The sequence below is a fragment of the candidate division WOR-3 bacterium genome, from assembly GCA_039801905.1.
In the GTDB taxonomy this organism is placed as follows: domain Bacteria; phylum Hydrothermota; class Tepidihabitantia; order Tepidihabitantales; family JBDRVQ01; genus JBDRVQ01.
This window is the reverse complement of sequence record JBDRVQ010000011.1, coordinates 1-48388: the sequence shown is the minus strand read 5'-3', so window position 1 is coordinate 48388 and position 48388 is coordinate 1. Positions and strand designations below refer to the sequence as shown.

Sequence of the window (48388 nt, the reverse complement as noted above, 5' to 3'; positions counted from 1 at the left end):
ATATAAGCGGCATGACTTCGCGCTGAAGCGATTAGAGTTCCGGCTCGGAAGAGTCCAACAATAAAGTCCATTGGGTAAGTGGTATAACCTTGGGCGATGCCGTTGATTGAGACATTTATGAGAAGAGGACCACCAGTGGTTGTGAAGGTGAGGGAAACGGGATAAGAAGGAATTGTCTGCCAGGAGGTGGTAAGAGTCCAGGTGTAATATGGTGGGTTCTGATAGGATTGGGCAACAGTGTGAATGGCATTGGCAGCAATATCCGCAGTGGTGATTGTGCCATCCTGAATCTTTGCCGAAGTTACCGCATTGTCCTGAATCTCGGCGGTTGAGACACCAGGGGAGAGTGGTCTTGTGGCTGGGGTGAAACTAAGGTCAGCCATTTGGATTGTCCCATCAAGAATCTTTCCGGTCGTTACCGCATTGTCCGCTAAGTCATCATTGAAGATTTGTCCATCTTGAATTTTATCAGAAGTTATCGCATTGTCGGCGATTTTGGCATTTGTTACCGCACCATCTTGAATCTCATCGGTCTCAATCGGCAGAACCGCATAATTACCAGCAGCAATGCCACCGAGTTTATTGGCATCTTCTGCGGTCTGGGCATAATAGGAATAACCATTGGAGACAATCCTCTGCCTCGGCGTTAAAGTAGTTCCTTCCACTGTGATCTCTAAGTAGCAATCCGGTCCTTCGGGAATAACAACCGGTGGGTTGACACTACCCAAGAGGACATTGAAAAGTCCTTGGGCATCAGTAGTCACACTCTGGGTCTCTTCCCATAAGGCGCTACCACCGGTCTCTGTATCGTAGATGGAGAAGACCATATTGAAAGTTCCCTGCTGAGGCTGTCCTGAGGCGTTGGTCAATTTCCCCTGGTAATTGATTAGACCAGGGACCTCAATGGCAATCGCAAACAAAAAGGCGACTGCGATCGTTAAGGTGATGCGTTTAACCATAGTTTACCTCCAAGGCGGGTTTTTTTGACTCCCTTTCCCCCGCCGTAGAAAGGGAACCGGGGCAAAAATTAACCAGTAGACCAGTGCCCCAAAATCTGGTCCACTGGTAGAAAAAGAATGGGTAAAATTTTTTTTCTTTTCCCTTCTCTATCATCTCTCTCATTATCTCTTCACCAAGGTTAACCTTGGTTTATTTATTATAACAACTTTTTTTAGAAAGTCAAGCGGATAATCTAAGTTAGAATTTAATAATCTTCTTAAATCTTCTTTCGTAGGTTTTTAGTTCTTGGTAGTGGGTCATATCCAGATGGAGAGGGGTGATGGAGATATAACCGGAATAGACCGCTTCAAAATCCGTTCCCCGATGCGGTTGGTAGTCCATTGAACCATCAATGATATAACAGATTTCATTCTTCTCGTTTTTCGTTTCAATCGCCATATCCCGATAGATTCTTTTGCCCAAGGTTGTTATCTTTATCCCTTTTATCTCTTGGGCGGGGATATTGATATTTAATAGGGTCTTTTTCGGCAACCCATTTTTTAAGAGGTCTCGGGTTAAAGAGGTGATAAAACTTTTTATCTTTTGGGTAGGTGGGAGAGAGTTTTTATCTAATACCGATAAGGCAAATGATGGGATACCCAAAATTGTCCCTTCAATCGCCGCCGCCACTGTCCCGGAATATAAGACATCCTCACCGAGATTGGGAGAGTCGTTGATCCCAGAGATGACCAAACTTATTCTTTTGCGTAAAAGTCCATGATAGGCAACCAGAACACAATCGGTTGGCGTCCCTTCTACTCCAAACCAATTCTTCTTCATTCGGCAAACCTTTATTGGCTTTCTTAAAGTGAAGGAATGACTGGCGGCGGACTGATTGGTAAGGGGGGAAAAAACCCGAGTTGGGGCTAAATCTTTAACTATCTGATAAAGAAGAGATAAACCAGAAGAAAAGATGCCATCATCATTAGTGAGAAGGATTAAGTTTTTTCTCATATAATTTTTGCCAGTTTAAGGGAAAAGAGTTATTTTAATGGTCCGAGACTTCTTATCTTTTCGGTAAAATCACTAACCACCTCCGCGAACCTCTTACCCTCAGAGGCGGAGACCCATTCCACCCTTAACCTCTCTTCTTCAATCCCCAGTTGCTTTAATAGTTTCTTTAAGAGTTTCATCCGGCGCAGGGTTTTATAATTTCCGGTTTGATAATGGCAATCACCCGGATGGCAACCACCAATCAGAACACCATCAAAACCTAAGGCGAATGCCTTTAAGACAAATTGGGGGTCAACATAACCGGAACACATCACCCGGATAACGCGTAGATTGGGTGGATAAGATATTCGGGAGGTGCCCGCTAAATCAGCCCCCGCATAACTGCACCAGTTGCAAAGAAAGCCAATTAACTTTGGTTCAAACTTTTCCATAAAGCCCCCTCTTTTCTAAGATTGGTCTGGGGTCAACAAAATGGTTTTGGAAGTTCAAAACTTCTTCTTTTAGGTCAAAAAGAACTCCTAAGAGTTGGCTGAAATAGAGAATTGGTCGGTTTGGACCATCTTGGAATTTGTCAAGGTTGTAAAGGCATAAGGGACAGGAGGTGATAATCACTTCGGCATCAGAAAAACTATTTAAGATTTTCGCCACACACTCCCGGGTTCCTTCTTTACTAATTAGTAAAGTATAACCACCGCAACAATATTCCCGAAAGGGAGATTCAACGATTTCGGCGCCCAGAAGGGAAAATAGTTCTTCCATTATCCCTAAGGGAAATTTTAAGACCTTGGGCGGGCGGGTCAAAAGACAACCGTAATAGCAGCCGACCTTTAAGCCATTTAATTTCTTGCCGTTCTTTAACCGCTCAAAACCAATCTCCTGCTTTAAGAGTTCCAAGTAGTGGAGGATTTCAATATCTCCTTTATAATCACCAATCTCATCTTCCAGATAGGCAGAAACTCTTTTTTTTATCTCCGGATTATTCTCCAAGAAGACAAAACTCTGACTCCGCTTTAAGACATTGTAGCAGGCGGCACAGGTCGTTACTAATTTATCCCCCCCTTCCTTTTTGGCTTGAATTAAGTTTCTTAAAGGGGCGATGTGCGCGGTGATATCATTTTCTACTTCGTTATAGATTGCCCCGCAGCAATTCCAGGTGGTGAGTTCTTTTAGGCGGAAACCCAATTTTTCTGAGATTAACCGGAGGGATAAATCTAAACCTTTGGCTTTGGTATATAAGGTACAACCAGGATAATAGGGAAATTCCTTCATCAGTTTACCGACTTCTTCGCCAAGGTAGCCTTTTTCCGGTGGACAAAGACCATTATTCCCCAAACGGCAAATACCGATAGGGTAATTACTATACCCAAGGCGATGTCTTTTAAGGGGTTTTCGCCGATGAGGAAGACTTCACCGTTCCAGAGATGGTCAATAACGCCGAAAAGGGTAGCCCCGAAAAGTAAGAGATAAAGCCAAGTTCCTTCTTTCCCTTTCCGCCATTTTCTTAAAAAGGTTAGAATTAGCCAGACACCGGTTGGTATGGTATAGCAAATACCGAAGAGGCTAAAAGTTAAAGTAAAAGATGGTAATTTGCTAAAAAAGATTTTAGTGATAAGCATACCTTTCCTCCCAAATTTTCAATCTTATTTCGTCCATTTCCGAAAGGCGGAGATGAATAACTGCTGGGGTGCTTCTTCTAAAATCTCTTTATTAAGATTGTCCGGAGAGACGATGGGCTCGGTTTTATTATTCATTAAATAGATCTGCCTCAAAGCATCGGCAATTTTATAGTAGTCAATCTCTTTGGGACAACGGACGCCACAGGAAAGACAAGAGGCACAAAACCAGAAACCGCGAGTTGAAAAAACTTTTTCTATTTCACCAATTTGAAGAAAGAAAATAGTAGTGCGCGGTGGTAGGTCCATAAATTTGCTTAAAGGACAAGCGGCAGAACACCGTCCGCACTGGATACAAGCGGAGATTACTTGCCCGCTTTTCTCTTCAATCTCACTTAATGTCTTATTCATAAAAAATCTATTATAGATAAATTTTTGCCAAAGTCAATTGCCATCATAATTCATTTTTTAACCACAAGATTACCATAGATTTTTCTCTTTTAATCTCGTGAGAATCTGTGGTTTCGTAATTTTTACATTTTTATTTTACTTTGGAATTAGGGCGGAAGCCTTTTATAAAATCCTTATGGATTAAATCCATAGCGGGTTGACTTTTGGGAGAAATTGGATAAAATGGGTTATGATTTCTAAATTACGAAAGAGAGTTAAGGTGATAATGTTTATTGTCGCCTTTGCCTTTGTCGGTGGTTTTTTACTTTCTGAGGTCTGGCAACTATTGCGCGCGGGAAGATTCAGTCGCTCGCCTTTACAAAAAGGGATCTTGGGTTATGTGGGGAAGAAACCAGTTACCTTCACCGAATACCAGAATGCCTATAACTATCTTTTATACCGAACCCTAAGAGAAAAGAATGCTAAGGATATTTCCGAAGAGGAGAGGTTGGCATTGGAAAATCAGACCTGGCAGTATCTGGTCCAAGAAAAAAACTGGGAAGAGGTCTTAAAGAAAGCCGGGATCACAGTAACCGGGCAAGAGATTTATGAGATAATGAAGGCAAATCCCCCTCAGGAATTATTGGAAAGACCGGAATTGAGAGATTCCGCGGGTAATTTTGATTACCAAAAATATCTGGCTTTACTGCAAAGTCGAGAGAATCAGGAATACTTTACCCTTTATGCCCGGGAATTATTTGAAGTTCTGCCGAAGGAGAAATTCCGGATTGATGTCAAGTCATCCTTTCGGGTAACGAGCGGCGAAGTGGAAGAGAGGGCGAGTTTAGATAATAAGAAGGTCCGGGTCTCCTACATTAAAATCAGCCTCCAGAAATTTTCTTCTTCCGAGGAAAAACCGACTGAGAAGGAGTTGAGGGATTATTATGAGAAAAATAAAAAGGATTTTGAGATTAAACCTTCTGCCACTCTGAAATGTTTGGTCTTCCCGGTAAGAATCTCACCGGCAGATTCCGAAGAGGCAAAAAAGGCGATTGAAGATGCCTACCGGCAACTGCAGGGTGGGGAGGATTTTGTCTTAACGGTAATGGATTTCGGTGATAATCCACAGGATACATTCTCCTTCTGGCTCAAATTTTCCCAGATTGATACCAATCTGACAAGAATAATTAAAGGGGTTCCGGTCAATAAGTTTTCCAATATCTTCCAGCGGGGTGATACTTATCAAATTATTAAGGTAGAACAGGTGGAAAAGGATAGTGTAAAGATAAAGAGGATTACATCCCGAATTAAACTCTCTTCTTCTACCTTGGCAGCGATTTACGATTCAATGCGCACCTTTATTGAAAAGGCAGGGGTTGATGGTTTTGATACCGTAGCCAAAAGTTATGGCCTCTTTCCCATTCCTTTACCCCCCTTAGTTAAGGGAAGGGGGCTTTCCTGGCCCAGATTAGCCAGTCCCAGCCAATTGGAATGGTTTGCCTTTAACTCTAAACCCGGCTCAGTTTCCCAACCATTAAGGGGCTGGGAAAATGAATATTACATCTTCCATCTGGAAAAATTAGAGAAGGCTCAATACCGACCTTTTGAGCAAGTGAAGAATGTGATAGAGTTTCGAGTAAAGAGGGAGAAAGATAAAAAGAAACTGGAAGAGTATGCGCAGAAGGTTTACGATAAGGTTCTTTTAAGACGCTCCTTAGAAGAGGTGGCAAAGGAGGAGAGTTTAGAATACCAGACTAAGGAATTTAATTCTTTTCAAATCTGCCGGCAGACCGAAGGACCGGAATTTGCCGGTGCTGTCTATGCCTTAGAACCCGGGGAGTTGGCGCCTTTAATCATCACCGATTGGGCAGCATTTATCATTCTCAGCGAAGGGAAAGAGGAAAGGAAAGAAGGCGAGAAATTTGATTGGGAAAGTTTTTTAAGGAATCGGGTAAACTCTTTTACCGAGCAGATTTTTTATGAGTTTACTAAAATACCTGAGGTGAAAGACTTCCGAGCAAGTGGCGGAAGAATGGAATAGAAGGGGGGAGATATGATAAGAAATTTAATCACCCTTTTCTTTCTCTTGGGGTTGGTTTTCAATGCCCAGGGAGTGGAAAAAGAGAAGGTTTTGCATCTCAGTTCGTCTTACTCTTTACCAATTTCTTTCCTCACTCCGGATGAATATCTTCTCGGGCCGAATGACTTTTCCGAAGATGAAGAGACCCTTCATTATGATGCGGAGCCCGACCGGGGAGTTAACATTAGAGGAACTTACTGTTATGCCGGTGGGGTTCGGTTTACCGCGCCGGAGAGTTTAATCATCCTGGCGGTATTATTCTATCTCACCGACCCCGCAGACTTAGCGATTGTTTATATTAGAGACCAAAGGACCGAATTGCAACCCGGACCAATCATTGATTCCTTTCGCACCAATAGTGGTGGGCAATATGTCTGGAAGCGCGCCAATCTTCCCCGACCGGTTATCGTTCCTGCGGGCAGGGACTTCTGGACAACAATTACCGTCTGGCATTCGGCAAACTATTATCCCCTAACCCTTGACTTAGGACCAATTGTACCAACCCGGGGCGGATTTATTTCTATCCCGACCTTAGAAACCCTCTGGCACCAATTGACCGACCCACCTTTTTGGACCGACCGTAATTGGAATATCCGAGCAGTGGTGAAATGGACCGGAGGAACCGATATTCGAGAGGGTATTAAGAAGGGGAGAGGACAATTGTCTTTTCTGCCCAATCCGAGTAGAGATGGGATAGAGGTCAATTGTCTGGCAAAAGGAGAGATGGTAGAACTAAGAGTTTATAATCACTTTGGGAAATTGGTATATTCAGAAAGAAGAAAGGATGGTTGTTTTCGGTTAAAAGAACTACCGGCGGGGGTCTATCTTTTCCGGATCAAAGGAAAGGATTTCCAAGAAGAGAAGAAGTTAGTGATTGCGAGATAGTTTTTGTCCCTAATTTCTATTTTAGGGACTCCTTGACACAAGAGAAGAATTGGTTATGATAAAGAAACGGGGAGTAGCGCAGCCCGGATAGCGCACCGCGCTTGGGACGCGGGGGTCGCTGGTTCAAATCCAGTCTCCCCGATGCGCCTGTAGCTCAGTTGGATAGAGCATCGGATTTCTAATCCGACGGCCGGGGGTTCGAATCCCTCCAGGCGCGCAGGTGGTGAGTGTAGCTCAATGGTAGAGCGCTGGACTGTGGCTCCAGTGGTTGCGGGTTCAAATCCCGTCACTCACCCTGGCGCCCGTAGCTCAATTGGAGAGAGCGCCGGGCTTCGAACCCGTAGGCTGCGCGTTCGAGTCGCGCCGGGCGCATTTGCCCCGCTAGCTCAATTGGCAGAGCAACGGATTCTTAATCCGTGGGTTGCAGGTTCAACTCCTGCGCGGGGTATAAGATAAAATGAACGAAACGGAAAAGGTTGTGGAAGAGAAGAAGTTTGATACCGAAAGGATAAATGCCTTCATTGATGTCATCTATTTATACTCCGTCACCATCTTTTATATTATGTCTTTAATCTATCCCTTATTCGGCATCATCTTTGGACTCATCCTGCAAAACGCTGGGAAGACTCCCTCTGCCAAAAGGATTGGCAAAATCTGTCTCATCTTGGGGATCATCAACATCGTCATCTGCCTTATCTTTCTCATTGCGATGCTTGTGAGCGGCATTACCCAAATGTCAAGACTTTTTACCCCAAGGATTTAGGGAGAAAAGATGAAAATCTTTTTTCTTTTCCCTCTTTATCTCTTTGCCTTCCCTTTTTACCGGGAGCCGATAAAGAGCTCTTTGCCCGAAATTCCTAATAATCTGGTTTGGGTCTTCTTCACCGATAAAGGTTTTCGGACCGAGAGAGAATACGAAAAGATTTTAGAAAATTTCTCTTGTGATTTACCAATTGAGGTATTGGAAAAGAGACTCCAAAGGATGGGTGAACCTTATAACTTCTTTGACCTACCGGTCTTTGAAGGATATATCAATGAGATTGTCGCCCGGGGTGGCAGACTAAGGAATATCTCCAATTGGCTCAATGCGGCAAGTTTTGAGATTGATAAATCAATCTTACCCGAAATCTATTCTTTACCCTTTGTCTATGATATTAAACCGGTGGCGATGAAGACATTCTCTATTCAGGAAGGAGAAAGGGTCTTAGGAGATGATAGTGTCATCTACGGGATGTCCTATCAGCAGATTGCGATGCTCGGGATAAATAAGGCGCACGAAAAGGGGATCTATGGTTCCAATGTGAAGATTGGGATTTTGGATACCGGATTGAAAAGGAAAAGGTCTGGTCCAGAGGATACAACGGTGCACAGTGCGGTTGAAAATCTAAAGGTCTTTAAGGAGCATGACTTTTTGGCTGGTTCCGATTTCTATTTTGCTAAAAGAAGCAGAGATTTTCTACCCGAGACGACCCGGATAAAGAACTTTAAGCAGATTGAAGACCCGGAGATTGGTTATCTCTTTCTTTCTACCGGCGATACGCTACCCATCCTTCTCTTTATTGCCGATACCCTTTACCTCAACTATCCGAAAAGGGCTCTCTTCTATTCCTTCTTCAATGGATATAGTTGGAGTCTTCCGGGGATGATTGATTTGCCCAATGTTGTCCTTCACGACCTAAGCCTTACCTATGGCAATTACCTCCGGACCTTTTTTACCCTGCAAGGAGCGGATTATGACGAAAGGAGAAATCTTAATATCTTCTTTGGTTATTTTGAAAATGGGATATTAAAACCGGTCCGGAGTGTAGAAAATGGAAGAAAGCCATTTATTCTCTCTAATGGCGAAAAGGTATTCCTCTTCTTCACCAATCCCGATTCGGTAATTAAGATAAAGGTCGGTGAAAATTTAGCGGATTCCGTCATTTGGCAGGATGCGAGATTAGTAGGTATTATTCCGGAAAAGGTGAAGGAATTTACTGGTGTGGCGAATGGTTCTAATATTCACCTCTTCGCCTTAGGCTTAAAAACGGGTAAGGTCTACTATTTCCATTCCGAAGATAATGGTAATACCTTTACAGAAAGAACTTCTCCTTTCTCTGAAAACTGCTCTCAGATTAGAGGATACGCTCTCGGGGAGACAATTCTCCTCTTTGCCAAGAGATATTCACCAATCCCTTTACAATCTCTTCTTTTTAAGAAATACCTTTTAGGAAATTGGGAGGAAGAGAAGATAATCTTAGAGAATCTTTCTTGGTTAGGTGATTTCTCCTTCTCTTATTCTGATACCCTTTATCTCCTTTTGGAACGAGAGGGAAAGATTGAATTTTGTAAATCTTCTAATTGGGAAGATTGGTCAGTTTTGCCTATTGATACTTCTGGTTTTCTCTATTCACCCAATATCTTAAATTATAAGGGCGATATTTTAATTTCTTACCAAAAGAAAGGGGATGATGATACCGACTACGAACCGGGTGAGGATTATGCGGAGCAACCTCACCACGGAACGAGGATGGCTTCTCTGATTGCCGGTTATTCAAGAGGGAATCTGATTGGCGTCGCTCCGGGTTGTCAATTGATTGTGGCAAAGACCGAGAAACTGGCAACCAAGACCGGAATCAATTACGAGTTTCTAATTGAAGAAGATAATTGGGTGAAGGGTTTGGAATGGGCAGAGGCGAACGGCGCGGATATCATCTCAAGTTCCTTGGGTTATCGGGGCTGGTATACCGATAGCGATTTTGATGGCAAAACAGCGGTCACCTCAATTGCCGCAGGTATCGCTGCCAAGCGGGGTTTGGTAATCGTCACCGCGATGGGCAATCGGGGAAGGGATTCTTTAACCCATCCCTGGCCTAAAACCTATCTCGTTGCTCCGGGTGATGCAGAAGGTGTCTTAACGATTGGGGGGATAAAGAGGGATTCTACCCCTTGGTCGGGAAGCGGCACCGGCCCAACGGTTGATGGTCGGATAAAACCGGATTTGGTTGCCCTATCCGTTGATGCGATTGTTGCCTGTCCCTATGCCGATGGCTATTATGAATACTCAACCGGTACTTCCGCGGCTACCGCCTTGGTTGCCGGTCTCTGTGCTTTGGCATTAGAAGCCCATCCCAATTGGAATGTTGACAGTTTAAGAAATGCCTTATTTTCCACTGCCAGTCGGAATACTCCCGATTCCATCTTTGGCTATGGTATTCCCAATATTGATTCCTTATTAAAAGTCTATCCTTCAACCCTTCCTTCCTATGAGAAAGATGAGATTGGCGATATCTATCCCCAACCTTTTATTTTGGGAAAACAGGAGAAGGTCTATTTTCCAATCCTTTTACGGAATCTGAGTTATTTTGTGAACATCCGGATTTATGACCTTAGGGGAAAGTTGGTGATGGAGAAGGAGATAAGGAAGAAGATACCACCCGGGCGATATACCGGAAAGGAAGAGTTGGAAAACTATGGACTCTTTTGGGACGGGAAAGATAAGAAAGGGAATTTCTGCGCTTCCGGGCTTTATTTAATTCTCTTGCGCACTGGTTTTGGCAGGAGTGTAAAGAAATTTGTTTTATTACGCTAAGACTTAAAAAACATAACGAACCAAATTATAAATTTACCCTTTATATCCAGACCAATCCTTGACACCTAATAATAATTTTTTATAATAGATTGCTTCCCCGGTAGCTCAATCGGTGGAGCAGGTGGCTGTTAACCACAAGGTTGCAGGTTCGAGTCCTGCCCGGGGAGTTAATTTTGCAATACGATCTGATATTTTCAGGTGAAAATTGGAAGATGTCTTTTTTATCCTTACCTTTCTAAATTTATTTTTAATAGACTCTTTATTCGCCGGATTTTAACATTAAACCATTTCTCACCAAAATAATTTAAATTAAGAGTATATCCATCGTATCCGTCAAGAATTTACAAAGTCTCTATTTTTTTCACGAGTTCCGCTAAATCCTCTTCCTTTTCAATTTCTATTAGCCGTTTTTTATAGAGTTTTAAAAGTGAATCAATGGATACTATTTTTACTTGGACATTCTCCTCAACTTTATCCTTTCTTGTGTTTTCTTTCCTCGTAATTAACCAAACTTGTCTTGAATAATTTCTTATATCCCAATTTTCTTTATCCGACACTTCTAATCGGTCGCTCTTTAAGCGATTTACATAATTTAATATCTGCTCTTTTTTGTTTTCGGTATCAGACAATGTCGCATCGTAAATTACAACTAGATTCTTGATTTTAAAGATACCGTCCGGTAAGCCTGCCTGCTTTTTTCTTGGATATTTGATTATCGTTGTAATCCCAATAAGTTTTAAAAGCCAATATACTTTATTTTCGAACTCTTCCCAATTATCAGTGGTTCTGAGATTTCTAAAAAACGGTGGATATAAATCTTCACGCTCTTCCAAATCTCCTTCATACCTATACCACCCACTCTCTACAGGAATATTGGAAGGTACTTCGCTAAGTAATAATTCTCTTTCCCTATTCACTTTAAAATGTACTTTTCCCCCTTCTTTTTTTATTTCCGAAATTGAACCTTTAAATATATGTTGGATTTCTTTACTTTTCTTGTCTCTTTTTACAAAGAGTGTTGGTACATCGTTTTGTATTTCGGATTCATCAAAGCGAATGATTGATTTTGTATAATAAGTATAATCTATTTTATCCCAATGGTCTTCCCAATCTGTTACCATCACATAGAAGTATTTAGCTTTACTGTTCATAGTCTACATCCTTCAACAATTTTTATTTCTTTCTCGGTTAAATTATGAAGTTGATAAACAAGTTGGCCAATTTCCTTGAGATTTTTACTTGGCTCTTTAGTGATAAATGTTAAATCAGCCATAAATATTTTCTTAGGGAAGGTACAAAAAATCCAATGTTTGTCAAGGGGTTAAGTTGGAAAGAGAAATCGGAAATCATTTGGAAAAATCCGGGACGAAAATAGCCGAAATGGGAAAATGTCAGATTATCCTCTTATTTTTGGAAGACGAGGATATCTTCTACACCAATCTTTCCCTTATCGGCTTTTGATAAGCCGTGTTCAATCACATCAACTAATTTGAAGCCAACCGACTTTCCTAAATCACCCAATATCGGAGATGTTTCAATTTCCTCCTCTTTACTGTTTTGTAAATTGTTAAATTTCTTACAGATTTCTCTTCTCGGTGATAGTTTTTTACTTCTTCTTGCTTTTTAATCTATTTTAACTAAAATAAAAGATGAAAAGTCTTAAGGCGCAAGAGTTGAACCGAAAGGCAGGAGATTTCAAAAATAAGCCGGATGAGGTGTTAGAGGCAATTGCGTTAAAACCCGGACAAGTTGTGTTGGACCTTGGGGCGGGAGGCGGCTATTTTTCTTTTCGGTTTGCCGAGACAGTTGGGGAAAAGGGAAGGGTTTATGCCCTTGATATAAATCAAGAATTTTTAAAATTTATTGAAGAGAATACCAAAGAGAAAGGTTTGAATAATATAACTCCGGTCTTGGTTGGGGATAAATTGGATTTACCGGAAAAGAGTTTAGATTTAATATTTATGCGGAATGTTACCCACCACCTGCCCAACCGGATAGAATATTTTAAGAACTTAAAACAATTTCTCCGAGCGGATGGCCGGGTGGTGATCATTGAATATAAAAGAGGCAAGTTTTTCAGTTTTCGTAGTTTATTTAGGCATTACCTGCCAAAGAAGAAAATAATAAAAGAAATGAGCGAGGCGGGATATCTTTTGGAAAAGGATTTTGATTTCTTACCGGAGCAACACTTCACAATCTGGAAAATTAACCCAATCTGACTTTCCAATATCTTGTATTAAAATAAAAAAGGACGCAATATATTGATATTGACTTTTCAATATATTGTATTATAATATAAGGTAATACAAAATATAGGTGATAAGATGAAGTGTCCGAATTGCGGAATGGATGAAGATAAGGTGATTGATTCTCGAGTAGTTTTAGATGGTAAGGCGATTAGGCGCCGGCGGGAATGTTCTTCCTGTGGCAAAAGGTTTACTACTTTTGAATATATTGAAGAGGTGCCGATTATGGTGGTAAAGAGTGACGGCCGGCGCGAACCTTATGAGAGGGATAAGTTAATCTCAGGAATCCTTCTTGCCTGTCGGAAAAGACCAATCTCCCGGGAGATGGTTGAGAACCTGGTTAACTCTATTGAGAAGGAGTTGGCGGATGAATATAAGTTAGAAATTGAATCAAAGGAGTTGGGTGAGATGGTCTTAGAGCGCCTCTTAAAATTAGATGAGGTCGCCTATGTCCGTTTCGCCTCGGTCTATAAAAAATTTGAGAATATTGAGCAATTCCAAGAGGAATTGCAAGAGATTAAAAAGAGAAAAATGGGAGGAAAAGATGGAACGGAGAAATAATTCTTCAGTTGCCATTGCTGAGAAGTCAATCGTTTCCCCACCCGGTATAGTTTATCCCTATTTCCGTTATGTCCGAAAGAGGAATAAGAAGATTGAGGAGTTTAATCCGGAAAAGATTACTAAGGCAATTTTTAAGGCGGCAAAGGCGGTTGGGGGAAGAAATTATAAATTGGCTGAGAGATTAACCAAGAAGGTGATTGAGTATCTCTATCAGAAAAAGGGATATTGTGTCCCAGAGGTAGAAGAGATTCAGGATGCGGTGGAGAAAATTTTGATTGAAGAGGGACACGCCAAAACCGCTAAGGCTTATATTCTCTACCGAGAGAAGAGGAGGATTTTGAGAAAGAAGAGGGCACTGGCCCGGGAGGCGACCGATGTTGCCCTATTTGTTCAGACCTCCGAAGAGGAGATAAAGTCCTGGGACCGGCAGAAGATTGTTGCCGCTTTAGTGCGGGAGACCGAATTGGGGGAGGAATTAGCGGAGAAGATTGCCCGGGAGGTGGAAGATACTATCCTTCTCGCTAATGTCAAGCCCCTAACAACTTCTTTGATTCGGGAATTGGTCAATGCCAAATTGATTGAGAGGGGTCTTTTGGAGGTGAGGAGAAGGCACGCCCGGCTCGGACTACCCCTTTATGATGTGGAGCGGATAATGACCGAAAGAAATAATGAGAATGCCAATACTCCCCATTCCCCAGAAGCGATAAATTTAACCTTAGCGGAAGCGATTAATAAGCAGTTTGCCTTAGAGGTTGTCTTCCCGCGCGATGTGGGAGAGGCACATAGTAAAGGGGAGATTCATCTCCACGATTTAGGATTTATCAACCGACCTTACTGCTCGGGACAGTCAATTGAGTTTGTGAAGAAGTTTGGCCTTTCCTTGCCCGGTGCCTTATCAATCGCCCGGCCGGCAAAACATCCCGAAACCCTTTTAGCCCATATGGTAAAATTCTCCTGCGCCCTCCAGGGACACTTTGCCGGGGCGATTGGTTGGGATGCGGTCAATATCTTCTTTGCTCCTTTCTTAGAAGGGATGTCCAAAAGAGAACTCCATCAGTTGGCTCAGATGTTAATCTTTGAATATTCCCAGCAGAATGTGGCGCGGGGAGGACAGGCAATCTTTTCCGATTTGAATTTATATTGGGAAGTACCCAAGCATTTTGCTAATACTCCGGCGATTGGACCTGGGGGAAAGTATACTGGAAAGAAGTATAAAGATTATGCCCATTTAGCGAAAAAGTTCCTCTGGGCAATTTTTGATATTTATATGGAAGGGGATGGGACGAAGAGACCTTTCTTCTTCCCCAAGCCCTTAGTTCATATCACCGACGACTTCTTCTCAGAAAAGGATAGTGAGAAGTTTTTACTCCATATCTCGGAATGTGCTTCTCTAATGGGCAATACCTATTTTGTCTTTGACCGGGGGAATACCGCGAAGATTTCCGAATGCTGTCGGCTCTCCTTCAAATTGGGACCAAAAGATTTGGCGGATGCCCAAACCCCCTGGAAGATGCGGTATTGTGCCTTACAGAATGTGACCTTGAATTTACCCCGGATTGCCTACCTAGCGCGCCATTCCGATGAGAAGTTATTCAGTGAACTATCCCGGCTTCTCTCCTTGGCGGTTAAGGCGCATTTTGCCAAAAAGAAATTTATTGAAAAACTCCTTGCCCTAAAAGAAAACGGGCCATTGGCATTATTGGCAATGGAAAGGGATGGCGAACCATACCTTCGGATGTATCGGGTGACTTACCTTATCGGGATGCTCGGTTTGAACGAGATGGTCCAATACCATTTGGGAAAGGAATTGGACGAAGACGAGAAGGCTTTTAAGTTCGGATTGAAGGTTATCGCCTTCTTAAATCAGGAGGCGAAGCGCTACGCAAGAGAGTATAATATGCATTTTGTCTTAGAGCAGACACCAGCGGAATCTACTGCCTATCGCCTTGCCCGGCTTGACTTAGAAGATTTTCCCAAAGAGGCGAAAAAGGTGGTGAAGGGAGATTTGCATTCCGGAAGTGTCTATTACACAAATTCCACCTATCTTAATATCAGTAAGCCCATCCCCCCCTTAGAGAGGGTTTATAAAGAAGGGAAGTTTCACGATATGATTGAGGCTGGGGCTTTGACCCATATCTGGCTCGGTGAGGCGAGACCTTCTAAGGAATCAATCGCCCAATTTGTGAAGAAGACATTCCTTGATACGAGAAATGCCCAGATTGCCTTCTCCCCAGAATTTACTACTTGTAATAATTGTTTTCGCACATCCCGGGGATTAAGGGAGAGATGTCCCTACTGTCTATCCTCTAATGTTGACCATGCCACCCGGGTGACCGGCTATTTCTCTCGGGTCTCTGCCTGGAATAAAGGGAAGAAGCAGGAGTTGAAGGATAGATTTCGGGTGGGAGATAGAGTTTTATAGATTATCCCAAAGAGACTTGAAATTAAGTGGTCATTTAGACCTTCAATTATCTCCCAAATTATCCTTTCAATTATACCCTCTTTTATCCCTTCTATTATCCCTATTATTACCTCTCAGATTAGACCACCAATTATCCCATTAATTACCATCTTTATTATCCCCTCTTGTATATCTTCTATTATCATCCTAATTAGATTTCTGATTAAGCCTCTTATTAAACCCCTTTTTAAGCCTCCGATACCATCCCCTGTATGGTATACCCCTTTTTATAAAAATAAACCCCTCCCTTTTGAAGGGCGAGTAAATTTATTTAGTTTATTTTATTATCTTTATTATAAGGTAACTTTAGAAAATGTCAACCGTTTTTCTGGATGATTAGAATCCGGCGGGTCAGTTTCAGGTGGGAGAGGTGGAAGGTATGAATCCCCTGAAAGGAGATATTATATCTTCTACCGAAAATCTACTCCAAAATCAAATTTAATTAAAATGGAGAAAGAACCCTATTGACTTTTTATCTCTTTTAATTATACTATTTAGATAGGAATAGTAGAAAATGAAAGCCACGACGACTTTGCGTTACGGATTGCGATTGATGGTGAATATGGGAAAAAATTACCAAAAGGGCCCAATACCGTTGAGAAGAATTGCCAAAGGAGAGCAAATTCCCATTAAGTATGCGGAAAAGATTATCAGTCTTCTTTTACGGGCTGGTTTAGTAAGGAGCGTTAGGGGGAAGGAAGGTGGGTATTTGCTTTCTTATCAACTAAATAAGATTAAATTGTTAGATATTTTTAAGGCCCTTGACGGGGAAATCTATTTAGTTAACTGTGTAGTAAATCCCCAAGTTTGTAAGAGGGCAAAATATTGTGAAGCGAGGGGATTATGGCAATTGTTGAGTGAAAATTGGAAAAAAATTCTTAACCGATTGACATTAAAAGATTTAATAAATAGGGAGGGGTAATTATGTTGCCAAAGATTGGGAAAATTGATCGCGATATTTTTAAGAGAATTATTTTCCCTAATTTAGGGAAAATTGATCGAAGAGTAATTATCAAGCCGATGCATGGAGTTGACGCTGGGGTAGTAGAGATTGACGAAAAAAAAGTTATGGTTGTTGCTTGTGACCCAACTTTTGGTATGCCGGTAATAATGCCCTTTTTCGGTTGGGCAATTGTTCATATTTGTGCTAGTGATGTCGCAGTTTTAGGGGTAAAACCGGAATATATGACCATTTCGCTTCTTTTACCCCCAAAGACAGATATAAAAATCTTAGAAGCAGTGTGGCAACAGGTTTCTTCGGAATGTGAGAAATTAGGGATTTCAATCATCGGTGGGCATACCGGCGTTTATCCCGGAATCGCCTACCCTCTAAATGGTGGTTGCACGATATTTGGCATTGGAAAAAAGGAGGAGTTGACACCAGCCAGTAATGCTAAAATTGGTGATAGGATAGTGATTACTAAAGGTCCGGCAATTGAAGCGACTGGGATTTTAGCCTATCAGGCAGAAGAAAAGTTAAAAAAGGTTATCGGCCGGGAACTTATTGATAAGGCAAAGGGATTAATTTGGGAAATGACAGTGGTGAAGGACGCGTTGATTTCCAGAAAGTATGCCCATGCGATGCATGATGCTACCGAGGGCGGTCTGCTAAATGGAATCTACGAGATTGCTGAAGCCAGTAAGGCAGGGGTAATAGTTTATGAAGAGAAAATCCCCGTTTTAGAAGAAGTGAAAGTGATTTGCGATTATTTTAAGATTGACCCTTTAATTTCCATAAGTGAAGGAACATTGGTGATTACGGTGGCAAAAGAAAAGGTAGGTGGTTTAATAAATGAGTTGAGAGAGAATGGAATTTTGGGTTGGGAGATTGGTGAGGTGATTGAGAAAGAACGGATTTTTATAAGAAAAGATGGAAAAGAAGAGAAACTTCTGCCCGTAAAAGTGGACCCCTTTTGGGATGCCTATTTTAGCACTTTATGAATGTGATAAAGGAATTAGAAAATCAGGTCAACAAACTAAAAAGGGAAAAGAAGTTTACTCTTTTAATACCAGAAGTGAGAACAAATTTTGTTTACGCTAAGAAGAAAGCGAAGAATATAAAAGATATTGCTGGGGTCGATGGCCGGATAACAATCGTTAATAATAAACCCTATCCTGCCGGAAGGATAAAATTTGGTGCCTCTGATCATCTTGCTCGTTTATTATTAATGGTGAGAAAGTATAACCCAAGATATCGCTCCGCCATCAATTTTAAATTTGATAAAGAGATATTAAAAATAGTTAAAAAGGTGGTTCAGGGAAGAAAGATAAAAATCGGTGTGATTGAGAGAAAAAGGGAACCGGAAAAATACCAAGCAAAAGATAAAGAATCAATGCCTTGGAAAATTGCTTATCTCTACAAAAAGTTCCAAGAGATCCCTCAAATATTTTATGAAACGGCGGGTTTAGGGAAAGAGCCTTTGTTTGTTATATTGGGAGAAAATCCAAGAGAGATATTTTTAATAATTAAAGAGATATTAAAATATTTATGATTTTACTATTTTTATTGTTTAACTTTTCTTATGAAATTGATGGCTATTTTACCTGGCGTATGGAAAAAGAACTTTATCTCCACGGCTCGGAGATTGATTTCCGATTCGTTTTGGGAGAAGATTTTGACCGACTGATAATCTTTTTTCAAATTCCTTTTACCGCTAATTTTAGCTCCCATTTCTGGCATCACTATGGGGATGAATATTTTTACTTGAAAAGTCCGATGGGAAATTTAAATTTGCAGATGGGTCGATTTGATATTCCCTTTTCTCTTTTAAAATATTATGATACTCATTTTATTCTTTTTCAACCCTTATATGAAGATGCCTTAGGTTATAAGAAAAACATTGGCACTTCTTTTTCGGGTTACATAGAAGATTTTCTTTTTGATTTTAATTATTCCTTTAAAGATTGGGAATTAAGAGATCCAATTTTTACTTTGAGGTTGGGCTTAGATAAAGAAAGAGGCAAATTAGGGGTTACTTTCTTAAAGGAGAAAGAGAAGTTCATCGCCTTGGATCTCAACTTTATTTATCTCATTTTTGATTTCAAAAGTGAATTGGTTTATGCTTTAAATAAAGCGAAGGGGGTATTTTTAATAATCACTTTTATTCCGATTTGGGAATTAGAAACAAAACTTGGTTATAAGTATTGGGAGAAGAATAATTTTAATTTGGAATTAACAAAAAATTGGAAATTTTTAGAGTTAAAATTAGGAGTTAATTATTTGCTAAAAGAGGAATTTAGACCGATAATCCAAGGGAATTTTAAAATATGAAAAAGGTATCTTTATTTTTACTAACAACCGAAATCCTTTTTGCTGGTGTTTGTGTCTGGCGTAATCCGGATAAGGATATTAAAAAAATTTTCCCTAAGGCAACAGGTTATAAAAGTATTATCAGAAGATATGATAAGAAAGAAAAAGAAAAAATTGAGAAATTTATTAATAAGGAATTAGATCCCGATGAGACGGAATTCACTTTTTATCAAATTTTTCTGGGTAAAAAAAGAATTGGCACAGTTCTTACCCATACGGAAAAAGGGCAATACGGAGCAATTGAAGTAGTTATTGGTTTGGATACTTTAAATAGAGTTCAAAAAGTTTTAATCCAAAGGGACCGGGAGATAAAAAGTAAAGAATTGCGAAGTGAAAATTTTTTAAACCAATTTATTGGTAAAAGTTTTCAAGATACCCTTGAAATAAATAAAACAATTAAACCCATAAAAGAGGCTGAAAAGGCATCAAAGGCGATCGCTTTTTCCGTGAAAAAGATGTTAATTATTTATAAAATTTTAGGGGAGGAAAAATGAAGAAATTAATACCTTTAATTATTACTTTATTACTTTCTTGTAAAGTGAAAGATAGATACGGGAAAGAAATACCCCAAAACCTTTCGCCCATTCCGATTAAAGAGATACTTAATTCGCCAAAAGAATATCAAAATAAAGATATTTTAATTACCGGTAAAATTGTTGCCGAATGTGGGAGCGGTTGCTGGCTTTTTATTAAAGACGAAACTGGCCAAATCTATGTGGATTTGGCGCCTTCTCAATTTGCTATCCCCCAGAGAATTGGTAAAGAAGTAATTGTCTATGGTAAACTGGAAATAAAAAATGGCGAACCGGTAATTATCGGTAAGGGGGTAAAATTTAAATAATATGCTTATTTTGATTATTAAAAATCTTTTAAGAAGAAAAATAAGAACTTTGCTCACAATTTTCGGTATCGCTATTGCTATTTTTTTACTTTTTTCTTTATTAACTTTCAATCAGGGATACAAAAATTCTTTATTTAAGGAACTTGACCTCCTCGGCGTTCATATGTTAGCGGTGCCCAAAGGTTGCCCCTACGAAGCAGCCTCTTTAATTGTTCACGGAGGTATAATTCCTAAATATTTAAAAGAAGAAGATTTAGAGGTTGTTAAAAAGATACCGGAGATAGAGATTGCTACACCAATTTTTCTTGCCCAAATGGTGGAAGATGACCGAATAAGCATTATTTACGGTGTTGATATTGAAAGTTTTCAAAAAGTGAAAAAATATTGGAGGGTTAAAGGAAGATTCTTTGAAAATAACGAAAATGACAAGATAATTGTTGGAAGCGATGTTGCTTTTCAAGAAAAACTGGCTGTTGGCGACGAAATCTATTTTAGGAAGATTGATAAAGTTTACCAAGTGGTTGGCATTTTGGAATATACCGGTGGCCAAGATGACGGTTCTTATTTTCTGCCATTAAAAGAAGTTCAAAGAATATTTAACAAAGAGAACCTAATAACTGCGATCGGGATTAAAGTAAAAGATTTAGAAAAGATCGATGGGGTGATAAAAAAGTTGGAAGAAATCCCAGATTTACAAATTGTGACAATGACGCAAGTTTTGGGAACCATTTTAAACCTTATTGGTCAAGCTAATTCTTTAATTTTTACAATTATTATTTTAGCATTATTTATTAGTAGTTTAGGAGTAATTAATACAATGTTAATTTCGGTATTTGAAAGAAGGAGAGAAATTGGTTTGTTAAAAGTGGTTGGTGCAAATAACTGGGATATAATAAAATTACTTTTTTTAGAAACCTTAATATTAATAATTCTTGGTGCTCTTTTAGGAATAGTTTTAACTATTAGCGGAAACAAATTTATTGAAACCTTTATCAAAGGAATTGTTACCCATTCCCCCAAAAAGATTGAATTTAATTTTGATTGGAAAATTGCTGCTACCATCTTTCTTTATTCTTTAACAATTGCTATTCTGGCGAGTATCTATCCAATTTTAAAGGCAATCAGTCTAAGACCAATGGAAACGATTAGGAGTAGCGATGAATAATGAAATTATTCTCAAAACGGAAAAATTAAACAAAATTTATTTAAGAGGAGAAGAGAGGGTATGGGCTTTAAAAGATATTGATTTGACAATAAAAAAAGGAGAACTTATTGGCGTCCTGGGACCTTCTGGCTCCGGAAAGACAACTTTATTAAACCTATTGAGTGGATTTGATAAACCAACCAGTGGCAGAATAATCTTTTTAAATAAAGATATTTCTTTAATGAAAGAAAAGGAATTACAAAAAATTAGAAGTAAATATGTTGGATTTATTTTTCAAAATTTTCTCCTTTTTCCTAATCTCACTATTTATGAGAATATTATTTTACCCTTTCATTTTAATAAGAAAAAAATTAACCGAGAAAAGATCAATGAAATTACCGAGAAACTTTCTTTAATTCACCGCCTAAAACATCGTCCTTCTCAATTAAGTGGCGGAGAGATGCAAAGAGTGGCAATCGCCCGGGCGTTAATTATTGAACCTTTAATCATCTTTGCTGATGAACCAACCGGAAATTTAGATTCGGAAAATGCGTTCAATATCTTTAAAATCTTTGAAACTCTTTCAAAAGAAGGATATACTTTAATTGTCGTTACTCACAATTGGGAATTGATAAGCAAATTTAATGTTAGGAAGATAATTCTAAGAGACGGGAAGATGATATGATTTCAATATTTTTATTTAATTTAAAGCAGTATGGCCTTGAGATCATTCCCTCCCTTTTATTAGGTTTTTTATTAAGCGGAATTATTTATGAATTAATTCCTCAAAATTTAGTAAATAAGTATCTTGGGGAAAAGGACTTCTGGACCTTATTAAGGGTATCTCTAATAGGGATTATTTTACCTCTATGTTGTTTTGGCTCTTTACCAGTAGCAGTTGGTTTTAAGAAGAAAGGGATGCCTTTGGGTTCAATTTTAGCATTTTTGGTGACAACGCCTGCCACCTCAATTTCCTCTATCTTAATAACTTATCAACTTCTTGGACTAAAATTTACGATTTATTTATGTTTATCAGTGATTCTTATGGGGATTATTATTGGAGTTATTGGTAATCTCTTAAAGGTAGAAAAGAAGATAGGGGGCGAAAACGATCTTTGTCCGATGTGCGAAGAAAAAGCTTCCTATCTTCTTCGTATGCATCACCAAACAGGTTTTAAAAAGAAACTAATTTCTATTTTAACATATAGTTTTATTGACTTACCAAAAGAGATTGGATTGGAATTGATAATTGGGATAATCTTAGCAGTGATTGTCGCAACTGTTTCCCCGATTGGAATCTTAATTAAGAAGTATCTGAGCGGTCCTTATAGCTATCCATTTGCTATAATCTTTGGTTTATTAATGTATATCTGTGCCACCGCCTCTGTTCCCCTGGTAGCTGTTTTTTTATACCAAGGTTTAAATATCGGTGCCGGTATGGTGCTATTAATGACGGGTCCGATTACAAGCTATGGGACAATGCTCCTAATAAAAAAAGAATTTGGCTTAAAGGTGTTTATTATTTATATTTCCTTAGTAGCTCTTTTATCACTAATTTTCGGTTACTTATTTACTTATTTTTAATGCTAACAAAGGGAATAAGGAAAAATTTAGAAATTGTCCCCTGGTTAAAATTTTTTATTCTTCAAAAAGGTCCAGTTTGGGTAGATTTTACTTTTGCAAGATTAGAATCCGGCGGGTTAGTTTTAGGTGGGAGAGGTGGAAGGTATGAGTTTCTAAAAGAGAGAGGTTAAACTTTTTGAGAACCCTTTCTCCCTCTTTTAACTCTTTTTCCCACTGGCTACCTTTATAGAAGAAAATTTGCGCTTTCTCTTTTAGGTGGGGGGCAATTAAGGGGATAGTATCTTTGATATCACCCAAAAGGCGAATCGTAGCGATATCAAATTTCTCTCCTTCCCAATCTTCAACCCTTCTATCAATCACGGTGGTATCGGAAAGGTTAATGGTTTTTATCACATAAAAGAGGAATAGCGCTTTTTTCTTCCTCGCTTCAAAGAGGAGGAGTTTTAGGTCCGGTCGCATAATTTTAATTGGGATTGCCGGAAAACCAGCACCCGAACCGATATCGGCTAATAGAAGCCCTTTCTCTTCGGGGAGAAGTTTTAAGGGTAAAATTGAATCTAAGAAGTGGTAGGAGAGGAGCCGTTGCCGGTCATTTTGGGAGTAGAGGTTTATCTTTCCTCCCCATTCTAAGAGTAAGGAATGGTAGGTCTTAAATTTCTCTTGGGCGGATTCGTCAATTTTTAAGCCTAACTTTTCTGCGAGGCGCCGGAAACGCTCAAAGGGAATCTCTTTAGCCAAAATAGATATGGGTCTCTAATAAGTGATGGTATTTGCTCCAATCTTTTCCTTCTTTTTTCGTCTCTTCTTTCAAATCCTGAACCATCGCCATTTTGGCATCAAGGTTATCAATGTGGTAAAGAAAGATTGCCTCAGGGATTTTGGGCTTCACCGGAGAACCATAATCAATCTCGCCGTGGGAGGAGAGGATGAGATGTAAAAGTTTATTTTTTAACTCTTCGGGGAAGTCTTCAATTTTCTCTATCCTCTCTTTCACCATCTCATAGCCCAGGATGATATGGCCAATTAACCTCCCCTCGGTTGAGATGTCAACGGTAATATCAAATTCGTATTCCCTAATCTTACCGATATCGTGGAGGATGGCACCGGTTAAAAGAAGGGGAAGGTTTAGTTCGGTGGCGTAGATTTCCCTTACCGCCCAACAGATTTTCACTACGGATAAGGTGTGTTCTAAAAGTCCCCCGAGATAAGCCTGATGTGCCATCTTGGCCGCGGGTGCCAATTTGAACTTTTCCGAAAAGGCGCTATCGGAGAAGAAAGATTCTAACAACTGCCGAAGGAAAGGATGGTCAATCGTCGGGAAGTAATCCTTCAACTCCTTTAGCATCTGGTCCAAATCCTTTTCGCTTTTTCTTAAAAAATCCTCCTGGTTGATTTCTCCTTTCTCCACCGGTTTCAATTCCCTGATGATAATTCCTAACTCATCTCGGTATTCATCAACTTTTCCTTTCACTAAGGCAAAGGTCTTCTCTTTGATTTCGGCGTAACGCTCAATCCCTTCAAATACCCGACCGCCAATAATGCCGGTCTTATCCTGAAGGCGGAAATGGAGAAAAGGTTTATCTTCTTTTGTCTTCCTTTCGCTTCGGCTCAAGATGAAGAAGATATCCTCTACCTCCTCATCCTTTTTTAGATCTTTAACAAAGGTCTTCTTCATTAGCAAAAATCAGCGGGTAAAGGTCAAAGAGAAGAAGTGGGTATTACCTAAATTGGGAAAAGGAGAGAAGGAGTAATCAAGACGGAGGGGTGATTTTTTTAAGGAGAGACCAAAGGCAAAATTGGCTAAGAGATCGCTGCCGCTAATTTTTAAGTCGTTCTTTAATGAGGAATAACTCGCCCGCAAAAAGAGGAGGTCTTTGATATTGCCTTCCAAGCCAAGGTTAAAGGTGATGGGATAGGTGGAAAATTTTTCTAATCCCGAAGAGATTTCCAGATTATTAAAGATGAGATAACTACCATCAAGGCGGATGGTTAAGGGGAATTTATCCTTTTCCTGAGAGAATGGGTTGAAGGCAAAGCCCAAATTTTTTAATAGAAAGCCAAGTTTTGCCCGAGGAGGAGAAAGAATTCCTCCGAGGTCAAAGCCGATGCCGGTCACATGGAAGGTGTCGCAGGTGGTATAAAGGAGTTTGAGATTACTGCCTATGGAAATGAGCGGTAGAACCTTTTTGGCAGCGGTCAGGGTTAAAAGGAAAGAAGATAGTGAGAAATAACCTAAACTCTCACCCGTTTCGGACATCTTTTTTATCTGCCCGCTAGTGAAATAAGAGAGATTTCCGCCGTAGGAAGATTTAAGGTAAGAGAGCGAACCATATTGGATGCCTGCCAGGTAATTGGTATAGTTGATATTTATTAGGTCACCGGCGCTACCGGCAGGATTGGAGATAAAGCCGGGGAAAAAGGGGGAAGGCAAAGCGGAATAAGCCAAGGCGGCCTCCCGGGCATTGGTTGGTAAGGCGAGCCACTCAAACCCAGCACTTGCCCAAAGGAAGATTACTATCGCAAACATAAGATATAATAATAAAAATCAGATTAAAGTCAACTTGACTTTATCCCCTTTTCCGTTAACCTTTAATATATGCCAAAGACCTTTGCGGTGATCGGTCTGGGAAGGTTTGGTTCCCAGATTGCGAGGGCTTTAATTGAGAAGGGCTTTGAGGTGATTATCATTGACCAGAACGAAGAAAAGATTAACGAATTCGCTGAGAGTGCGGCTGGAGCCTTTGTGATGGATGCGACCGACGAAAAGGCTTTAAGGGATGCCGGAATTGGGGATGTGGACTGCGCTATCGTCTCGGTCGGTCAGAATATCTCTTCTTCCATCTTAATCACAATGCTTTTGAAAGAACTGGGGGTGAAGGAGATAATCGTGAAGGAGATAATTCCTATCCACGGCAAGATCTTAGAAAAGTTAGGGGCGACGAAGATTATCAATCCGGAGAAGGATACCGCCCTCCGGTTAGCCAGTTCTTTCACCTCCCCCCGGATCTTTGATATCATTGAGGTCTCGCCCGAATATTCAGTGGTTGAAGTGGTGGCGCCAAAGGAGTTTTGGAACCGCCCCTTACGAGATATCCACCTCCGCCGGGATTACCGGGTTTCGGTTATTGCCATCCGGAGAAAGAAGGTATTTTTTAGCGAAAATGGGGTGCCCGATTTTAAGGAGGAGGTGATAATTGGTCCGGGAGCGGATGATGAAGTTTTGGAGAATGATATCTTGGTCCTTTTGGGTAAATATGAGGATTTAGAGAGGGTGAGTAAGTTATGAAAAAGAAGGATGAGGAAAAACCAAAAGAAGAATATTTTTGTGAACTTTTAGAGGAGGGGGAATTCTATTTCCTCAATAATAATTACGATGAGGCACAGAAGTTATTAGAAAAGGCACTGGCGATTAAACTGGATGCCCGGGTCCTTTATACCCTGGGATTAATTTTTGAGATGAAAAATGAGAAGGATAAGGCGCAAGAGATGTATCGCCGTGCCTTAGAATTGAACCCCGACTTAAAGGAGGCGAAAAATCATTTAGAAAAAATTTTGAAGGGATGAGCGTATTTGATTCCTAATGGCACAGATAATAAGGCAAAAGAAGAAGACCTCTTCTTTTCTCTTTTTCTTTGCCTTATTAGTGCCGTATCTATTCTGTGCTAAGGAGGGTAGGATGCGCAGACCTTGTGTGGCGGGACAGTTTTATCCCGGGGATTTTGGGGAGTTAAAAGAAAAGGTTACTTCCCTTCTCAACCGGGCGCAACCACCAGTAGGGGAAGGGAAGATTTGGGGAATTTTAGTCCCCCACGCTGGCTACGATTATTCTGGAGAGGTTGCCGCTTATGCCTATAAGGCAATTACCGGGCGGGACTATCAGACGGTAATCCTTCTTGGTCCTTCCCACGGGGCTAATTTTTCTGGTTTTGCCCTTTATGCTCAGGGGAAATGGCAAACCCCTCTGGGCGAAGTGGAAATTGATGAGGCTTTGGCAAGGGAGATAATGGAGAAGATACCCTTAGCCAAGGATATGCCTTCGGCTCACAGCCGGGAACATTCCTTAGAGGTGCAGATCCCATTTTTGCAGACGGTTTTAAGGAATTTTAAGATTCTCCCGATTATGATGCTTTTCCCCAGTTGGCAGGAGTGTGAGACCTTTGCCAAAAATTTGGCAAAAATCATAAAGGATAAGAATGTTTTACTTTTGGCTTCAACCGACCTCTATCATGGCTATTCTTATGAGGAATGTCTTGCCCGGGATAAGATAACCATTGGTTATATTGAGAGGTTTGACCCCAAGGGTTTATACGATGCCCTTATTTCTGAGGAGGCGCAGGCTTGCGGTGGTTTTCCGGTGGTCTCTCTCCTTTTGACCCTTAAAGAATTGGGGATAAGAGAGGCAAAACTCTTGAAAAGGACCAATTCTAATGAGGTGATGGGAATAAAGGGTGGTTATTGTGTTGGCTATGCCTCCTTTATCTTTTACCAAGAGGAAGAGGAGAAAGATTTGAGCGCCGAAGATGGTAAAGAGTTATTAAAAATTGCCCGGACGACTTTGGAGAAATATATTAAAGGAGAGAAGGTTCCAGAATTTAGTCCTTTTAGTGAAAAATTAAAAGAGAAGAGGGGGGTCTTTGTCACCTTAAAAAAGAAAGGGGATTTGAGGGGTTGCATCGGTTATATCCAAGGGGTGGAGCCATTATATAAGGCGGTAAAAACAATGACGATTAACTCCGCAACCGAAGACCCAAGATTTCCTCCGGTGCGGCCTGAGGAGTTGAAAGACATTGAGATTGAGATTACGGTCCTCTCCCCCCTAAGAAGAATCTCCGATGTGAAGGAGATTATTGTTGGCAAACACGGGATTTATATCCGGAAGGGTTTCTATTCTGGGCTTCTCTTGCCCCAAGTGGCAACTGAGAATAATTGGAACCGGGAGCAATTTTTGAATCACACCTGTTTGAAAGCCGGCCTTGAGCCATCGGCCTGGAAGGATAAGAGAACCGAGATTTATATCTTCACCGGTCAAATAATTAAAGAATGAAGACTACCAAATTAGACTATCCTGATGGCCTCTGGTTGAGATGTGAAAGTTGTAAGGAGATTCATTATAAAAAGACGATTGAGAGAAACTTTTATGTCTGTCCCCGTTGTGCCTATCATTTCCGGATTAGTGCCAAACAGTATTTCTCCATCATCCTTGATAATCCCCTAACTTATTCCGACCTCTCCCCAAACTTAACTTCTTCTGACCCCCTTACCTTCCCGAAATATAAAGAGAAGTTGGTGGAGGCGGAAGAGAAGTCTGGACTGAAAGAAGGTTATATCTATACCAAAGGGAAGATTAATAATAAGGAAGTAGTTTTTGGGGCGATGGATTTTAATTTTATGGGTGGAAGTATGGGGGTAGTGGTGGGTGAGAAGGTTTGCCGTTCTATAAAATTGGCTTTGGAGGAGAGACTACCTTTAATTATTGTTGCCACTTCTGGTGGTGCCCGGATGCAGGAGGGGATGTTCTCCTTGGTGCAGATGGCAAATACGGCAATTCATTTGACCCTTCTCCATAAGGCGAGAATCCCTTACATCTCAATTTTGGTCAACCCCTGCTATGCCGGGGTGATGGCATCCTTTGCCTCTTTGGGCGATATAATTATCGCTGAGCCTGGGGCGATGCTCGGTTTTACCGGACCGAGGGTGATTGCCGAGACGATAAAGGAGAAACTACCCGAAGGTTTCCAGAAGGCAGAATTTCTCTTGGAGAAGGGTTTTGTTGACCTGATTGTGCCAAGAAAGGAACTGAAATCAACCTTAAGCCGCCTCCTCTCATTAATCTGGGATTATGAGGAAAAGAAAAATCCCTAATATTTTTAGCGGTGTAAATACTCGTAGATTTTTGCGGCGAAGGTTTTGCCAATTCCCTTTACCTTTTTAATATCTTCAATACTTGCACTCTTTAACCTTTCTATACTACCAAAATAGAGTAAGAGTTCTTTCTTTCTCTTCTCTCCAATTCCGGGGATTTCGTCCAAGATTGATTTCTTAACCGCCTTGCTTCTTAATTTTTTATGATAGGTAATGGCAAAGTTATGGGCGGCATCCCGAATTCTCTTTAAGAGTTTTAAGGCTGGAGAATAAGCCGGAATGGAAACCTCCCGACCGTCAGGAAGGTATAAGGTATCAGTCCTTTTGGCAAAGGCTAAAACCGGAATTTCTTTATCAATTTCTGAATAGACCTTCTTTGCCACTCCCAATTGTCCCTTGCCACCATCAACTAAAACTAAATCCGGGAGGGGTTTCTTCTCTTCAACTAATCTCTTCACCCTTCTTCTCAATACCTCTTCCATCATTCCGTAGTCATTGGGAGAAGAGAGGGTCTTAATCCGAAACTTCCGATATTCATCCTTCTTTGGCTCATTACCCAAAAAGACAACGATAGAGCCGGTCGCATATTTTCCTGAGATATTTGAGATATCAACCCCTTCAATGCGCAAAGGGATTTTGGGCAAATTTAAGTATTTTGCCAATTCCTGATTGGGATGAGGAATTCGCTTCTTCGGTAAAGATTCTTTTAACTTAATTAAGGCATTCTCTTCGGCTAACTTCAATAATTTTCTATTTTCCCCCTTTTTTGCTACCTTAATTTTAATCAATCTCCCCCGCTTTTCTAAGATAAATGCTTGGAAGGTCTGAGGTTCGGGGATAGGAAAAGGGATGATAATCTCTGATGGTAAATCATAGGTATGGGTATAAGTGGAGCGGAGGATAGTTTCAATAATCTCTTCTTTTGGAGTCTCTTTGGGAAGGGTAAAGATGTATTCTTCTTTATCCGCCAATTTCCCTTCTGAGACCTTAAAGATGACCGCACAGGCAGTTTCTCCTTCCTGGGCGATGCCGATAAAATCCCTACGCTTTCTATCTTTGCTGACAACGGTCTGATTCTTTCTTATCTCCCGTAAGGCAAATAACTGGTCGCGCAAAACCTGTGCCCTTTCAAAATTTTCCTTTTCCGCTGCCTCCCACATCTTCTTCTCAATCTCCTTTTCCAAGCGGTCCGATTTCCCGGTCAAAAAGGCAATCACCTCTTCGGTCCTTTCCCGATAAAAATCTTCTGGGATATTTCCCTGGCAGGGTGCCAAACAGCGGTGCAATTGGTAGTTGAGGCAAGGTCTCTCTCCGGAAGGAATCTTCTTGGCACAGGTCCTAATTTTAAATACCTTCTTTACCGCCTTTAAGGCGGTCTTTAAGGAACGGGCTGAGGTATAAGGACCAAATAGGATTGAACCATCTGGTTTTAAGTTTCTCGTAGGATAGATTCTCGGGTATTGTTCTTTAATGGTGATTTTGAGATAGGGGAATTTCTTATCGTCCTTTAACCGGACATTATACCGGGGCTTATTGATTTTGATTAGGTTATCTTCTAAGACCAAAGCGGAGACTTCGGAGTCGGTGACAATGAAATCTAAATCGTAAGCCTTCCTTTGGATTGTCTCCAGCCTTGGGGATAATGGAGGGGAAAGATAAGATTTTAACCTCTCCCTTAAATTCCTTGCCTTACCGATATAGATTGCCTTACCCTGCTTATCCTTAAAGATATAGACACCAGGTTGGGTTGGTGCCTCTTTTATCTTCTCTGCCAGGTCCATAAGGAATTATAAATTAGGGAATAAATTTTGGCAAGTTGACAGGGGTTATTTTCTTTTTATAATCTCTTATGCTGGTTCGCCATTATTCCGAAGTAAGAGAAGAGAAGCCAATGGTACCAGGAGCCGAGGCAACTTTAAGGTGGCTCATCTCGGAAAAGGATGGGGCAAAGAACTTTGCCATGCGCTTATTTGAGATTAAAAGAAAAGGGGAAAAGATTCCATTCCATCAGCACGATTTTGAACACGAGATATTTGTGGTGAGTGGTTTCGGAAAGTTAAAGGGAAGAGATAAAGAGTTTGATTTAAGGGAAGGGGATGCGATATTTATCCAAGCCGGAGAGGAGCATAGCTTTGAAAATACCAGAGAAGAACCATTTAAGTTTATCTGTATTATCCCGATTTTGAAATAGTCTCTAACCTTTCACCACTCCTAAGGGACGCATCCGGCAGACTTTCTTAGAGATGCCGGCATTATGGCAGACCTCAACCACCAAATTGACATCTTTATAGGCATCCGGAACTTCTTCCCTTAAAACCTCTTTTGATGCTGCCATCACTAAAATCCCTTTGGATTTTAATTCCTGAGCGACATTTCTGTGCCTTGTCTCTTCTAATGCCTTGGTGCGGGACCAGACCCTTCCGGCACCATGACAGGTAGAGCCGAAGGTCTCTTCCATCGCCCTTTGGGTTCCTAATAAGAGATAGGAATTTGTTCCCATATCACCCGGAATGATAACTGGTTGGCCAAGTGGTCGGTATTTTTCGGGAAGGGAAGGATGACCAGGAGGAAAGGCACGGGTCGCTCCCTTCCGGTGGACACAGACTGTCATCTCTTTACCGTTAACCAAGTGTTTTTCAAACTTGGCGATATTATGGGCAACATCATATATTAATTCTAAGCCTAAATCTTCAACCTTTTTCTTAAAGACCTGGGAGAATGCCTCCCTTACCCAGTGGGTGATGCACTGGCGATTTGCCCAGGCATAATTTGCCGCGCAGACCATCGCGGAAAAATATGCCTTGCCTTCTGGCGATTCAATTGGGGCACAAGCCAATTGCCGGTCGGGCAAATAAATCCCATACTTTTGGACCGCCTTCCCCAATTCCCGAACATTATCATCGCAAATCTGATAACCAAGTCCCCGGCTGCCGGTGTGAATCATAACGGTTATCATCCCCTTTTCTAAGTTAAAGACCTTCGCTGCCTCTTGGTCATAGATTTCCTCAATCTCCTGGATTTCTAAGAAGTGATTCCCTGCTCCCAAGGTTCCCAATTGTGGTGCCCCCCTCTCTAAGGCTCGTTTAGAGATTTTATCAGGGTCGGCGCCTTTCATCTGCCCTTCTTCTTCCGTGAAGCGTAAATCCCTTTCTGTGCCAAAACCTTTCTCATAAGCCCATCTCGCGCCTTTATATAAGACCTCTTTCACTTCTGATTGGGAAATGCGAATTTTACCGGTTGAGCCAACACCAGAAGGAACATTATAGAATATAGCCCTAACCAGTTCTTCCAAAATTTTTTCCGTAATGTCTTTCTTTGTTAGGTTGGTGCGGAGTAATCGCACGCCACAGTTTATATCATAGCCGACACCGCCGGGAGAGATGACCCCTTCTTTTATTGAGAAACCGGCAACACCGCCGATAGCAAAACCATAACCCCAATGAATATCCGGCATCGCCAGGGAATATTTTAAGATTCCGGGCAGGGTGGCAACATTTGCCACTTGTTCGGGAGCCATATCTTCCTTTATCTTCTCAAGCATCTCAGGGGAGGCATATATTACACCTTCCACCCGCATCTCCTTCTTATAACTCTGGGGAATCTTCCACCGCCAGTTATCAATCTTCTCCAAAGGACCTTTCCACATAGAAGTATTATAAATAATAACCCATCCCTGTCAATAACCAGTTTTCCAGCAAAAACCGAATGCCTCACTATCCGTCACTTCGCTCCCAAAATTAGTCCTGGGATTAGGCGATAGATTAGAGATTTTCTTACATCTTTTCCGGGAGAAGAGATTGGTGAGAAGATTAAACCCTTTTTCGGGAAAGAGATCAGTGAGAAGATTAGACCCTTAACCGCGAAAGGAATTGGTCCTTAAAGGACGAGCGAAAACCCGGCTAATGGGTGGGAGGGGAAGTCGTAGGGGTGGCGGTGGTAGGGCTCACTTAAATTTAGCCCCCAATTGATTAAGTTATTGAAAATAAAGAACCTAAACAGAACTCCCCCTTATTAAAAAGCGACTTTTATGTCGCATATTTTTTAGGTTTATCCTAAAGCACAGTTATTAATTTAGAATCAAATCTCTTAATTACCTTTTCCGTTTTTTGAATTATACGCCCATTTTTAATCTCTTTTCTTTTCTGCCGGTAGCGTCATAGATTTTACCAATCTTCCTTATGAGTATCTAATATTCCCGAATCGCAAACCTTATGGTGTAAATGCCGGAGTAGATTTTTAGGATTTGACAGAATGGATATTATTATTTATATTACAAAGTTTTGGAGGAAAAATGAAAAGACCTTATCTTCTCTTTATTTTTATGGGGATATTTACTCTCCCAGAAATTATTTTTAGCCAAGGGTGTATAACTGTCCATCTCGGTCTTCATCTTACGGAATCGGAGAAAGAAATTTTGGTGCAAGAGGTGATGGAAGGTAGTCCAGCTGCGGAAGCAGGAATTCTTGTTGGTGACATCCTCTTAGAGGTTGATGGCCAGAAGGTAGAGAATATAGAAATGGTGGCAGAGATCGTCCGTCAAAAAGAAGCGAATGGATTATTAAGATTAAAAGTGGCAAGAGAAAACGAAGAGAAGATTTTTTCCGTGAGATTGGGAAAAGGAAAATGCCATAACCAAAAAGGTAGAATTCAAGGCGGTGGTTTTGGCGGTTTCTCCCCCACCCTTTCTATTTTCAATTTCAATAAGGTGAACGAAGTCCTCGCCCAAAATCAATTTTCCAGTAAGTTCTCCCAGACGCACTTTGGTTTTGGGGGCGGCGGTTGGGCACAGGTTGGGAAAATAACGATTGGTGGTTTTGGTTTTGGTGGTTCCCAGAGTGTGGCAAGCGATAGTTTAGCAATTGATGCCGATTTCGGCGCCGGCTTCTTTGAAGTGGGGTATATCCCAATTACCATTAAATTCTTTAATCCCCGGTTCCTTTTGGGCATTGGTGGCGGTGGTTTTACCTTTTTCTTAAAGCCTAATAAAATCCCCCCGACCAATTTTGAAGATTTAATCAAAAATCCCAATTTTGGAGCGAAGATAACAAAAGGTGGTTTTGCCCTCTCCCCGGGTCTTTCTCTTGATTTTCCAATTTCTTTTATCGGTTTCAGTTTGAAAGGTGGCTATATCTTCTTCCCTGGGAAATCATCTTGGGAATACGAAACTGGACAGAAGATGAATAACGGACCCGACCTCAATTTGAGCGGACCTTATTTTCAGTTTTATATCTTTTTCGGTGGTCGGGGATAAGAGTTGAGTTGACAGAGGAAAAGAATTTATTAAAATGCCTTCTATGGCAGAAGCGAGAATTGGTGTTTATATTTGTCACTGCGGAGTAAATATCTCCAAGACCGTTGATGTGAAGGCGGTTGCGGAGTTTGCTAAAAACCTGCCCAATGTGGTAATCGCCCGGGATTATCTCTACATGTGTTCCGACCCCGGCCAGGATTTAATCAAGAAGGATATTAAAGAGTATAACTTAAATCGGATTGTGGTTGCCTCTTGCTCTCCCAGAATGCACGAACCAACCTTTCGTGGTTGTATCTTTGAAGTTGGGATAAATCCTTATCTCTTTGAGATGGCAAATATCCGAGAGCATTGTTCCTGGGTTCATGAGGATAAAAAAGAGGCAACCGAGAAGGCAAAGGATCTGGTGAGAAGTGCAGTGATGCGGGCAATCTTCTTAGAACCATTGGTTCCCAAAGAGGTGCCAGTAACAAAATCGGCATTGGTGATTGGTGGCGGGATTAGTGGCATCCAAGCGGCATTGGATATTGCGGATGCTGGTTATAAGGTCTATTTAGTGGAAAAGGAGCCTTCCATTGGTGGCCGGATGGCACAATTGGAAAAGACCTTTCCTACTTTGGACTGCGCCGCCTGTATCTTAACCCCCAAGATGGTGGATGTGGCAAGGAATAAAAATATTGAGTTATTAACCTATGCCGAAGTGGAAGATGTCTCCGGTTCAATTGGGAATTTTCGGGTAAGAGTGAGAAGGAAGGCGCGATATGTCTCAACCCAACTCTGTAACGCCTGCCAAGATTGTGAATATGCCTGCCCGGTCCGAGTTGATAGTGAATTTGATATGGGGTTGAGAAAGCGGACCGCAATTTATCGGCCATTTCCTCAGGCGGTCCCTAATGTCTATACAATTGACCGGAAAGGGATTTCACCCTGTCGGGCAGGTTGTCCGGCCGGTGTGAACGCCCACGGCTATATCGCCTTAATTGCCGCGGGAAAATATGAGGAGGCATTAAACTTAGAAAGGGAGGCAAATCCTTTCGCCTCAGTTTGCGGCCGGGTCTGTAATCATCCCTGCGAAGGGGAGTGCAACCGAAAAGATGCACCCATCGCCATCGCTTCCTTAAAACGATTTATCGCTGACTATTGGCGGAAAAGTGGGAAGAAATTACCCGAACCGGTGCCAAAGACCAAATCCCAAAAAGTAGCAATAGTGGGAACGGGTCCGGCTGGTCTCACCTGTGCCTATTTCTTAACAAAGAGGGGTTATCCGGTAACCTGTTTTGAAAAACTTTCCGAACCGGGTGGAATGCTTATTACCGGGATTCCGGAATTTCGTTTACCTCGGGAGGCGCTCAGGGCGGATATTGATTTTATTTTAGCCCACGGCATTGAGTTAAAAACCGAAATGACATTAGGTAAAGATTTTACCATTGAAGATTTATTCGGGGATGGTTACGCCGCGGTATTTTTGGCAACCGGTGCCTATCAGGACCTAAAACTGAATATCCCAGGAGAGGAATTAGAAGGGGTCTATTCCTGCCTTGAGTTTTTAAAATCGGTCAATCGGAAATTAATGGATTTTACTCCGGTGATAAAGGATAAGGTTATTTGTGTCATCGGTGGAGGGAATGCGGCATTTGATGCGGCAAGGGTCGCTTATCGCCTCGGGGCAAAGAAGGTGCGGATAATTTACCGCCGCAGTTTAAACGAAATGCCCGCTAACCCTTGGGAAAGGGAAGAAGCAGAAAAGGAAGGGGTGGAGATTATCTATTTAGCGGCGCCCACGAAGATCATCGGACCAAATAAAGTAAGAGCGATTGAATGTCAGAGGATGGAATTGGCGGAACCAGATGCCACAGGTCGGCGCAGGCCCATCCCAATCCCTGGAAGTGAATTCCTTTTAGATTGCGATATCTTAATTCCGGCGATTGGTCAAACCCCAGACCTCTCTTTCTTGCCCAATTTTGCTAAGACCCGTTTAGGGACACTGGTCGTTGATTCCGAAACCCTGATGACCTCCCAAGAGGGAGTTTTCGCCGGAGGGGACTTGGTCTCCGGACCGGCAACGGTGATTGAAGCGGTAGCGATGGGGAAGAAGGCAGCGGAAGCGATTGATAACTACTTGACGGGGACGAAGCCTTTGGCAAAACCAAATCCGGAGATTGTCCGATTTATGGAGGAAGAGTACGCGCGGTTTCCTAAGATTTCGCGCACCCCAATGCGGAAAATTTCAATCGGGGAAAGGAGAAATTTTTCCGAAGTAGAATTGGGCTTTTCCGAAGAGGAGGCAAAAAGAGAAGCAAAGCGGTGCCTAAATTGTTCGGTCTGTTCCGAATGTCAAGAATGTGTTAAGGTCTGTAAACCACAGGCGATTGACTTTACTCAGGAAGACGAAGTCTTGGAATTGGAGGTTGGGGCAATTATTTTAGCCACGGGCTATGATGAATTTGACGCCACATTAAAGCCGGAATTTGGCTTTGGTAAATATCCCGAAGTGATAACTGGTTTGCAGGCGGAAAGACTTCTCTCCGCCTCCGGACCAACCAGCGGTGAGTTTATTGTTAACGGAAAGCGACCAAAAGATATTACCTTTATCCACTGCGTCGGCTCCCGGGATAAGCAGATTGGCAATGAATATTGCTCTCGGGTCTGCTGTATGTATATCGCCAAGCAGGCACATTTGGTAAAAGAGAGGATTCCGGATGCCCGGGTTACAGTTTTTTATATGGATGTCCGGGCATTCGGAAAAGGGTTTGAAGAGTTTTACGACCGGGTGAAACAGGAAGGAGTAATCTACCGAAGAGGGAATCCATCAGAAATTTACCGAGACGGAGACAAGTTGATAGTGCGAGTGGAGGATACCTTACTGGGAGAAGTGGTTGAGCATAAGACCGATTGTGTGGTTTTGGGTACCGGTTTAGTGCCAAGGGCGGATAGTAAACATTTAGCTAATATCTTGAAGTTATCGCTCTCTCCGGACCGATTCTTTTTGGAGGCGCATCCCAAATTAAGGCCGGTTGATTCCAACATTGATGGTGTCTATTTAGCTGGGGTCTGCCAGGGACCGAAGGATATTCCGGATGCGGTAGCCCAGGCAAAAGGAGCCGCGGCATCGGTCATCGCCCTGTTAAATAAGGATATGATCACAGTGGAGCCGATTGTGGCTGAGATTAAAGAAGAACAATGCTCCGGTTGCCATATCTGCGAAGGCCTCTGTCCCTATCAGGCGTTAGTTTTTAATAGCGAAAAAAAGGTGATGACCGTAGAAGCGGTTCTCTGTAAAGGGTGTGGGGCGTGTGTTGCTGCTTGTCCTTCGGGTGCGATTACTTTGAAACATTACACAAAGGAGGAGACCTTAGCCCAGATTTCCGCCCTCATCTCTTAGCCTTTAATTCTGAGCCTCACAGATACATAATAACAAATTAATTCCCTCTTTGCTTCCCAATTTTTCTTTCTTGACGATTAAGATTTTTTCCATAAAATAACTTAATGCGCGTTGGGATTACAGGAAAATTTATTCTTAGTTTTCTTTTAGTGATTGCCTTGATCGGTGCCTTAGCCATCTGGATTGGGATTCATTTCATCGCCGATGGGATTGTGAAACAAGCCCAGAGTAAGGTAAAATCGGACTTAAATGTTGCCCGGGAAATTTACCAGGAAAATTTAGGGGATATTAAGGATGTAATCCGGTTCGCCAGTTTAAGATTTTTTCTCCAAGAAGGTATCTTGGGGGGAAATCTTAAAGCGATAGGACTAGAACTGGCAAAGATTAGAAGGGAGGAGTTTCTTGATATCTTAACTCTAACCGATTCTTTGGGTCGGGTCTTAGTTAGTGCCCGGAATCCGAAGAGGTACGGAGATAAGGTGGATAATGATTTAGTGAAATGGGTGTTGGAAAAGAAGGAAGTAGCTCAGGCGACAACGATTATTCCCCGAGAAGAGATTTTAAGGGAAAGTGAGGAGTTGGTACAACTGGCGGAAATTGAGATTGTTCCGACACCACGGGCAAAGTTAAAGGAGGGTGGGAAATTAAATGCCGGGATGTTTCTTTTAGCCTGCGCCCCAATTTTTACCCAGGATGGGAGATTTTTAGGAACTCTCTACGGAGGGAGAATTCTCAATCAGAATTATTTTCTTGTTGACAGGATAAAGGATTTGGTCTTTAAGGGTGAGGTCTATAAGGGAAAAGAAATCGGCACCGCCACTATCTTTCAGGGTGATGTCCGGATTGCCACCAATGTCCGTTTTCCGGATGGGAGAAGAGCAATTGGCACCCGAGTGGCAGAGAATGTTTATACCGAGGTCTTAGAAAAAGGGAGAGCTTTTATCGACCAGGCATTCGTCGTCCAGGATTGGTATATTACCGCCTACGAGCCAATAAGAAATATCAATGGTAAGACGGTGGGGATTCTTTATGTTGGACTGCGGGCGGAAAAGTTCTTTGATATGAAGAAGAAGGCGATAGTGACTTTTGTCAGTATTATGTTGATTGGGGTGAGTATCGCGGTACTGGTTTCTTTTCTTTTAGCCCGAAGTATCCTCTTGCCCTTAAAGAAAATCATCTCTGCCTCGCGGCAGATTGCCCGTGGTGATTTCTCTCAAAGGGTGGAGGTGAAAACAAAAGATGAGTTGAGAGAGGTGAGCGAGAGTTTTAACTTTATGGCTTCTTCCTTGAAGGAACGAGAGGAGAAGTTAAAAGAAGCAACTTCCCAGCAGTTGATGCGTTCGGAACGTTTGGCAACCTTGGGCCAATTAGCGGCCGGGGTGGCTCACGAGATAAATAATCCCATCGCGGGGATACTCACTTATATTCGACTTATCCAAAAGAAGTTAGCAAAAATGGGTAATACCGGAGACGGTGAGATGAAAAGGTATTTGGCGATAATGGAAAAGGAGACAGCGCGGTGTGGAACGATTGTCCGAAATCTCTTAGACTTCGCCCGACAATCGGAGCCCAACCTCAAGCCGGTTGATATCCACCATGTTTTAGATGAATCCTTAGAATTGTTAGCCCACAAGTTAAGGCTCCAAAACGTTGAAGTGGAGAAACATTATGGTCCCTGTCCTCAGATTACCGCTGATTTCGCCCAACTCCAGCAGACCTTTATGAATATTATTATCAACGCTTGTGAGGCAATGGAGAAGGGAGGAAAGTTGACGATCACCACCCAGCGGAAAGACAATATGGTAGAGATTGAATTTGCCGATACCGGAAAAGGAATTCCTCCGGAAAATCTGCCCCGCATCTTTGACCCCTTCTTCACCACGAAACCAAAAGGAACTGGTCTCGGTCTTTCCGTCGTCTATGGGATTGTGAGCCGGCATCGGGGACAAATCAATGTGAAAAGTGAGGTGAATAAGGGGACAATCTTTACCATTTCCCTCCCGGTGAGTATTGAATGAACCGCATCATTTACATATTGCCAATCGGCAAGATTGAAGGAGAAGTTTTAGCCGCGGTGAAAGAGGGTTTAGAGGAGGTTTATCCGTTTCCCGCCAAAATCATCTCTGAGGTCCCTAACCCGGCTTATGCCTTTGAACCAAGCCGGGGTCAATACTATTCAAGTAAAATCTTAAAGGAGATTGTTAACCATCTTCCCCCGAACAGCCTCAAAATCTTAGGGATTACCGAAGTTGACCTCTGCACCCCGGTCTTAACTTTTGTCTTTGGGGAGGCACAGTTGAAAGGGAAGAGTGCGGTCATCTCTTTAGCCCGCCTCCGTCCAGAATACTACACTTTACCACCTAACCCATCTCTTTTTTTAACCCGGGTGGTGAAGGAGGCGATTCACGAACTAGGCCACACATTTGGTTTGGTCCATTGTGCCCTTAAAGAATGCGTAATGGCATTCGCTCCGGATGTCTGGGGGATTGACCAGAAACTTAAACATTTCTGTCCTTGTTGCCAAGACTTTTTAATGAAGATGATAAAAGAGTTAGAAGGGAAAAGTTGGGAGGAGAAATGAGCCAAATTCTTATCGTTGATGACGAAGAGATTATGCGCCAATCCCTAACCGATTGGCTGAAAGAAGATGGCTATGAAGTAGTAGCGGTGGAGGATGGTTTTAAGGCATTGGAATTGGTGCAAAAGGAATCTTTCAACGTGATGCTGGTTGACTTAAAGATGCCCAAGATGGACGGGATAGAGGTGTTACGGGCTGTGAAAAAATTAAATCTTGATGTGCCGGTGATTATCATTACTGCCTACGCGACCGTGGATACCGCGGTGGCGGCGATGAAGGAAGGTGCCTATGATTATATCGTTAAGCCGTTCCATCCCGAAGAATTGGGAATGGTTATCCGAAAGATTATTGAGCACCAGAACTTAAAGAAGGAAAATATCATTCTCCGAAAGGAGTTAAGTCAAAAATATCAATTTCACGACATTATCGGTAAAAGTCCAAAGATGCAAAGGGTTTTTGAGTTGATAAAAACCGTTGCCCCAACCCGGTCCACGGTCTTAGTTGAAGGGGAATCCGGAACCGGAAAGGAGTTGATTGCCCGGGCGATCCATTCGGAAAGTCCGAGAAGAGAAGGTCCTTTTATCCCCCTGGCCTGTGGTGCCCTCCCGGAAACACTTTTAGAGGCAGAACTCTTTGGTTACGAAAAAGGTGCCTTCACCGGAGCAGTGGTCGGGAAAAAGGGAAAGATTGAAATGGCGGATGGGGGCACTTTATTTTTAGATGAAATCGCCGATATCAGTTTGAAGACCCAGGTTGACCTTTTACGCTTCTTACAGGAACGGGAGTTCCGTCGTTTAGGTTCAACAGAAACGATAAAAATTGATGTGCGGATTATCGCCGCTACCAATCGGGATTTAAAAGAATTAGTGGCGGCGGGAAAATTCCGTGAGGATTTATTCTATCGGCTCAATGTCATTACGATAAAAGTTCCTCCCCTTAGAGAAAGGAAAGAAGATATCCCGCTTTTGGTGCAACATTTTTTAGAGAAGTTTTCCGCGGCGACTGGAAAGAGAGTTAGTAAAATTTCTCCGGAGGCATTGAATCTTTTGCTGGATTATGATTGGCCGGGAAATGTCAGGGAATTGGAGAATGCTATTGAACACGCGGTAGTAATAACTCAAGGTGATATCATTCTCCCGGAAGCCCTGCCTTCGGTATTTACGAGAAGTGTGGAGAAAAATTTACCTTTCGGAAAGACCCTGCGCGATGTGGAGAAGGAGCATATTGAAAAGGTTTTAAGGGAGATGAAAGGTAATATTAGCCAGGCAGCTGAAATTTTAGGAATAAATCGGGTCACTTTGTATCGGAAAATTAAGGATTATAATATAAAAATTGATTAAAAGTGCAACAGATGTTGCAAAAATAAACATAAAGAAGGGTTCCTATTTTTATAAGTTATTGATTGATAAAAACTTAAGTTAAAAAGATTTTGGCACGAAATTTGCTTGATAAGTATGTTATGAAAAAGAGATGCCCATTCTTAGAAGAGGTTGTAGTAAGATATTGTAAGGCTTATCCAGTGAAGAAAATGCTTCCCAGGACAAGCCTTGTTAAAGACGACCCTTGTGTTGGGTGTCCGGAAAGATGTTCGATTTATAAACAGTTTTACTTAAAAACCCAAGAAGTTGTTAAAGTTGAAGCGAAAAAGGAGGAGGTTTTTATGAAAGAGAGTCAAACGAAAGAGTGTATCTGGATGAAGGCGGGGGTTGTTTCTTATCGCCTCTGCACCAGAAATTATGACTGTAAGAATTGCGAATTTGACCAAGCCCTTATCAGTGGAGCTGGTTACGGAGAACAACCGATGATTGTCCAGGCACTAGAGAAGTTGCGAAGTTTACCCGGGGAAAAGAGGATGTGTCGTTATTATCTTACTGGGGATTTGTCTTATAAACTTTGCTCTAATAATTATGAATGCTGGCATTGTCCGGTTGACCAGATGATTTCCGATTTGGCGGAGAGCCATCCCCTTTTATTAAGAAGAAGGACAAAGCGGGAGAAGATGAAAAAGGTTTCTGGTTTTGCTCTCCATTCTGATCTCTATTATCATCCCAAGCACTTTTGGGTGATGATTGAAAAAGAAGGAACGATAAAGTTAGGGATTGATGACTTCGCAAGTAAAATTCTTAACGGCATTACGGAAATCACTTTACCAAAGGAAGGGGAAAAAATAAAGCAGGAGGAAAGTATCGGTCAGTTCCGAATTGGCAATTATTCCATCAGTCTTTCTTCCCCCATTTCCGGAGAGATTAAAGAAGTTAACCAGGAGATCGTCACAAAACCTGAGGTTCTTTCTCAAGACCCCTACGAGAAAGGCTGGTTAGTTTCTCTCTTTCCCGAAGCGCTTGTTGATACCTTAAAGGATTTCTTGCGGGGAAGTTCCGCGGAACGGTGGTTAAGGGATGAAGTGGAACAGTTGCAGGAAATTCTGAAAGAGGAATGCGAGGTGACGATTAGCGATGGTGGAGAGTTAATTTCGGATTTTAGCGGAAAAATTTCGCGAAAGACTTGGCAAAAATTAGCGGCGCGATTTTTAAATCTTAAATAACGGGAGGAAAGATGTTAAAAGAAAAGAAATTAGAAGAAAAAGAAACGGCTCCGGATGGTGGTTTACCATTCTCTCTGCCCCAGAGTAAACTGATTTTACCTTTACTTATACTCGCTGGTCTTTTTGGGTTTTTTATCCTTTTCTTTCTCTTTTTTTAAGGAGTTCTTATGCTCATCGCACAGTGGCTACCAATTTTTGTTGTCTTACCCTTATTTTCGGCATTTTTTATTTATCTCTTTGGTTCAATTTTCAAAAAGCAAGCCCGGTCCTTTTCCGACATCTTCGCTAATTTTATCACCGGGATTTTATTCCTCCTTTCAATTCTCGCCTTAACAGAAATTGCCCGCCCGAACCATTCCTTATACTTTATGGGTGGCTGGCGGCCACCATTGGGTATCCTTTTAGTTCTTGACGGTCTCAGTGCCCTCATCCTCTTAGTGATTACTTTCATTGGTTTTATGGCAACCATCTTTTCCATCAACTATATGGAGAAATTTACTGCCAAACATAAGTTTTATGCCCTCCTCTTTTTGATGATTACCGGAATGATTGGGGTCACTCTGACGGGTGATTTATTTAACCTCTTTGTCTTCTTAGAGATTGCTACCATCGCCTCTTATGCCTTAGTCAGTTTTGGAACCGGACAGGAAGAGTTGGAAGCGGGATTTAAGTATATGGTGATGGGGGAGATTGGCTCTTTAACCATTCTTTTAAGTATCGCCCTTCTTTATGCCGCTACCGGGACCTTAAATATGGCGGATATCTCCCGGGTGATAACCGGAAATGGCACAAAACCCTTTGTTCTCTTCTCTTCGGTCTTATTTCTCATCGGCTTTGGGATAAAGGCGGCTTTAATTCCTTTTCATGCCTGGCTGCCTGATGCTCACCCTTCTGCCCCGGCACCAATCTCCGCTCTCCTTTCCGGAGTTTTGATTAAGGTTTTGGGTGTCTATGCGTTGGTTAGGGTATTTTTCAATGTCTTTGGGATGAACCCCATTGTTGCCAATATTCTACTTTTCTTAGCGGGTTTATCAATGCTCATCGGGGTGATTTTGCAATTGGGGCAGAACGACATCAAACGCCTTTTAGCCTATTGTAGTATTAGTCAGGTTGGTTATATCCTTTTGGGATTTGGTTTAGGAACCCCCTTAGGCATTATGGGTGGGCTCTTCCATCTCTTAAACCATGCGGTATTTAAGTCCCTTCTCTTTTTTAACTCCGGGGCGATTGAGTACGCGACCGGGACGAGGAGAATGGAGAAGTTGGGTGGGCTCTTAGGGAAGATGCCTCTGACCGGAGTTTCCGCCTTTATCGGTACATTTGCCGCCTCCGGAGTTCCCCCCTTTAATGGCTTCTGGTCAAAGTTGATTCTCATTCTGGCGGCGATTGCAGCAAAGCAATATCTCTTAGCCGGTATTGCGGGGTTAGCCGCGATTTTAACTTTGGCTTCTTTCATCCGGATGCAGAGAAGGGTATTTTTGGGAAATCGCCCGGAGAATCTGAACGGGATAAGAGAGGTGCCGATAGGAATGACTTCTCCTTTGATTCTTCTCTCTATCCTCTCTCTTTTATCCGGGGTTTTGATTCTCCCGGGGGTAAGAAATATCTTTTTGGATTTAGCCCAACAGGCGGTTCTCTATGGAACCAATTACGCTAATATGATATTTGGTCAGGGAGGCTTCTAATGGCTGACTTACTCTTATTGCCCATCATTTTGCCTTTAATTGGGGGATTTGTTAATCTCTTCATTCCTAAAAAGAGAAGGCTTCTGCGGGAAGCGATGACCATTCTTCTTCTCTTGGCTTCTTTTCTTTTTACTTTAGTACTATTCACCTTCGGAAAATTGACTTATGTTTGGTATCTCCTTCCTCAATCGGCTTGGTCGGGTCCGGAATTGGCATTTACCTTAGTCTCTGATCCTTTCCGCAGTTTTATCCTCCTCGCCACCGTCTTCTTCGGTCTCTTAATTGCCATTTACTCCATAAGGAAGATGGCAGAAAATAGCCGGGTGAAGGAATATTACACCTATCTCCTCTGGACAATCTCCGCCAGTGCCTTAGCCATCCTTTCTGATAATCTTATCATTTTCCTCTTTGCCTGGGGAGGGGTGGCAATCTTACTCTATCTTTTAATCGCCTTAGGGAAACCAGGTTCAGAGAGGGCTGCGAATAAGGCATTGGTGATGGTTGGTGGTTCGGACATCTTAATGCTCATCGGCACCGCCCTCATCTACCATCTCACCGGAACTTTAAATATGAGTGAGATAAGAATTCCTTTGCAAGGGACATTACCAATTATTGCCTTTTTATTATTTCTGGTTGGGGCTTTAACTAAAGCCGGATCAATTCCTTTCCACACCTGGATTCCGGATGCTGCGGAATTTGCTCCAGTGCCGGTAATGGCTCTTTTACCCGCTTCTTTAGATAAACTTTTAGGAATTTACCTATTGGCGCGACTTACCCTTCATCTCTTCCCGGTCATTCCCAACTCCCCAATCTCAATTCTTTTGATGGCTTTAGGCTCTTTGACCATTATCGCCGCGGTGGCGATGGCTTTGATGCAAAAGAACTTATTGAAACTCCTCTCTTACCATGCGGTCAGTCAGGTTGGCTATATGGTCTTAGGGATTGGCACCGGAGTGCCAATTGGCATTATTGGTGGGCTATTCCATATGATTAATAATGCCATTTATAAAACCGGTCTCTTCCTCAGTGCCGGTGCGGTAGAATATGAAACCGGGGAGACGAAATTGGAGAGATTGGGTGGTTTGGCTAAAGCAATGCCTCTCACCTTTTTTACTACCCTCTTTACCGCCTTAGCCATTTCTGGAGTGCCACCATTAAATGGCTTTTTCTCCAAGTATCTAATCTACCAAGGGGTTTTGGAACTTTCCCAAGGGGGATACGGGCCAAACTGGTCTTTTATCATCTTTTTAGTGGTTGCCCTTTTTGGTAGTGTTTTGACCCTCGCCTCTTTCTTAAAGGTTTTACATTCGGTCTTTTTTGGCGAAAGACCAAAGAACTTACCGTTAGTAAAAGAGGTGGGTTTGAGTATGACTCTGCCGATGGTGATTTTAGCCTTCCTCTGCCTCATCTTTGGAATATTTGTCCAGATACCAATTCGCTATTTTATCGGACCAATCCTCGGTTTAACAGAGGTTGGGGGGATACAATTTACCGCTTTCTGGGCTGGCGGACCGACAATTCTTATCATTCTTGGTTTAATCTTTGGTTTTATCCTCTACCGTCTTTTCCAATCAGGGAAAAGGGCAAGGGTCTCTCAGGTTTTTGTTGGTGGCGAATTGATCTCACCGGCGCCGGAGGCGGTTGTTACCTTACCGGATGGTGGCCAGACGAAAACGGATGTGATTGATATTGATGAGGCAAAGATTCCGGGCACTTACTTTTACGATTCGGTTAAATCAATAAAATTCCTTAATGAGACCTATCGGATTGCCGAGAATAAGTTCTTTGACATCTATGAACATCTCAAAAACATCATTGGGGTCTTTGTTAAAGGGTTTAAGGCACTGCATAGTGGACTTCTCACTACTTATATTGGCTGGCTATTTTTGGGTGGGGCGATAATCATTTTGGTTTTTATCGCCCTTTTACTTGGATTGTAGATAATTATTTAGCAAAAATCGTACCAAACTGAAAAATTTGCCGAAATTGAGAGGAAATTTTGGTGTCAGGAATTTGGGGGGTATTTCCGTTATTATTATAGGGGCGAAATAAATAATATAAAGGGGGTTCAGAAAGGGGGAGATTTCTTTTTATAAAAAAGGGTGTAGCATACAGGGGATGGTATCGGGGGCTTAATTAAATGTCTAATTATTGGTTTAATAGAAAACCTAAACTTCGGTTTAAACCCTGGTTTAATTAAGGGTCTAACCTCCGGGCTAAAGGAAGGGATAATAAAAGTGGTAAATGGAGGTCTAATTCCAAATCTAATTGAGAAAATAAAGGAAAGTCTAATCATTCGCCTAATTTCCGGTCTAATTGGTAAAGTAATAAAAGACGCAATAAAGAGGGAGATAGATTCTAATTTGGGAGTTGGAAGATCTTTAAGTCTTTAACTTAGCCTAATCTCTCCCGCAAAGTTAATCTTTTCTTTATAGCCCTTCTCTATCCTCTTTAAATATAACCCTTATTACTCAACCTTCAATGCCTTGGTTGTGGTCTTGAAACTCTCACTTACTAACCGATAGAAGTATACTCCTTTGGGCAGGCTATTCCCTTTTTCGTCTCTGCCATCCCAGAATAAGGAGTTAGAACCAAAGACCTTAAAGGATTTCACCAGTTCCCCACAACCATTATAAATCTCAATCTTTCCCAAAGCCTCATTAGGCAAGGCAAAGGAAATTAAGATTCCATCCCGGAATGGCGAAGGAGAAACCTTTAAGAAGGGTTGCTTAACCAATCTTCCTACCATCTCTTCTTTTAGAGCAACCGTCGGCACATAGAAGGAATCAATTAAGAGGTTATTCTCCGGCATCAAATCTCCAACTAATTCCGTTGAACAACGCACGATATGCGTTCCTGGTGGGGGCAGGAGTTGGGGAAAGACCACTGCCAATCCCCTCTGGGGTGGATGGTTGATAATTGTTATCCTTCGGTCATAAAAACCACCAATTTTTAGCCGGCAGGTATAGGTCTCAGAGATTGTCCCGAAGTTATAAACCGAACAGGCTGGAGTTAAAGGTTCACCGCCAGAAAGGGTATCGGGCAAAATAAGGGCAATCACCCCAACATCCCGTACTAAAACCGAAACACTACTTGTCCTCTTATCATTATTCGGATTTAGGTCGTTCTCAAGTTCCGTAGAGCAAGAAACCGCCCAAGTTCCCCTCTGATTGGCAACCCATTCTGGAAATGTGAGGTATAACTTTTCCTGTGGATTATGGTTAGAAACAGAAACCAGTTCGTTATAAAAGTTGCCAATCTTAAACCGAACTCCATAAGAGACCACCTGATTCCCGTAATTATAGACCGTGCAGGCAGGAGTGACAATACTACCGGAATCAACCACTAAACGGGGTGAAGTGATGATCACTGTTCCCACATCCAAAACCCGAACCGAAACCGAAGATGTCTCCTTATCATTTCCTGGCACTAAATCATTATTAAGTTCCGTTGAACAGGAGACCGGCCAATTGCCCCTGGGCCAATTGGCATAGGACGGAAAGGTTAGATAGAGTGTTTGTCCCGGAGAATGGTTAGAGACCGTGGCAACTTCGTTATAAAAATCACCAATCTTAAACCGAACCGGATAGGTCTCAGTCGTTGTCCCATAATTCTTTAGACTGCAAGAAGGGGTATAAGAAGTTCCGGAATCAACAAGATTGGGTGGCGAAGTAATCTGAAAACAACCAACATCCCGAACCCGAACTGAAATTTGCGAAGTCCTCTTATCGTTATTGGGATTCTGGTCCCCAGAAAGTTCTGTAGAGCAAGAGACTGCCCAAGTTCCTCTGGGCCAGGAAGAATAACTCGGGAAGGTTAGATAAAGCACTGTTCCCGGAGAATGACCAGAAACGGTTGCGGTCTGGTTATAGAAATTGCCAATCTTCATCCGTACTAAATAATTCTCCGGCTGGTTACCATAATTCTTGACAGTACAGGCGGGAGTGATTTGGGTCAAAGAGTCAATCATTCCGTTTGGTGCCACAATTGCCAAAACCCCAACATCATGGGAGATTGGTGGTGGGGTGAAGGCAACTGCTAAACTACAATCAACCCTTCCGGAGCCGAAGACTGTATCTTTACCAGGAGCACCCAAATCAACAACCGCATGCCGCTCTAAGATGGAATCAATCTGCCTCGGGGTTAAATAGGGATTCTTGGAAAGCATTAAGGCGCAAACCCCAGCCAGATGGGGTGTTGCCATGGAAGTTCCGGACATCTGGGTATAACTCTGGTCACTGGAATAATAGGTGGAAAGGATATTAACACCCGGGGCGCAGATATCGGGGTCCATTAAGTAAGGTGAATAGTCATACCAGGGAGGAACGGTATCCCAAACCCTTGTCGGACCACGGGAAGAGAAACTGGCGATATTGTCATTATTGTCGGTTGCCCCAACCGAAATGACTGCGGAAGGGGCACCAGTGCCCACATTCTGGGGATGGGGAT

45 protein-coding genes and 6 tRNA genes are annotated in these 48388 nt (G+C 41.9%); 37 read left to right on the top strand and 14 right to left on the bottom strand.

Translation table 11 applies throughout. From position 1 onward, the window contains the following. The 7 genes from ABIL00_03460 to ABIL00_03430 form a co-directional block, all read right to left on the bottom strand. Positions 1 to 959 (bottom strand): hypothetical protein (locus tag ABIL00_03460; GenBank protein MEO0109817.1); only part of this gene is annotated, 959 nt, incomplete at its 3' end. Next, positions 952 to 1122, bottom strand: a complete 171-nt coding sequence (locus tag ABIL00_03455) for a hypothetical protein (protein MEO0109816.1) — start codon at positions 1120 to 1122, stop codon at positions 952 to 954. The genes ABIL00_03455 and ABIL00_03460, both read right to left, overlap by 8 nt. A 75-nt stretch (positions 1123 to 1197) precedes the next feature. Further along, the gene (gene surE / locus ABIL00_03450; protein ID MEO0109815.1) at positions 1198 to 1953 is read right to left on the bottom strand and encodes a 5'/3'-nucleotidase SurE; all 756 of its coding nucleotides are present in this window, start codon (positions 1951 to 1953) and stop codon (positions 1198 to 1200) included. 29 nt (positions 1954 to 1982) lie between these two features. Then, a complete protein-coding gene (locus tag ABIL00_03445) occupies positions 1983 to 2384 on the bottom strand; it encodes a hydrogenase iron-sulfur subunit (protein MEO0109814.1) in 402 nt (133 codons plus the stop codon). Next, entirely contained in the window at positions 2371 to 3222 is an 852-nt protein-coding gene (locus ABIL00_03440; GenBank protein ID MEO0109813.1) for a CoB--CoM heterodisulfide reductase iron-sulfur subunit B family protein, read from the bottom strand. Before ABIL00_03440 ends, ABIL00_03445 begins: the two co-directional genes overlap by 14 nt. Beyond that, entirely contained in the window at positions 3222 to 3569 is a 348-nt protein-coding gene (locus ABIL00_03435; protein ID MEO0109812.1) for a hypothetical protein, read from the bottom strand. Before ABIL00_03435 ends, ABIL00_03440 begins: the two co-directional genes overlap by 1 nt. Positions 3570 to 3593: 24 nt before the next feature. Further along, positions 3594 to 3977: a 4Fe-4S dicluster domain-containing protein gene (locus ABIL00_03430; protein MEO0109811.1), complete on the bottom strand. Its 384-nt coding sequence runs from the start codon at positions 3975 to 3977 to the stop codon at positions 3594 to 3596. A 229-nt stretch (positions 3978 to 4206) separates the two neighbouring features. Here ABIL00_03430 and ABIL00_03425 point away from each other — a divergent pair, with 229 nt between their 5' ends. The 10 genes from ABIL00_03425 (at position 4207) to ABIL00_03380 (ending at position 10659) form a co-directional block, all read left to right on the top strand. Beyond that, positions 4207 to 5997: a peptidyl-prolyl cis-trans isomerase gene (locus ABIL00_03425; protein ID MEO0109810.1), complete on the top strand. Its 1791-nt coding sequence runs from the start codon at positions 4207 to 4209 to the stop codon at positions 5995 to 5997. Between the two features lie 12 nt (positions 5998 to 6009). Then, positions 6010 to 6921: a T9SS type A sorting domain-containing protein gene (locus ABIL00_03420; GenBank protein MEO0109809.1), complete on the top strand. Its 912-nt coding sequence runs from the start codon at positions 6010 to 6012 to the stop codon at positions 6919 to 6921. Between the two features lie 67 nt (positions 6922 to 6988). Beyond that, a tRNA-Pro gene (locus tag ABIL00_03415) sits at positions 6989 to 7063 on the top strand. Position 7064: 1 nt separating this feature from the next. Continuing rightward, positions 7065 to 7138 (top strand) — tRNA-Arg (locus tag ABIL00_03410). Positions 7139 to 7144: 6 nt separating this feature from the next. After that, positions 7145 to 7216, top strand: a tRNA-His gene (locus ABIL00_03405). Between the two features lie 3 nt (positions 7217 to 7219). After that, positions 7220 to 7293: transfer RNA gene (locus tag ABIL00_03400), tRNA-Arg, on the top strand. A 3-nt stretch (positions 7294 to 7296) separates the two neighbouring features. Then, a tRNA-Lys gene (locus ABIL00_03395) sits at positions 7297 to 7369 on the top strand. A 9-nt stretch (positions 7370 to 7378) separates the two neighbouring features. Beyond that, positions 7379 to 7684 carry a hypothetical protein gene (locus ABIL00_03390; protein MEO0109808.1) on the top strand — a complete coding sequence of 102 codons (306 nt, stop codon included), beginning with the start codon at positions 7379 to 7381 and terminating at the stop codon, positions 7682 to 7684. 9 nt (positions 7685 to 7693) lie between these two features. Then, positions 7694 to 10492, top strand: a complete 2799-nt coding sequence (locus ABIL00_03385; GenBank protein MEO0109807.1) for a S8 family serine peptidase — start codon at positions 7694 to 7696, stop codon at positions 10490 to 10492. A 94-nt stretch (positions 10493 to 10586) separates the two neighbouring features. Beyond that, positions 10587 to 10659, top strand: a tRNA-Asn gene (locus tag ABIL00_03380). A gap of 174 nt (positions 10660 to 10833) precedes the next feature. Here ABIL00_03380 and ABIL00_03375 read toward each other — a convergent pair. After that, entirely contained in the window at positions 10834 to 11643 is an 810-nt protein-coding gene (locus ABIL00_03375) for a hypothetical protein (protein ID MEO0109806.1), read from the bottom strand. Positions 11644 to 11818: 175 nt separating this feature from the next. Between ABIL00_03375 and ABIL00_03370 the strand changes: the two genes are divergently transcribed. The 13 genes from ABIL00_03370 to ABIL00_03310 all read left to right on the top strand — a co-directional run bounded on the left by ABIL00_03370 (position 11819) and on the right by ABIL00_03310 (position 22639). After that, complete coding sequence (locus ABIL00_03370) at positions 11819 to 11953, top strand: hypothetical protein (GenBank protein MEO0109805.1); 135 nt, start codon at positions 11819 to 11821, stop codon at positions 11951 to 11953. Between the two features lie 188 nt (positions 11954 to 12141). Then, entirely contained in the window at positions 12142 to 12711 is a 570-nt protein-coding gene (locus ABIL00_03365) for a methyltransferase domain-containing protein (protein ID MEO0109804.1), read from the top strand. A 105-nt stretch (positions 12712 to 12816) separates the two neighbouring features. Next, complete coding sequence (gene nrdR, locus ABIL00_03360) at positions 12817 to 13299, top strand: transcriptional regulator NrdR (GenBank protein ID MEO0109803.1); 483 nt, start codon at positions 12817 to 12819, stop codon at positions 13297 to 13299. Beyond that, entirely contained in the window at positions 13283 to 15721 is a 2439-nt protein-coding gene (gene nrdD / locus ABIL00_03355) for an anaerobic ribonucleoside-triphosphate reductase (protein ID MEO0109802.1), read from the top strand. The genes nrdR and nrdD overlap by 17 nt, the downstream gene beginning before the upstream one ends. A 553-nt stretch (positions 15722 to 16274) precedes the next feature. Beyond that, positions 16275 to 16682, top strand: a complete 408-nt coding sequence (locus ABIL00_03350) for an Rrf2 family transcriptional regulator (GenBank protein MEO0109801.1) — start codon at positions 16275 to 16277, stop codon at positions 16680 to 16682. A gap of 2 nt (positions 16683 to 16684) precedes the next feature. Further along, complete coding sequence (locus ABIL00_03345; GenBank protein ID MEO0109800.1) at positions 16685 to 17701, top strand: AIR synthase family protein; 1017 nt, start codon at positions 16685 to 16687, stop codon at positions 17699 to 17701. After that, on the top strand, positions 17698 to 18252 hold the full coding sequence (locus ABIL00_03340; GenBank protein ID MEO0109799.1) for a thiamine-phosphate synthase family protein: 555 nt from the start codon (positions 17698 to 17700) through the stop codon (positions 18250 to 18252). Before ABIL00_03345 ends, ABIL00_03340 begins: the two co-directional genes overlap by 4 nt. Beyond that, positions 18249 to 19031 carry a hypothetical protein gene (locus ABIL00_03335; GenBank protein MEO0109798.1) on the top strand — a complete coding sequence of 261 codons (783 nt, stop codon included), beginning with the start codon at positions 18249 to 18251 and terminating at the stop codon, positions 19029 to 19031. The genes ABIL00_03340 and ABIL00_03335 overlap by 4 nt, the downstream gene beginning before the upstream one ends. Continuing rightward, positions 19028 to 19564 (top strand): hypothetical protein, encoded by a 537-nt coding sequence (locus ABIL00_03330; GenBank protein MEO0109797.1) that lies wholly within the window; start codon positions 19028 to 19030, stop codon positions 19562 to 19564. The genes ABIL00_03335 and ABIL00_03330 overlap by 4 nt, the downstream gene beginning before the upstream one ends. Continuing rightward, the gene (locus ABIL00_03325; GenBank protein MEO0109796.1) at positions 19561 to 19911 is read left to right on the top strand and encodes a hypothetical protein; all 351 of its coding nucleotides are present in this window, start codon (positions 19561 to 19563) and stop codon (positions 19909 to 19911) included. Before ABIL00_03330 ends, ABIL00_03325 begins: the two co-directional genes overlap by 4 nt. Before the next feature lies 1 nt (position 19912). Next, a complete protein-coding gene (locus ABIL00_03320; protein MEO0109795.1) occupies positions 19913 to 21076 on the top strand; it encodes an FtsX-like permease family protein in 1164 nt (387 codons plus the stop codon). Then, the gene (locus ABIL00_03315) at positions 21069 to 21740 is read left to right on the top strand and encodes an ABC transporter ATP-binding protein (protein MEO0109794.1); all 672 of its coding nucleotides are present in this window, start codon (positions 21069 to 21071) and stop codon (positions 21738 to 21740) included. The genes ABIL00_03320 and ABIL00_03315 overlap by 8 nt, the downstream gene beginning before the upstream one ends. Beyond that, the gene (locus tag ABIL00_03310; GenBank protein ID MEO0109793.1) at positions 21737 to 22639 is read left to right on the top strand and encodes a permease; all 903 of its coding nucleotides are present in this window, start codon (positions 21737 to 21739) and stop codon (positions 22637 to 22639) included. The genes ABIL00_03315 and ABIL00_03310 overlap by 4 nt, the downstream gene beginning before the upstream one ends. An 87-nt stretch (positions 22640 to 22726) precedes the next feature. On the opposite strand, the gene rsmG is transcribed toward ABIL00_03310, so the two are convergent. Genes rsmG through ABIL00_03295 form a run of 3 tightly spaced genes read right to left on the bottom strand, consistent with a single transcriptional unit; the run spans position 22727 to position 25166 of the window. Then, a complete protein-coding gene (gene rsmG / locus ABIL00_03305; protein ID MEO0109792.1) occupies positions 22727 to 23377 on the bottom strand; it encodes a 16S rRNA (guanine(527)-N(7))-methyltransferase RsmG in 651 nt (216 codons plus the stop codon). Next, positions 23370 to 24314 carry an HD domain-containing protein gene (locus tag ABIL00_03300; GenBank protein ID MEO0109791.1) on the bottom strand — a complete coding sequence of 315 codons (945 nt, stop codon included), beginning with the start codon at positions 24312 to 24314 and terminating at the stop codon, positions 23370 to 23372. Before ABIL00_03300 ends, rsmG begins: the two co-directional genes overlap by 8 nt. A 9-nt stretch (positions 24315 to 24323) precedes the next feature. Continuing rightward, positions 24324 to 25166 (bottom strand): hypothetical protein, encoded by an 843-nt coding sequence (locus tag ABIL00_03295; GenBank protein ID MEO0109790.1) that lies wholly within the window; start codon positions 25164 to 25166, stop codon positions 24324 to 24326. A 69-nt stretch (positions 25167 to 25235) separates the two neighbouring features. Here ABIL00_03295 and ABIL00_03290 point away from each other — a divergent pair, with 69 nt between their 5' ends. Genes ABIL00_03290 through accD form a run of 4 tightly spaced genes read left to right on the top strand, consistent with a single transcriptional unit; the run spans position 25236 to position 28501 of the window. After that, positions 25236 to 25925 (top strand): TrkA family potassium uptake protein, encoded by a 690-nt coding sequence (locus tag ABIL00_03290; protein ID MEO0109789.1) that lies wholly within the window; start codon positions 25236 to 25238, stop codon positions 25923 to 25925. Beyond that, positions 25922 to 26203: a tetratricopeptide repeat protein gene (locus ABIL00_03285; protein ID MEO0109788.1), complete on the top strand. Its 282-nt coding sequence runs from the start codon at positions 25922 to 25924 to the stop codon at positions 26201 to 26203. Before ABIL00_03290 ends, ABIL00_03285 begins: the two co-directional genes overlap by 4 nt. A gap of 16 nt (positions 26204 to 26219) precedes the next feature. After that, on the top strand, positions 26220 to 27683 hold the full coding sequence (gene amrB / locus ABIL00_03280; protein MEO0109787.1) for an AmmeMemoRadiSam system protein B: 1464 nt from the start codon (positions 26220 to 26222) through the stop codon (positions 27681 to 27683). Next, entirely contained in the window at positions 27680 to 28501 is an 822-nt protein-coding gene (gene accD, locus ABIL00_03275) for an acetyl-CoA carboxylase, carboxyltransferase subunit beta (protein MEO0109786.1), read from the top strand. The genes amrB and accD overlap by 4 nt, the downstream gene beginning before the upstream one ends. 5 nt (positions 28502 to 28506) lie before the next feature. On the opposite strand, the gene uvrC is transcribed toward accD, so the two are convergent. Then, the gene (uvrC, locus tag ABIL00_03270) at positions 28507 to 30282 is read right to left on the bottom strand and encodes an excinuclease ABC subunit UvrC (GenBank protein MEO0109785.1); all 1776 of its coding nucleotides are present in this window, start codon (positions 30280 to 30282) and stop codon (positions 28507 to 28509) included. Positions 30283 to 30350: 68 nt separating this feature from the next. On the opposite strand from uvrC, the gene ABIL00_03265 reads away from it, so the two are divergent. Next, positions 30351 to 30692 (top strand): cupin domain-containing protein, encoded by a 342-nt coding sequence (locus tag ABIL00_03265; GenBank protein MEO0109784.1) that lies wholly within the window; start codon positions 30351 to 30353, stop codon positions 30690 to 30692. Positions 30693 to 30695: 3 nt separating this feature from the next. Here the strand turns inward: ABIL00_03265 and ABIL00_03260 are convergent, their stop codons facing one another. Further along, complete coding sequence (locus tag ABIL00_03260) at positions 30696 to 32147, bottom strand: RtcB family protein (protein MEO0109783.1); 1452 nt, start codon at positions 32145 to 32147, stop codon at positions 30696 to 30698. Positions 32148 to 32792: 645 nt separating this feature from the next. Between ABIL00_03260 and ABIL00_03255 the strand changes: the two genes are divergently transcribed. The 9 genes from ABIL00_03255 to ABIL00_03215 all read left to right on the top strand — a co-directional run bounded on the left by ABIL00_03255 (position 32793) and on the right by ABIL00_03215 (position 45879). Continuing rightward, complete coding sequence (locus ABIL00_03255) at positions 32793 to 33752, top strand: PDZ domain-containing protein (protein ID MEO0109782.1); 960 nt, start codon at positions 32793 to 32795, stop codon at positions 33750 to 33752. A gap of 43 nt (positions 33753 to 33795) precedes the next feature. Continuing rightward, positions 33796 to 37131, top strand: coding sequence for an FAD-dependent oxidoreductase (locus ABIL00_03250; protein ID MEO0109781.1), 3336 nt, complete (start codon positions 33796 to 33798; stop codon positions 37129 to 37131). Positions 37132 to 37235: 104 nt separating this feature from the next. Continuing rightward, positions 37236 to 39149 carry a cache domain-containing protein gene (locus ABIL00_03245; protein ID MEO0109780.1) on the top strand — a complete coding sequence of 638 codons (1914 nt, stop codon included), beginning with the start codon at positions 37236 to 37238 and terminating at the stop codon, positions 39147 to 39149. Further along, positions 39146 to 39712, top strand: coding sequence for an archaemetzincin family Zn-dependent metalloprotease (locus ABIL00_03240; GenBank protein ID MEO0109779.1), 567 nt, complete (start codon positions 39146 to 39148; stop codon positions 39710 to 39712). Before ABIL00_03245 ends, ABIL00_03240 begins: the two co-directional genes overlap by 4 nt. Further along, a complete protein-coding gene (locus tag ABIL00_03235; GenBank protein MEO0109778.1) occupies positions 39709 to 41049 on the top strand; it encodes a sigma-54 dependent transcriptional regulator in 1341 nt (446 codons plus the stop codon). The genes ABIL00_03240 and ABIL00_03235 overlap by 4 nt, the downstream gene beginning before the upstream one ends. Positions 41050 to 41138: 89 nt before the next feature. Continuing rightward, entirely contained in the window at positions 41139 to 42254 is a 1116-nt protein-coding gene (locus ABIL00_03230; GenBank protein ID MEO0109777.1) for a glycine cleavage system protein H, read from the top strand. Positions 42255 to 42265: 11 nt separating this feature from the next. Beyond that, positions 42266 to 42412, top strand: coding sequence for a hypothetical protein (locus tag ABIL00_03225; GenBank protein MEO0109776.1), 147 nt, complete (start codon positions 42266 to 42268; stop codon positions 42410 to 42412). 9 nt (positions 42413 to 42421) lie between these two features. Next, entirely contained in the window at positions 42422 to 43939 is a 1518-nt protein-coding gene (locus ABIL00_03220) for a proton-conducting transporter membrane subunit (protein ID MEO0109775.1), read from the top strand. Beyond that, a complete protein-coding gene (locus ABIL00_03215) occupies positions 43939 to 45879 on the top strand; it encodes a proton-conducting transporter membrane subunit (GenBank protein ID MEO0109774.1) in 1941 nt (646 codons plus the stop codon). Before ABIL00_03220 ends, ABIL00_03215 begins: the two co-directional genes overlap by 1 nt. Before the next feature lie 527 nt (positions 45880 to 46406). Here the strand turns inward: ABIL00_03215 and ABIL00_03210 are convergent. Continuing rightward, on the bottom strand, positions 46407 to 48388 hold a 1982-nt coding region (locus tag ABIL00_03210), incomplete at its 5' end, for a S8 family serine peptidase (GenBank protein ID MEO0109773.1).

What these genes read in the sequence shown, in the direction of transcription:
- ABIL00_03335 (MEO0109798.1), top strand. Translation starts at nt 18,249, where the DNA reads ATGATTTTACTATTTTTATTGTTTAACTTTTCTTATGAAATTGATGGC.
- ABIL00_03340 (MEO0109799.1), top strand. Translation starts at nt 17,698, where the DNA reads ATGAATGTGATAAAGGAATTAGAAAATCAGGTCAACAAACTAAAAAGG.
- accD (MEO0109786.1), top strand. Translation starts at nt 27,680, where the DNA reads ATGAAGACTACCAAATTAGACTATCCTGATGGCCTCTGGTTGAGATGT.
- surE (MEO0109815.1), bottom strand. Translation starts at nt 1,953, where the DNA reads ATGAGAAAAAACTTAATCCTTCTCACTAATGATGATGGCATCTTTTCT.
- ABIL00_03295 (MEO0109790.1), bottom strand. Translation starts at nt 25,166, where the DNA reads ATGTTTGCGATAGTAATCTTCCTTTGGGCAAGTGCTGGGTTTGAGTGG.
- ABIL00_03240 (MEO0109779.1), top strand. Translation starts at nt 39,146, where the DNA reads ATGAACCGCATCATTTACATATTGCCAATCGGCAAGATTGAAGGAGAA.
- ABIL00_03255 (MEO0109782.1), top strand. Translation starts at nt 32,793, where the DNA reads ATGAAAAGACCTTATCTTCTCTTTATTTTTATGGGGATATTTACTCTC.
- ABIL00_03375 (MEO0109806.1), bottom strand. Translation starts at nt 11,643, where the DNA reads ATGAACAGTAAAGCTAAATACTTCTATGTGATGGTAACAGATTGGGAA.
- ABIL00_03220 (MEO0109775.1), top strand. Translation starts at nt 42,422, where the DNA reads ATGCTCATCGCACAGTGGCTACCAATTTTTGTTGTCTTACCCTTATTT.
- ABIL00_03285 (MEO0109788.1), top strand. Translation starts at nt 25,922, where the DNA reads ATGAAAAAGAAGGATGAGGAAAAACCAAAAGAAGAATATTTTTGTGAA.
- ABIL00_03390 (MEO0109808.1), top strand. Translation starts at nt 7,379, where the DNA reads ATGAACGAAACGGAAAAGGTTGTGGAAGAGAAGAAGTTTGATACCGAA.
- ABIL00_03260 (MEO0109783.1), bottom strand. Translation starts at nt 32,147, where the DNA reads ATGTGGAAAGGTCCTTTGGAGAAGATTGATAACTGGCGGTGGAAGATT.
- ABIL00_03235 (MEO0109778.1), top strand. Translation starts at nt 39,709, where the DNA reads ATGAGCCAAATTCTTATCGTTGATGACGAAGAGATTATGCGCCAATCC.
- ABIL00_03425 (MEO0109810.1), top strand. Translation starts at nt 4,207, where the DNA reads ATGATTTCTAAATTACGAAAGAGAGTTAAGGTGATAATGTTTATTGTC.
- ABIL00_03265 (MEO0109784.1), top strand. Translation starts at nt 30,351, where the DNA reads ATGCTGGTTCGCCATTATTCCGAAGTAAGAGAAGAGAAGCCAATGGTA.
- ABIL00_03315 (MEO0109794.1), top strand. Translation starts at nt 21,069, where the DNA reads ATGAATAATGAAATTATTCTCAAAACGGAAAAATTAAACAAAATTTAT.
- ABIL00_03290 (MEO0109789.1), top strand. Translation starts at nt 25,236, where the DNA reads ATGCCAAAGACCTTTGCGGTGATCGGTCTGGGAAGGTTTGGTTCCCAG.
- ABIL00_03250 (MEO0109781.1), top strand. Translation starts at nt 33,796, where the DNA reads ATGGCAGAAGCGAGAATTGGTGTTTATATTTGTCACTGCGGAGTAAAT.
- ABIL00_03455 (MEO0109816.1), bottom strand. Translation starts at nt 1,122, where the DNA reads ATGAGAGAGATGATAGAGAAGGGAAAAGAAAAAAAATTTTACCCATTC.
- ABIL00_03325 (MEO0109796.1), top strand. Translation starts at nt 19,561, where the DNA reads ATGAAGAAATTAATACCTTTAATTATTACTTTATTACTTTCTTGTAAA.
- ABIL00_03435 (MEO0109812.1), bottom strand. Translation starts at nt 3,569, where the DNA reads ATGCTTATCACTAAAATCTTTTTTAGCAAATTACCATCTTTTACTTTA.
- uvrC (MEO0109785.1), bottom strand. Translation starts at nt 30,282, where the DNA reads ATGGACCTGGCAGAGAAGATAAAAGAGGCACCAACCCAACCTGGTGTC.
- nrdD (MEO0109802.1), top strand. Translation starts at nt 13,283, where the DNA reads ATGGAACGGAGAAATAATTCTTCAGTTGCCATTGCTGAGAAGTCAATC.
- ABIL00_03330 (MEO0109797.1), top strand. Translation starts at nt 19,028, where the DNA reads ATGAAAAAGGTATCTTTATTTTTACTAACAACCGAAATCCTTTTTGCT.
- ABIL00_03345 (MEO0109800.1), top strand. Translation starts at nt 16,685, where the DNA reads ATGTTGCCAAAGATTGGGAAAATTGATCGCGATATTTTTAAGAGAATT.
- ABIL00_03440 (MEO0109813.1), bottom strand. Translation starts at nt 3,222, where the DNA reads ATGAAGGAATTTCCCTATTATCCTGGTTGTACCTTATATACCAAAGCC.
- ABIL00_03300 (MEO0109791.1), bottom strand. Translation starts at nt 24,314, where the DNA reads ATGAAGAAGACCTTTGTTAAAGATCTAAAAAAGGATGAGGAGGTAGAG.
- ABIL00_03385 (MEO0109807.1), top strand. Translation starts at nt 7,694, where the DNA reads ATGAAAATCTTTTTTCTTTTCCCTCTTTATCTCTTTGCCTTCCCTTTT.
- ABIL00_03245 (MEO0109780.1), top strand. Translation starts at nt 37,236, where the DNA reads ATGCGCGTTGGGATTACAGGAAAATTTATTCTTAGTTTTCTTTTAGTG.
- ABIL00_03430 (MEO0109811.1), bottom strand. Translation starts at nt 3,977, where the DNA reads ATGAATAAGACATTAAGTGAGATTGAAGAGAAAAGCGGGCAAGTAATC.
- ABIL00_03320 (MEO0109795.1), top strand. Translation starts at nt 19,913, where the DNA reads ATGCTTATTTTGATTATTAAAAATCTTTTAAGAAGAAAAATAAGAACT.
- ABIL00_03225 (MEO0109776.1), top strand. Translation starts at nt 42,266, where the DNA reads ATGTTAAAAGAAAAGAAATTAGAAGAAAAAGAAACGGCTCCGGATGGT.
- amrB (MEO0109787.1), top strand. Translation starts at nt 26,220, where the DNA reads ATGGCACAGATAATAAGGCAAAAGAAGAAGACCTCTTCTTTTCTCTTT.
- nrdR (MEO0109803.1), top strand. Translation starts at nt 12,817, where the DNA reads ATGAAGTGTCCGAATTGCGGAATGGATGAAGATAAGGTGATTGATTCT.
- ABIL00_03365 (MEO0109804.1), top strand. Translation starts at nt 12,142, where the DNA reads ATGAAAAGTCTTAAGGCGCAAGAGTTGAACCGAAAGGCAGGAGATTTC.
- ABIL00_03215 (MEO0109774.1), top strand. Translation starts at nt 43,939, where the DNA reads ATGGCTGACTTACTCTTATTGCCCATCATTTTGCCTTTAATTGGGGGA.
- ABIL00_03310 (MEO0109793.1), top strand. Translation starts at nt 21,737, where the DNA reads ATGATTTCAATATTTTTATTTAATTTAAAGCAGTATGGCCTTGAGATC.
- ABIL00_03350 (MEO0109801.1), top strand. Translation starts at nt 16,275, where the DNA reads ATGAAAGCCACGACGACTTTGCGTTACGGATTGCGATTGATGGTGAAT.
- ABIL00_03445 (MEO0109814.1), bottom strand. Translation starts at nt 2,384, where the DNA reads ATGGAAAAGTTTGAACCAAAGTTAATTGGCTTTCTTTGCAACTGGTGC.
- ABIL00_03420 (MEO0109809.1), top strand. Translation starts at nt 6,010, where the DNA reads ATGATAAGAAATTTAATCACCCTTTTCTTTCTCTTGGGGTTGGTTTTC.